Genomic DNA, 57,671 nt, shown 5'->3' on the forward strand with positions numbered 1-57,671 from the left:
CTAGTAAAGAATACCTAGGATAATGGTATATTTCCTTTATTTTCATGCATTTAAAATATTTTATTTATAAAATTACGCTTTTTTTCCCTTAAACTTTACTCATTAATTAGAATTATTATCTACTACAAGCTTAATTTAAAGTGCGATTGTTTGAATTGTGTAAAAATAAATCAACTTATATCAGTCTAATTTATTTAAAATAATAAATTAACCTCATAAAGGTAACGATTTTCTTATTTTTATTAAATAGCTTAAGCAATATCAATGAAATCTGATGAGTTTATAAAAAAGTCAATATTACACTTTAATTTCAATGAATTACATGCATTACATTGAAATATGGATATAAATCTCATTTTAAACATTTGTTAATTAATTTATATAAGCATAAACCCTTACTCTTTCAACTAAATATATTTCAAGATCCACAATTCTTTATTACTCCAGAATAAAAAATTATAGATTTAATTACGCATTTTTTTTGAATTTTTATTAATGAATAACTTATTTTAATTTTCAATTAGATTAAAAATCTTCTTTATGAAATAGAAAAAAGGTGAATGTGAATATAAATATTTTTGTTTTATCAGTAAGTTATTTGAAGATTATGCTTATTACCATAAAAACCATTCTTTTTATGAGCATAAAATACTATTCTTTCTTTTTCACTCAAATACCCGTATTTGATGCATTACAAAAATAGTGTAATCATCGCATCTTAAGCCAAATTAACGAGGGGATGAACTATTAAATATCGCCTTTAGCATGATCTAATTTTGTTAAAAAAAACAAAAATTAATCTTTTTACGTCCTAAGTAATCACACCTATTCCATATAAGAGTTATTCTTAGGGCAAAATAAACATTAATATTTTTATATAATTTATATTCCTACTAAATGCACAATTTTCTCCATTTTTCGTAAAAAATGAAATTAACCACTTCAGGACAAATCACTTAATGATGAAACAAGTGTTTTTTGCTTTATATCATTTACTATCCAGTTCATTATGATGAAAAAAATTGATAAATATCAAATTTTAAGATTAATTTATTTTAAATCATGGAGTTAAATAAGATATTCCGTTCTATCATATCTTTAAAAAAGAAGAATAAAGAAGATAAAACATCATTATATTTTATCTTTCTTCTTGTTAGCGCTATCCTATAGTTTATAAAAAGTAAGAAGTATTAACTATAAAGCCCTATTTTTATCTTTTAATCTTCTGAATTTTTTCTTAAAAAATGCGTGCCACATATTTTTCAATGCTGATTTAAAATGTTTTAACTTACTCATTTTATGAGAGATATTGCTCATAAAAAGTGCTCAAATAATTTATAACCGTGTCTCTGAGGTTATTTAATTTTATTAATAAACTGAAAATGCCTATTTCTACGCCTAAAGAGAGTAGATCTTTCTTTTTCAGTTAGAGTAATTTTTTTAATATTTTCGGCTCAATATTTGAGCTCCACTCAAAAATAAATACATACTTTCTACTGAGCCCCCTCATCCCAAATGATTAACTTAACAATAGAAGAGTGATTTTCTTTTTAAGCGCCTCCACTTTAAATGATAAAAACATAACAGAATGTAAAAAAGCGTAATAAAGAAACCGACTAATGATCACTTTTCACAGAAAACACAATGCAATAGCAAGTTAAAACAGCCTTAGAAACGAATAGCACCAAAGGAACAAAATAAGCCGCTAAGTATTGCCTTGGGTATAGGGTATATGCCAATACAAGGATTAGGAAAGCATGTGAGTAAAGATATGCGGTCATGAACGGGGCATGTATGAGCAAGATGATAAAACAACAGATATAGAAAAAACAATTAAGGCTTAAAAGAATGCAACTAAACGGCAATAACACAGGTATTAAAAACAAAATAACTATTGTTGCTTGTTTTTGAGAAGTACTAGGGAGAACAAAGAAGAAATTATAACGAAGGAATAAAGAAGTGGTGGGCGGTATTGGGCTCGAACCAACGACCTCCTCCTTGTAAGGGAGATGCTCTACCAACTGAGCTAACCGCCCGCTTTATTATTAAATGGTGGGTCGTGGGCGATTCGAACGCCCGACCAATTGATTAAAAGTCAACTGCTCTACCGACTGAGCTAACGACCCATTTAATAATTTTGCGTAAATCTGTAAGTAGCTTTGTGAATGGTGGGTCGTGGGCGATTCGAACGCCCGACCAATTGATTAAAAGTCAACTGCTCTACCGACTGAGCTAACGACCCGTCACAATGTTCACTACTTTATGTTGTATTTTTAGGAATGGTGGGTCGTGGGCGATTCGAACGCCCGACCAATTGATTAAAAGTCAACTGCTCTACCGACTGAGCTAACGACCCATACCTAAATGTGTGATATTGCGCGAAATAACCGAATGAAGTGGTGGGCGGTATTGGGCTCGAACCAACGACCTCCTCCTTGTAAGGGAGATGCTCTACCAACTGAGCTAACCGCCCACTTCATGATGACTAAATTCTCACTACCACGCTTTAATGTAATTGGTGGGCGGTATTGGGCTCGAACCAACGACCTCCTCCTTGTAAGGGAGATGCTCTACCAACTGAGCTAACCGCCCAATTACACTAAATCATACAACTTATCACAACGAAAAATAATGGTGGGCGGTATTGGGCTCGAACCAACGACCTCCTCCTTGTAAGGGAGATGCTCTACCAACTGAGCTAACCGCCCGTCGTGATGGGGTGCATTATAGGGATACTGCGCTATGAGTCAACGATTTTTATCAGTTTTTTATCGTGAAAATGATCGTTCGTTTTATTTTTAGTCAAGATGCTTTTTTTAGCACCATAAGTGACACAGCAATTAATCAAAGTAATCCTACGGATACTCTTCGTCAAACAAAAAATCATCAATTTGAAAAATTTATCTCTGTTAAAAGCTTAATGCCATTGAGGAATTAGCATCCAGTGATAAAATAAGGCAACCATTTCGTTTTTTTGATAATCACGATTACTTATCTATATAAGTAAGACGTACAAAGGCAATCCCAATGAGTAAAATAAAAACCCGTTTTGCACCAAGTCCTACTGGCTATCTACATGTTGGTGGTGCGCGTACCGCACTTTATTCCTGGTTATATAGCCGTCACAATAAGGGCGAATTTGTACTGCGTATAGAAGACACCGACTTAGAACGCTCTACACAGCCAGCCATCGATGCAATCATGGACGGTATGAATTGGTTAAATCTGAATTGGGATGAAGGTCCTTATTATCAGACTAAACGCTTCGATCGCTATAACCAAGTGATTGATCAAATGTTATCTGCGGGTACTGCATACCGTTGCTATTGTTCTAAAGAGCGTTTAGAACAACTACGCGAAGATCAAATGGCGAAAGGTGAAAAACCTCGTTACGATGGTTGTTGCCGTGGCGGTAACCATAATCACAGCGCTGATGAGCCTCATGTTGTGCGTTTCTTAAACCCACAAGAAGGTTCTGTTATTTTTGATGACAAAATTCGTGGCCCGATAGAATTTAGTAACCAAGAGCTTGACGATCTGATTATTCGCCGTACTGATGGCTCTCCAACTTATAACTTCTGTGTTGTTATTGATGACTGGGATATGGAAATCACTCACGTTATTCGTGGTGAAGATCATATCAATAACACACCTCGCCAAATCAATATTCTCAAAGCATTAGGTGCGCCTGTACCTGAATATGCTCACGTATCAATGATTTTAGGTGACGATGGTAAAAAACTATCTAAACGTTATAACGCAGTCAGCGTAATGCAATATCGTGATGACGGCTATTTACCAGAAGCACTATTAAACTACTTAGTACGTTTAGGCTGGTCCCACGGTGACCAAGAGATCTTTACTATTGATGAAATGATTGAACACTTCACTTTAGAAGCTATCAGTAAATCAGCAAGTGCATTTAATACTGATAAATTACTTTGGTTAAACCATCATTACATCAATACACTGCCAGCAGAGAAAGTTGCAGTTCATTTAGATTGGCATATCAAACAACAAAATATTGATACCAGTAATGGTCCATCATTGGTTGAACTGATCAAATTATTAGGCGAACGTTGCAAAACATTAAAAGAGATGGCTGAAAGTTGCCATTACTTCTATGTTGATTTCGAAACCTTTGAAGAAGCTGCCGCGAAAAAACATTTACGCCCAGTAGCTCGTCAACCATTAGAAGTTGTTCGTGATAAGTTATCAGCAATTACAGAGTGGACGGCTGAAAATGTTCACCAAGCCATTCAAGATACTGCTGATGAATTAGAAGTGGGTATGGGTAAAGTGGGCATGCCATTACGAGTTGCTGTAACAGGTGCAGGTCAATCTCCTGGCTTAGATGTTACCGTTCACGCTATTGGTAAAACGCGTAGCATTGCACGTATTAATAAAGCATTAGACTTTATTACTGAAAGAGAAAACCAAGCTTAATTGCCACGTTAATCTTGCTTATTAAGAAAGATACATTCCTAAAATGGGGAATGTATCTTTTTTTGTACTCTTTTTCAGCAATCAATAAATAATGTGAGATTAACTGATTGACAGTATTGTGCTTGTTGCCTATTATCAAGCCCGTTCCAGTATGTTGGGGCTATAGCTCAGTTGGGAGAGCGCTTGCATGGCATGCAAGAGGTCAGCGGTTCGATCCCGCTTAGCTCCACCAATATACTTCTAGAACAATCTAATATGTGGGGTTATAGCTCAGTTGGGAGAGCGCTTGCATGGCATGCAAGAGGTCAACGGTTCGATCCCGTTTAGCTCCACCAGAATTTTAAGATCCTGAAGAGAAATCTTCGGGATTTTTTGTTTTCTACTCCCTCTACTTTTTAATATTGCGGGTAAGCCCATATTCAAGCCATAAAAAATGAATGGCCTGATAATATTAACTTTAGTTAACATAATTCATGAGATGGCATATTTATGAAAAAGAGTGAATTAGAAAATGTATTGTCATTATTTATTGAATTAAGCCAAAAAATTATTAATGCATTACCTCCTGAAAAATCAGGTATAAACAATAATTAGCATCACCGCTTTAATGGCTTTAATAACCCTTCTAGACCTTCAATTTTAATTGCTAAGGTCATCTCCATAAGTTGACCAAGCTTACCTTCAGGAAACTCGCCTTTCTTTGCAAACCACAATAAATATTCTTCAGGTAAATCAACCAACATACGCCCTTTGTACTTACCAAATGGCATTTGAGTGTTTGCTATATCGATAAGATGCTGTTTCTCTAGCATGTTTTCTACCACGTTGTCATTGAAGGAATAGAACCGATTATAGGGCAATTTAAAGATAAAAAAAGCAGTACCCAAAGGTACTGCTTTATTTTCTGTTACTTGATTAACAAGTGACGCTGTTTACATTGTTATTTTATTCACATGCTATCTGTTTTATCTTCAGAGATTAAACAAACAGACCTGCGATAGCGGCTGATAAGAAGCTTACTAATGTAGAGCCGAACAGTAATTTCAGACCGAAACGAGAAACAACGTTACCTTGTACTTCATTCAGACCTTTAATCGCACCTGCTACAATCCCGATTGAAGAGAAGTTAGCAAATGAGACTAAGAATACAGATAAGATCCCCACAGAGCGTGGTGTTAACTCAGAAGCGATATCTTGTAAGCTACCCATTGCAACGAATTCATTAGACACTAATTTTGTTGCCATCACACTACCAACACGTAATGCATCTTGTTCTGGCACACCAATTACCCATGCTAATGGATAGAAAACGTAACCTAAACAATCTTGGAAGCTGATACCAAAAATCATGCTGAAAATCGCATTCACAGCAGCGATTAATGCAATGAAACCAATCAACATTGCAGCAACGATTAATGCAACTTTGAAACCCGCTAAGATGTATTCACCTAACATCTCAAAGAAGCTTTGGCCTTCATGCAGACTACCCATTTGAATATCTTCTTCATTTTCAACAGAATATGGGTTAATCACAGAAAGAACGATAAATGTACTGAACATATTCAGTACCAGAGCAGCAACAACGTATTTTGGATCTAACATTGTCATGTATGCACCAACAATTGACATAGATACTGTCGACATTGCTGTTGCAGCCATAGTGTACATACGACGCTGAGACATTTTGCCTAATACATCTTTATAGGCAATAAAGTTCTCTGATTGGCCAAGAACCAGTGAGCTCACCGCGTTGAATGATTCCAGTTTCCCCATACCGTTCACTTTAGAAAGCACAGTACCGATAATGCGGATCACGAAAGGTAATACTTTGATATGTTGAAGAATACCAATTAATGCAGAAATAAAGATAATTGGACATAAAACATTCAAGAAGAAGAATGCTAAACCACCTTTCATCATGCCACCGAATACAAACTCAGTACCCTGTGCGGCATAGCCTAATAAGTGATCAAATAATCCAGCGAAGCCACGAACAAAGCCTTCACCAACATCAGAGTTGAGGAAGAACCATGCTAATGCGATTTCAATAACTAATAACTGCACGATATAACGCAGACGGATCCCTTTGCGGTTGTTACTCGCAACGAATGCTAATGCGCCAATAACGGCGAGTGCTAAAACGAAGTGAATGATAGAGGACATGCATGCTCCAAAAATAAAAATAAATCTTGTAGAGCATTTTATGTAACGCGTAACATTACGATGTGACTACTGTCACAATCTCATGAAACCGCATACACACTATTTATTAAATAAGATAGGTTGATCACACTTTGAAAGTTACTTAAGAAACATTAAATGTGAATTTAGCTTAAGTGAAAATGCCACTGAGAAGATTTCCCCAGTAGCATTTATTAAATATTAGGATGATTATTTCGATTGATCAAGTAATCGTATCATTTCATCTTCATCGATAACAGTTATCCCTAATTCGTTAGCTTTCACTAACTTAGAACCAGCTGCTTCACCCGCAATGACCATGTCAGTTTTTTTAGAAACACTTCCACTTACTTTTGCGCCTAACGCCATTAATCTGTCTTTTGCTTCATCACGCGTTAACTGTGCAAGTGACCCAGTTAACACAACGGTTTTACCCGCAAAAGGATTATCACCCGCTTCATGAGTCACAATAACAGGCGCTTGCCATGTAATACCGGCATCATTGATCAATTGATCTATAACCGTTCTATTGTGTTCCTCTTGGAAGAAATTAACGACATGTTTAGCGACGACATCACCCACATCAGGGACTAATTTTAGCGCTTCTACATCTGCATTTCGTAATTCATCAAGGGTTGAGAAATGTGTTGTCAATCCACTTGCTGTTGCTTCACCGACTTCTCGAATACCAAGTGCATAAATAAAACGTGCAAATGTCGTTGATTTAGCCTTATCTAAAGCAGTGATCAATTTTTTAGCTGATTTTTCACCCATTCTCTCTAAACCAGATAGAATTTTTTCATCTAAACGGAAGAGATCTGCTGGTGTTTTGACATATTCTTTCTCAACCAGTTGGTCGATAATTTTATCGCCCATTCCATCGACATCCATAGCTCGACGTGAAACAAAATGTTTAAGTGCTTCTTTACGTTGCGCTCCACAAATTAAGCCACCAGTACAACGAGCAACCGCTTCGCCTTCAATGCGCTCAATATCAGAATCACAAATAGGACAATGTGTCGGAAAGACAATTTCTTTAGCATCATCAGGGCGCTTTTCTTCAATCACACTGACAACCTGAGGAATAACATCACCAGCTCGACGAATAACGACCGTATCGCCAATGCGTATTCCTAAGCGTTCAATTTCATCAGCATTGTGTAACGTTGCATTACTCACAACAACACCTGCAACTTGAACAGGTTCTAAACGCGCAACAGGTGTAATCGCTCCAGTGCGCCCTACTTGGAATTCGACATCTTTGATAATCGTCATTTGCTCTTGAGCTTGGAATTTATAAGCAATAGCCCAACGTGGTGCTCTTGATACGAAACCCAGTTCCTCTTGCAATGCAATATCATCAACCTTGATAACAACCCCATCAATATCAAAACCTAAATTGGGGCGAACTTCTTCTACATGGTGATAAAAATCAAGTACTGCTTTGCTACCAGTGCAAAGTTTTACAGCATCGCTAACAGGCAATCCCCACTTTTTAAATTGTTGTAGGCGCTCATAGTGACTTGTAGGTAATTCGCCACCTTCAAGTACACCGACACCATAACAGAAAAAGGTTAATGGACGTTTTGCTGTAATACGAGGATCAAGCTGTCTTAATGAGCCAGCTGCGGCATTGCGAGGATTAGCAAAAACTTTTCCGCCTGTGCGGCGCGCTTCTTCGTTTAAATATTCAAAGCCTTTTTCATTCATAAAGACTTCGCCACGAATTTCAATACGAGCAGGAATATCTTCACCATATAAACGCAGTGGAATAGCTTTGATTGTTCTCACATTCTCAGTGATATTTTCCCCTGTTGTGCCATCACCACGCGTTGCAGCTTGTACTAATACTCCATTTTCATAAAGTAAACTCACTGCCAATCCATCTAATTTTAATTCACAACAGAAAGTGATCTCTTCACTATTTTTTAAACGATCACGTAAACGCTTATCAAAAGCCAGATAGCTTGTTTCATCAAAAGCATTATCTAAGGAGAGCATCGGAATTTCATGTCTCACTTGCTCAAATGCCGTTAGGGGTAAAGCACCAACTCGCTGTGTAGGCGAATCAGAGGTAATTAATTCAGGGTGTTCAGCTTCTAATGCTTTTAGCTCATTCATTAAGCGATCGTATTCAGCATCAGGTATTTCAGGTGCGTCCATGACATGATAGAGATATTCATGGTGACGTAGAGTAACGCGAAGTTTATCAATTTTTTGTTGAGTGTTTTTATTCATGATTATCACCAAAGAAGAAAAACCCCCGCAAGCGGGGGCTTTTTTTACAGATATAAAGCTATTGATTTAAATCCAGCGTCCTGCGAATTCTAGATTTATAAAGCTCGATTTTTTGTGGCGTTAAGAGTTTGCGTTCATCATCCAGCACAACACCACCTACATCAGATGCTATTCGTTGAGCCGTAAGTAACATCAATTTAAAGTTTTGATTAGCATCACCATAAGATGGCACCATCATAAACATCGATACACCTGGTGTCGTTAATTCAGCCATCGTATCAATGTTAAATGTTCCTGGTTTCACCATATTCGCTAAACTAAACAACACAGGCCCATTGGCTGTTGGGTTGAGATGTCGATGGAAAATATTCATTTCGCCAAACTGGAATCCAGCTTGAATGATACTTTGCATCAACACTTCACCATCCAGCATTTGGCCATGATGTGCACTTACGTTTAGAACAATAACCAGCTCTTTCTCTGCTTCTGTTGCTTGCGGAGCAGATTCAACTTTTGGCTCTTCAGCCGGAGCATGATGCGAAGCCTCAGTTTCAACAGGAGTCACATGAGCCGTTGTCTCTGAAATTGAAGGCTCAAAACTCGCTGATGGGCTTACTGTATTAACGTGTGATTTTATTTCACTCGCAACATTAACCACAGGAGCTTGTTTTGGCTCATCCCTAACAATCGGTACAGGCTCATTTTCAATAACATCAAAAACACCAAGGCTTGGCTCTTGCTGTAATGAAGTGTCGTGAGAATTCCCTTTTGTTTGGTTTTCAGACATTAATGGATCTCTATCTACCACTGAAATTTCAGGTTCATGTAGAGGCTCCGATTTTATCGGTGGCTCACTCTCCCGCTTTTCAGTAGAGGATAAAGTTGATGTCTGATGACTAACCTCAGCATATTGTGGTTCGTCATCGTTCTCATCTGACTGATAATTCTGTTTCTGACGTTTTACTGGGCGATTACGGAAAAGCTTAGAACGCTCTTTTCGACCAATCCATAAGCCGTGTAATAACAAAGCTATGATTAAAATCGCACCAACAACGATTAATATCAGACGCAAATTTTGCTGCATCATTTCTATCTCTGTTGTCTTGAGGTTTAATAGCCACGTTGGCAAATATTACTTTTTACTAAGAGTATTTGCCAATGCTCATAAGTGCAAGCCAATACTTAATTTTCTTGTCACAAAGATACACACTTCAATCTCTTATGCGCGTTTTTTAGACAATTCATGACTAGTAAGGCTGATTATCTCCCTATATGATACTAGCTTGCCCTCATTGGAGAGAATAGGAAGTATGACAAATTTGACAGAAACGAATAAAAATTTAAATGGATTTCATTATTTTGCTCTTGGTTGGCGTTTAATTACACGCAAAGGGCTGAAGCGTTTTGTTATCTTACCCTTACTTGCCAACATTATTATTCTCGGAAGCGCTTTTTGGTGGTTATATGGTCAAATTGATGGCATGGTCAATTGGATGATGGAAAAAATTCCTGATTGGTTACAGTGGTTGAGTTATTTGATCTGGCCATTATCCGTTATTTTTATCTTATTAGTGTTCACTTATTTCTTTAGCACCTTAGCCAACATTATTGCTTCTCCGTTTAATGGATTATTGGCTGAAAAATTAGAAGGCCAAATAACTGGCATTGCCCCACCAGATACGGGTGTTGCAGGTATATTGAAAGATGTTCCACGTATTTTAAAGCGTGAGTTAACTAAAATAGCTTATTATTTACCTCGCGCTATTGTTTTGTTATTGCTCTATTTTATTCCTGCTATCGGACAAACCGTTGCGCCTGTTTTATGGTTTGCTTTTGGTGCTTGGATGATGGCAATTCAATATAATGACTTTCCATTTGATAACCATAAAATTTCATTTGCAGAGATGAAATCTTCGCTTAAACAGGATAAATGGAATAATCTTCAATTTGGTATGATTATTAATATTTTTACCATGATCCCTATTCTAAATTTAGTCATCATGCCAGTTGCGATCTGTGGTGCAACAGCAATGTGGTGCGATCGTTATCGTAAACAACATGTGCAAGATGGGCAGTGGTAAACCTAATTTAGCGACATATCGATAAATATAAAAAAACCCCGTTTTATTCTTCTTAGACGGGGTTTTATTTTATGGTTTTTCTAAAATGTGATTTAGCTTATTTTGTTATTAACCAGACTACTCAATTAATGAACGAATATAATCTTTCGTTTCTTCTCTATCCATCGGCTCACGCTCATTAATACCCATTTCAAAGATATTTAATGCGCCATCTAGTTTTTCAATAATCTCTTCATCATCTCGAATGCAGAGAATATAAGCATTTTCAAACGGTGTAAGATCGACCAATCGTAACCCTTTTTCTGTCAAAAAGTGGTTAATATATTCCAAATAAGGTAGTTCATAAGGCAACATATAAGGATCTACACTCACCTCATCCCAGTCAATATTTTCAACTTGAGATAAAATCAACGCACTCGGTGATTCAGGCAAAGAGATGTGCTCTAACGATTTTAGATCAGGAATATCACCGAAATATTCTGTCCACTCCACATAGTCCATTAATCCTTGAGCTGAGAGTGATTCATATAGCCAATTAAGGACATCTTCTTGAGCATCTGACTCGGGTAAATTTTCACGCAAAGCTTGCGCATCTAATTCAGGTACGGCGAGTTCAAGCGCACTAATCAACTCTTCAATGGTTTCCATTATGACCCCTGTATTTGCAGTAAATGTGGTTAAAAATAGATTATCAGCCATCAATATACTGTACATCTCTTGATTTATTAATTTGTGAATCGTCTCACTGACTCTTGATTAGAACCTTTTGGAATAAAAAGAGAAAAAAGTTATAAGTATATTCATAAAGCTTATTTCCATCTTTAGCTTGATGGCGTATGGTAATTTCATCTGACCTTATAAAAATTATGTACCGAGGATAAAAATGAGCAAGATTTTCGAAGACAACTCGCAAACTATTGGGCACACTCCCTTAATTCGCTTAAAACATTTCGGAAATGGCAACATTCTGGCTAAAGTGGAATCTCGTAACCCAAGCTTCAGTGTAAAATGCCGTATCGGTGCCAACATGATTTGGGATGCAGAAAAAAAAGGCATTCTTAAAGAAGGCGTTGAGCTTGTAGAACCTACCAGTGGTAATACTGGGATTGCTCTGGCTTATGTTGCAGCAGCTCGTGGCTACAAATTAACACTGACGATGCCAGATACCATGAGTGTAGAACGCCGTAAATTACTCAAAGCATTAGGTGCTAATTTAGTGCTGACTGAAGGCGCAAAAGGCATGAAAGGTGCCATTGATAAAGCCAATGAAATTCGTGATAGCGATCCTAAGCGTTACCTTTTACTACAACAATTTAGTAATCCAGCTAACCCTGAAATTCATGAAAAAACCACAGGTCCTGAAATCTGGAATGATACTGATGGTGAAGTAGGTGCTGTTATTGCTGGCGTCGGCACTGGTGGTACTATTACGGGTATTGGTCGCTATTTGAAAAAGACACAAGGTAAAGCGGTAACAATGGTTGCTGTTGAACCAGTAGGCTCCCCTGTTATAACTCAAGCTCTCGCAGGTGAAGAAATAAAACCGGGTCCACATAAAATCCAAGGTATCGGAGCTGGCTTTATTCCTGAAAACCTAGATTTATCGTTACTGGATCGTGTTATTCAAATCACTAACGAAGAAGCCTTTGATACTGCTCGTGAACTGATGACTAAAGAAGGTATTCTTGCGGGTATTTCTTCAGGTGCAGCTATTGCAGCTGCAGTAAAACTCGCAAAAGAACCAGAATTTGCAAATAAAGAAATTGTGGTTATTTTACCTTCTTCAGGTGAACGTTATTTAAGCACTCCACTTTTTGCTGACATTTCTGACAGCTAAATCGCGTCATCTCAATTGTAAAATATTTATTAAAAAAGCACCTCAATGGTGCTTTTTTTGTGGTAGAGATCAAAGTTTGTTATCCAGACAGGTGATTTATTTCTTCGAGTTTAGTATTTAATCAATTAATTATTTCGAAGGTCGAAATTAATCAGAAAATAACCGAGATGACAAAACGAACTCTTTTATCTTTCTGAACACTATTTTTATCAGATGACGCTTTACGGCTTAATATTATCTGATATTGCTACGCAAAGCAGGACAAATTCATCTACACTTACTAAGTCCTGACTTAATGTGAACAATTGAGTTATAAAAGGAAAAAATCCTATGTACCAGCAAGAAGTTACTATTACAGCACCAAACGGCTTACATACTCGTCCTGCGGCACAATTTGTAAAAGAAGCCAAAACATTTTCTTCTGATATCACGCTTATCTCTAGCGGTAAATCTGCCAGCGCTAAGAGCCTTTTCAAATTACAAACTTTAGGCTTAACCCAAGGTACTGTTGTAACTATCTCTGCTGAAGGCGAAGATGAAAAACAAGCTGTTGAAGCATTGGTAAAATTAATGGCGGAATTAGAGTAATTCGCAATTAAGCATTAACGCACTATTTATTCCCCTGAAACCATTCAGGGGAGTTAATTTCAATGATGATTTTAAAACAACAGTATTTTGCAATCCTATTCTTTTAAGATTATCACCAGCAAGTCGTAGGATAAATTATGATTTCAGGAATTTTAGCGTCACCCGGTATCGCATTTGGTCAAACCCTTCTCCTCAAAGAAGAACCTATCATCATTAGCCAACGTAAGATCCAAAGTGATGAAATTGAAAATCAAATCGAACGCTTTAAAGACGGTCGTAACAAATCTGCACAACAACTAGAAATTATTAAAGAGCGTGCTGAAAAGAACCTTGGTGCGGATAAAGCCGAAATCTTTGAAGGCCATATCATGTTGCTAGAAGATGAAGAGTTAGAACAAGAAATTGTTACTCTTATCAAAAGTGACAAAAAAACCGCTGAAGCTGCGGTTCAATCTGTTATTGAAGATCAAGCAACCGCATTAGAAGCGTTAGATGACGAATATCTAAAAGAACGTGCAGCTGACGTTCGTGATATTGGAAAACGCTTAATGCGCAATATCTTAGAGATGCCAATTATCGATTTAAGTGCTATCTCAGAAAAAGTTATTTTAGTTGCAACTGACCTTACCCCTTCTGAAACTGCGCAATTAAGCTTAGACAACGTATTAGGTTTTATCACTGACTTAGGTGGCAGAACGTCTCACACATCTATCATGGCTCGTTCATTAGAAATTCCAGCTATCGTGGGAACATCTAATGCGACACAAACCATTAAAAAAGACGATTATCTTGTTCTTGATGCGATTAATAACAAAATCATTATTAATCCATCAGATGAGGAACTCGAAGCATTAAAAGCTATCAAAGAAGAGTATCTACACGAAAAAGAAGAATTAGCAAAACTCAAAGACTTACCTGCTATTACACTTGATGGGCATCAAGTCGAAGTTTGCGCTAATATTGGTACAGTTCGAGATGTTGCTGGTGCTGAACGTAACGGTGCTGAAGGTGTTGGTCTGTATCGTACAGAGTTCTTATTTATGGATAGAGACTCTTTACCAACAGAAGATGAGCAATTCCAAGCCTATAAAGCGGTAGCTGAAGCTGTAGGAAGCCCAGCGGTCATTATTCGTACTATGGATATTGGTGGCGATAAAGACTTACCTTACATGAACCTACCAAAAGAAGAGAACCCATTCTTAGGCTGGCGTGCAATTCGTATTTGTCTTGACCGTAAAGAGATCCTTCATCCACAATTACGTGCTATCTTAAGAGCATCTGCTTTTGGTAAACTACGCATTATGTTTCCAATGATTATCTCTGTTGAAGAGATCCGTGCATTGAAAGCAGAACTTGAAATACTGAAAAGCCAGCTTCGTGAAGAAAAGAAAGCTTTTGATGAATCTATTGAAGTCGGTGTGATGGTAGAAACCCCAGCCGCAGCAGTGATGGCTCGTCATATGGCAAAAGAAGTTGACTTTTTTAGTATTGGGACTAACGATCTAACACAATATACTCTGGCTGTAGACCGTGGAAATGAGCTGATATCTCATCTATATAATCCAATGTCACCTGCAGTACTCAACCTGATAAAACAGGTGATTGATGCATCACATGCTGAAGGTAAATGGACTGGAATGTGTGGTGAACTTGCTGGAGATGAACGAGCAACATTGCTCCTTCTCGGCATGGGATTAGATGAGTTTAGTATGAGTGCGATTTCAATTCCTCGCATCAAAAAAGTGATCCGTAATGCGAATTACGATGATGCAAGAGCACTAGCAGAGCAAGCACTTGCTCAGCCAACTGCAAAAGAATTGATGGACTTAGTAGAAACTTTTACTAAAGAAAAGACACTATGCTAATCGCATTAGCCAGAGCCCGGTCCCAACTACAATAATTAGGAGAAGATTCATGGGTCTGTTTGATAAATTAAAATCACTGGTTTCAGAGGAAAAGAAAGGCAGTGGCACGATTGATATTGTTGCACCACTTTCTGGTGAAATCGTCAATATCGAAGATGTTCCTGATGTTGTTTTCGCTGAAAAAATCGTAGGTGACGGTATTGCTATCAAACCTGCTGGTAATAAAATTGTTGCGCCAGTCGATGGTACTATCGGTAAAATTTTCGAGACTAACCATGCTTTCTCTATTGAGTCTGACAACGGTATCGAGTTGTTTGTCCACTTCGGTATCGACACTGTTGAACTGAAAGGTGAAGGGTTTAAACGTATCGCTGAAGAAGGTCAGCAAGTAAAAGTAGGTGATACGATTTTAGAATTTGACTTAGCTGTATTAGAAGAAAAAGCAAAATCAGTTCTAACTCCGGTTGTTATCTCTAATATGGATGAAATTCAAGGTTTAACCAAAATGACAGGCCCAGTTACTGTTGGTGAAACCGTTATTATTCAGATTAAAAAATAATCTTCTGTGATGTTCTCTATTTAAACCGCCACCAATAATGTGGCGGTTTTTATATTTAAAAAACACAAACTAAAAACTAAAAACTAAAAACTACTCTAACTCATTCGACAATGTTCTTACTCTAAATAATTCAAGGTGTAGCTAGGCGACAAGTGAATAAGTCCCTAGGAGCATACATTAGTATGTGACTAGGGTGAGTGAACGTAGTCAACAACGCTATAACTTGAAGTATGACGCGTAAAATGCTCTAAATAATTCAAGGTGTAGCTAGGCGGCAAGTGAATAAGTCCCTAGGAGCATACATTAGTATGTGACTAGGGTGAGTGAACGCAGTCAACAACGCTATAACTTGAATTATGACGAGAAAACGCCCGTAGATAAATAACGATCGCCTCTATCACACACAATCGCAACAATCACCGCACCAGGATTCTCTTTTGCAACGCGCAGAGCGCCAGCAACAGCCCCTCCAGAACTTACGCCACAGAAGATACCCTCTTGGCTAGCTAACTGGCGCATCGTCTCTTCTGCTTCGATTTGAGACATATCTATCACACTATCCACCAGCTCTTTTTTAAAGATACCCGGCAAGTAAGCTGGTGACCAACGACGAATACCTGGAATTTGGCTTTTTTCTTCAGGCTGAAGGCCTATCACTTGCACACTATTAGATTGTGTTTTTAAGTAACTTCCCACACCTGTGATTGTACCCGTTGTTCCCATACTCGAAACAAAATGCGTAATACGACCTTGTGTTTGTTGCCAAATTTCAGGGCCTGTTGACATAAAATGTGCTCTTGGATTATCGGGGTTATTAAATTGGTCTAATACCTTACCTTCGCCCTGTTGTTCCATTTGTTGTGCGAGATCTCGCGCACCTTCCATACCGATTTCACGACTCACTAAAATCAATTCTGCGCCATAAGCTTGCATTGATGCTTGACGCTCTTTACTCATATTCTCAGGCATTAGCAGCTTTAAACGGTAACCTTTTACCGCCGCAATCATCGCTAAGGCAATCCCCGTATTACCACTGGTTGCTTCAATCAACGTATCACCTGGCTTTATTTCACCGCGTAATTCCGCTTGTTCAATCATCGATAATGCAGCTCTGTCTTTTACTGAACCTGCGGGATTATTACCTTCAAGCTTAACCCATATTTCAGCGTCTACCTCTTGTGTAAGTCGTTGTAGTTTTACTAATGGTGTATTACCAATAAATTGTTCTAACCCTGCCACAATAAGTCCCTGCTCATTTGTTTGTCTGTATTAATGAAGAAATCACATTTAACTTATTAACGCAATAACATTAACGTAATTCGATAAGTCTCTACACTTTCGTAAAAACCAAAACACCCACGCTAAAAATAAGCATGGGTGAGAAATAATAAAAGGCTATGCTATTAATAAAATTAAGCGGTATAAGCTAACGATACTGTATTTAAGGGAGTATCTCCCGTATATAAACGGGCTTGAGCACCTCCCATATAATAGGTATTTCCTTTTGCTGGCGCCGAAGAAATATCATTCCAAATTGCAGTAATAGGTGTTTCACTCCATCCTAATGGCTGTAAAATTAACTGCCAATAATGCCCTTTGGGTGATACCTCAATAACCTTAACGGGTAATCTGCAAACACTATTGGCATGTGCACTTAATGCAATTTCCCACGGACGTAAGAACACATCTACCGAACCTTGATAAAGCGGTGTCACAGATAATGGCAAGTGATATCCCCCGATCTGTAATTGAGCGCCATTAATTTCACCTTTTAGGTGGTTCACATCACCTAAAAATTCTAAAACAAAGCGACTTTTTGGTGATTGCCACACTTCTTGTGGTGTTCCTACTTGCTCTATTTTGCCATTTCCCATAATCACAATGCGATCAGCTACTTCCATCGCTTCTTGTTGATCATGAGTGACGAAGACACTGGTAAATTTAAGCTCTTCATGCAATTCACGTAACCAACGGCGTAATTCGGTTCTCACCTTGGCATCTAAAGCACCAAAAGGCTCATCTAATAACAAAATTTGAGGTTCAACGGCCAATGCTCTTGCTAAGGCTACACGCTGTTTCTGTCCGCCTGACAATTGTGCAGGATAACGTTGAGCTAAATGAGGCAATTGGATCATCTCTAATAACTGCTCAACTTTTTTATGAATTGCGTCTTTGCTAGGGCGCTCACGACGGGGCAATACGGTTAAACCAAAAGCGATATTCTCAAATACGGTCATATGACGAAACAATGCATAATGCTGAAAAACAAAACCGACTTTGCGATCTCTCGCATGTAATCGGCTAACATCCTGCCCTTCGAAACGAATACTTCCTTGGGTTTGATGTTCAAGACCTGCAATAATACGTAAAAGTGTCGTTTTCCCCGATCCTGAAGGCCCTAACAGCGCCACCATTTCACCTGAAGCCACATCAAGACTGACATCATGCAACACTTCAGTGCGATCAAAATATTTTGTGACACTATTAATTTCAATACTCATATTTTGCCTCTACTTTTGTGTAAATAATGATGTCATTGCTGACGAGCTAAGTGCCATTGCAATGCACTTTTAAACATTAAAGTGAATATTGCCATCATGGCGAGTAATGCAGCCGCCGTAAATGCACCAACGGTATTGTAATCTTGATGAAGTAATTCCACTTGTAACGGTAGTGAATAGGTTTCGCCACGAATAGCACCAGACACCACAGAAACCGCACCAAATTCACCAATTGCTCTAGCATTCGTTAATACAACACCATAGAGCAATGCCCAGCGAATATTAGGCAACGTCACTCGCCAAAACATCTTCCAACCACTCGCTCCTAATAACACGGCGGCTTCATCTTCTTGGCTACCTTGGCTCATCATCACTGGCACCAGTTCTCTGACTACAAAAGGGCAAGTGACAAACACCGTAACTAATACCATTCCCGGCCATGAGAACATAAGCTGGATATCAAATTGCGATAACCACTGCCCAGCCCAGCCATTACTACCGTAAAAAAGCAGATAAAGTAATCCAGCAACCACTGGAGATACTGCAAATGGAATATCTATCAACGTCATTAACAGTTGACGCCCCGGAAAACGAAAGCGCGTGACAAGCCATGCCATACTGACACCGAACAACATATTGACAGGTACAGTGATTAGCGCGATGAGAACCGTTAACCAGACAGCATGTAACATATCGCTGTCTAATAAATTCTCAGTAAATATTTCAACGCCTTTTGAAAACGCGGTCATAAAGATCCACGCAATAGGCACAACTAAAAATAAAATGGATAACACAACGCCAGTAAAGATTAACCCCCACTTTACCCAATCAATTTGGCGACGATATACCGAGCGTTGTTGCATAATATCTGACATCAATGCCCCCTTAACCGTTGACCAAATCGGCTTTGTAATCCATTAATTGAAAACAGTAAGACTAATGAAACAAGTAAAATTACAGAAGCAACGGCACTTGCCGCAGGATAATCAAATTCTTGCAATCGAATAAAAATCATCAAAGAAACGACTTCTGTTTGCCATGCAATATTGCCAGCAATAAAAATAACGGCGCCAAACTCACCTAAACTGCGCGTAAAAGAGAGCGCGGTTCCCGCTATTAGTGCCGGTGATAACTCAGGTAATACAACCTTACGAAAAGTCTGCCAACGACTCGCTCCTAGCGTCTCAGCCGCTTCTTCATACTCAGGGCCTAACTCTTCAAGAACTGGCTGAACCGTTCTTACAACAAAAGGTAAACTGGTAAAAGCCATAGCAACGGCAATGCCAATCCATGTATTAATGACTTTTATATCAAATTTATCCAATACAAAACCGTACCAGCCTTGTGTTGAAAAAAGCGTTGCGAGTGTCAAACCAGCAACAGCCGTAGGTAAAGCGAAAGGCAAATCCATTAAACCATCAAGCAGTTGTCTACCTGGAAAACGGTAACGAGTAATGATCCACGCAAGCAACATACCGAAAATAGCATTAAAAATGCTGGCAACTGCCGCCGCTAATAGCGTGACTTTATAAGCGGCCACAATTTGTGGATGCGTGATTACTGCCCAATATTGAGCCCAACTCATATCAGAAAGTTGCACAACCAGCGCACTCATTGGTAACAGTAAGATCAAGCAGGTATAAAACAGTGTTCCACCTAAACTTAATCCAAATCCCGGTAAAACCCGTTTGCTGGTTGTGGTAAACATTATTGACGTCCTTGCGCTAATAACTTGTCAAGCATGCCATCTGTCGTGAAATGTGTTTTCATCACGTTATTCCAGTCACCAAATACTTCTTCAACCGTAAATAGTGACGTTTCTGGGAACTGTGCTATTTTTTCAGCCATGACCGCTTTATCATTTACGCGATAATTAAATTGCGTGATGATCTCTTGTGCTCTCGGGCTGTATAAATAGTTTAGATAAGCTTTTGCCAGTGCTTCGGTGTCGTTACGTTGAACATTTTTATCAATCCAAGCGACTGGAAATTCAGCTAAAATATCAACAGGTGGCACAATGACTTGATATTCATCTTCACCATATTGTTGACGAATATTATTAACTTCAGATTCAAAGCTTATTAATACATCTCCGAGTCCACGTTCAATAAAAGAAGTCGTTGCACCACGGCCTCCTGTATCAAACACCTCAACATTCTTGAGGAATTTCTTCATCGCTTCTTGTGTTTTCTCATCGTTACCATAAGCTTTTTCAAAAGCGCCCCACGCGGCTAAATAGGTATAGCGACCATTACCCGATGTTTTAGGATTAGGGAAAACCACTTTGACATCTTCACGGGTTAAATCTTCCCATGAAGTAATGTTCTTGGGATTTCCTTTGCGTACTAAATACGCCATGGTGGAATAATAAGGTGAACTATTATTAGGAAGACGTTGTTGCCAATCAGCAGGAATTAATTTGCCTTTATCATGCAAAATTTGCACATCAGTAACTTGGTTATAGGTCACTACATCCGCAGGTAAACCTTGCAATATTGCAAGTGCTTGCTTAGAAGAGCCTGCATGTGATTGTTTGATGGTGACTTTATCGTCAGGATGTTGTGCATCCCATTGCGTTTTAAAGTCGCTGTTTAGCTGTGTGAATAACTCTCTGGCGATATCATAAGAGCTATTAAGTAATTGAGCCGCCCCTGCATAACTACTAACCACCAAAGACAATGCTGCGGTTGCTTGTAATGCAAAGGTTCTGATCATGTTTTTCTTCATTAAAAGTACCCATCATTGTAAGTTTTATTCTAATGGTTACTCTATCGACTTTATTTATAACAGTGTAGTTAGCTTTTGTTATTTGATATAACTATAAGATATTAAAAATGAATAAAACTCAGGCTAATTAATTAAATTTGCATCAATTACTCTTTATATGAAAAAAATTCAGACAAAAATGCCCGCTTTTAAAGCAGGCATTTCATTAATAAAGCGTATTTAACACTAGATAATAATCACAGTGATTTTAATACTTCATAAGAAGGTGCGAAGTAATAACTTCCCGTTACAGGTTTACTCATACGTAATAGGTCATCATGTTTGCCGTCTAATTCACCAAACATGCTCAATAGTTGCTGCTCGATGTTATATAAACGACCACAGTAAGCTAAGAAATATAAACCATGTTTACCGCTTGCAGTACCGTAAGGCAGGCTGTGGCGTAAAATCGCTAGCTCTTCACCATCTTCTTCAATCACAACACGAGAAACATGAGATGTCACATTACGCTCAGATTCATCAAGTTCAACACTGTCTTTTTTAGTGCGACCGATCATTTTTTCTTGGTCTGATTCACTAAAACGAGCCCATTTTTTCAGGTTATGCTCATAACGTTGCACTAAAACATAACTACCACCAGCATCAATGCCGTCATTAATTAGTGCAACACCATAACGTTCATCATCCTGTGGATTTTCTGTGCCATCAATGAAACCACTTAAATCGCGCTCTTCTATCCAACGGAAACCATGAATTTCTTCTTCAACTTTGATTGCATCACCAAAAGCAGCAATTGCGGCTTGTGCTAGTGAGAAATTCACATCATGACGCATAGATTGGATATGAATAAGAAGATCGCGCTGTGTTGCAGGCGCTAAACCTTTACCTAGAGGGCGAAAAGGTTTGAGCTCTGGTGCGCTATTTTCATCGGAAAGTTTTTTCCAGAGATCAGAACCAAATGCAACAACTGCGCCTAGTGATGCATCAGGAAATTGCTTTTGTAAATCAGATAATGATTGCATGAATTTCTGACATCCTTCACGCAGAGCCTCTAATTCACCGACAACCATTGCTTCGATAAAAAGACCAAATTTACTATGTGCGACTAAAATGCCACTTTGTGCATGAGACATATTGCTTTCCTAATCAATAATCAAAACACCTAGAATGATGTTAATTATATCGAATATTTTTTTCTGAAGATTTGCCTTTTAACAAAAATCGGACAGTCTGATTATAAAATCTTCCTTGTTTTATAAGGAATAGCATAAGGAATAGCGTGAAGGCTATTTGTTCTGCCAAATAATTTGCGTTAACGTCCAGTTAGATAGAACTTCATCAGGTGGCATTAATCCATCAGGACCATCCCATTGACCACTAAAGACATAACTCACCGATTTAGCTTCTGTGGATTGACATAAAATAGTTCTCTGTTTTTCATCTTTAGAACCTTTGCTGCACACACCAAATGCTTTTTTATAGATATCTTTAAATGGTGTACCCATCGTTGTACCCCAATCTGTCGTAGCCTTGGCATCAAAGACTTCTATTTTCTCAACAGTGCCTTTTTCTTTGCCATAGAAAGCTACTTGAACTTTATTATCTTCAAGCGCTTGGACTACAACAATAATATCGCTACCTTGCATCTCCATGCCTTCACGATAATTGAAGCTACTCCCTAGCTCATTTTTTATTTCACTTTCTGCTATTTTGGTTGAGCTGGTAATATTTCCTAATCCATTGGCAGAAATTGTTAACGTATCATTTGAAAACCAATTCATCGGATTTAGTGCAGAAAAAGACATTCCTCCCATGGATGAACAGCCACTTAATAGCAAAACACTTGTGCTTAAACACAAGGGTAACCAAAACTTAGGCATCATTTATTTCTCCATTAAACTTTTTCGTCACACATTAAAATAGATATTGAGGTTATTAAGTACACCTTATCTTACTCTTTGTATCGTCTCAATCATCAGACTAAAACTGTCGCAATAAGTCAGCATAACAAAATATTTACTGATTTGATCTTAGATAACCACATGAAAAGAAAGCCTAGTTACGACCATCAACATAACATTTTGTTCCACAGAAAAGGCAATATCAGATTTTACGCATAAAATAAGAAGTACAAATGTAAGAATAGAAACAAAGAAAAAAGAGATAAGCATAAAGGGAAGAATAGAAAGGGAAGAGAAATAACCCCTAAAGATATCAGGGGTTTTAAACACAATTAAAGATCAAAATCCTGATCAACAATTAATCGTTTAGTATAAGTTGTGCTTTCTTGGTTTTGATCTTCATACAATAACTTCTCAAACATACAAATTGTTGCATCATTTTCTTCTGGTACAACTAATGTAATTTGAGGACACCCTTTCGCGATCAGCTTTTTCTCTAACCGAGAGATCAATGCATTCGCAATGCCTCTTCCTCGAAAATCTGGATGAACACCTAAATAGTATAAAGAACCACGATGACCATCATAGCCCCCCATCACACTACCCACGAGTTCACCCGCGACTTCGGCGATCAGAAACAAATCTGGTGAGTGGTTTATTTTTCTTTCAATATCAATTTCAGGATCGTTATCAGGCGATATCAAATCGCAACGCTCCCAAAGTGTAATAATTGCCTCAAAATCATCTTGGCGAAATACACGTATTTCCATGGTTTTGCCCATTATCGGTCACATAAATCTGAATTTATTATCGCTTGTTTAGTTTATGAATCAACTTGAAAATGAGAACATAGACAATATGGAGTTCTATTTTTAATAAATATGATAAAAATTGTAGGTTATTATGAATTTGCCTGATATTCATCGCGTTAAAGAATTTTTCTTATCACTACAAGATACGATTTGTCGCTCTCTTGAAAACATAGACCAAAAAGCCACTTTTCAGCAAGATAACTGGGAAAGAAAAGAAGGAGGCGGTGGTCGTACTCGCGTTTTAACCAATGGCGCTCTTTTTGAACAAGCTGGCGTCAATTTCTCGCATGTTTATGGCGACACATTACCGAAATCTGCCACTGCACATCGCCCTGAATTAGCAGGACGTCGTTTTCAAGCAATGGGTGTTTCATTAGTAATTCATCCTCTTAATCCTTATATTCCAACTTCTCATGCTAACGTGCGTTTTTTTATTGCTGAAAAAGAGGGAGAAGATCCTGTTTGGTGGTTTGGTGGTGGCTTTGACTTAACACCTTATTATGGGTTTGAAGAAGATGTTATTCATTGGCATAAAGTAGCTAAATCGGTTTGTACTCCTTTTAGTGAAGATTATTACCCTCGTTATAAAAAATGGTGTGATGATTATTTTTATATTAAACACCGCAATGAACCTCGTGGTGTAGGTGGCCTTTTCTTTGATGATTTAAATACTCCAGATTTTGACCATTGTTTCGAATTTGTCCAACAGGTTGGGCTTGGTTATCTTGATGCCTATTTGCCTATTGTTGAAAAGCGCAAATCAATGCCTTGGGGAGAGCGTGAACGCCAGTTCCAACTCTATCGCCGTGGCCGCTATGTTGAATTCAATTTAGTGTGGGATAGAGGTACATTATTTGGCTTACAAAGCGGCGGAAGAACAGAGTCCATTTTAATGTCGATGCCTCCCTTAGTCCGTTTTCAGTACAATTACTCGCCCGAACCGAATACCCCAGAAGCAAAGTTATACAGTGACTTTTTGATCCAAAAAGAGTGGGTATAAAATACTTCATTCATTGAGAGTAAAGCCACATTAAAAATGTGGCTTTACTAGAATCAAACGAGAAGTTTAATAACAAATATTTCCTAAAATCAATTAAACAAAAAAGCCAGTAAACCTGTCACTTTATTTTTGTTTTCCCACCCTTCTGCTCTCATACAGGTATTGAAATAGTCTTTACGTTCCCATTCATTAGCATCGGAAGGAAGAGATGCTCCTGCGCCTGAATTAGGAATATCTTTACCATTTATACTCATAGGAGCAAAAGAAGGCTGGCTTGAAGCCACATATCTCGCGGGATATCGCGCTTTAGCTTCTTGCATACACATATTCTTAGCAATATCTAACGGTGATGGATTTGTAGTTTTTGCTTCCCATTTTTCAGGTGTTGCACATGCAGAAAGCGTAAAAATTGATGCAATGATGATCGTTTTTTTCAAAGTAATAGCTCATTAAGACGAATGGGAATCAATTGCATTTTAGCTATTTTTTTAAAGAAATAATTAATTTTTTATGAAGCTTAATCTCATTGAATAATTATTGAGCATAAAAAACGACAAATTAAATGTTAAATAAGCTGTGACACCTCATTTAAGACAGTGATATCTATTTTTCATAATTTATCTCACTAAAATATATCAAAGCTCCCATCATGCAAGTATGTTGAAAAAATATAAAATTGAAAAATTTATCATTTTTCTTGTCTTAAACTAATCATGCGATCTAAGAAATAAGGAAGGTAAATAATGAGAAAATTACGTATTGGTATGGTCGGTTTAGGATCAATTGCACAAAAAGTTTATCTACCTATTTTAAGTAAAGCTTCTAAGTGGGAATTTATAGGCGCATTTTCACCTAATCAGGAAAAAGGGAATATAATTTGTGCCACTTATCGTATCCCTTTATTCACTAGCTTAAGTGCTTTAGCTCAACAGTGTGATGCGATATTTGTACATAGTACAACTTCAAGTCATTTCGAAGTTATAGACTATTTATTAAACGCAGGTGTACATGTTTATGTTGATAAACCCTTAACAGAACATATTCACCAATCTGAGGCACTTATTGAGCTTGCTGCCAAGAAAAATAAAAAAATCATGGTGGGTTTTAATCGCCGCTTTGCCCCCTTTTATCATCAGTTGAAACAAAATATTACCCACCTTTCTTCTTTAAGAATTGATAAACATCGATGTGATAGTGTCGGCCCTAAAGAGACTCGTTTTACCTTGTTTGATGACTATTTACATGTTGTTGATACGGCACTTTGGTTAGCAGGTTCAAACGCTAAATTATTAAGTGGTAGTATTATCCAAACAAAAGAAAATGCACTTTTTTATGCTGAACATCATTTAAAAATCAACGATTGCTGGATAACAACATCAATGCACAGAAAAGCAGGAAGCCAGCAAGAGCAGATTATTGCCGTTGATGAAGATGCAATCCATCAAATTACAAATATGAATTTATGGCGCAGTGAAAGCAGAAGTAGGCTCACTGAAAAACATCCAGAAAATTGGGACCCCATTTTATTACAACGAGGTTTTATTGGGGCGGTGGAACACTTTATTGAATGTGTTACGAATAATACAGAGCCATCGACAAGTGGAGAGCAAGCCATTGTTGCTCAACTCATGATAGAAAAAATGTTAGCTAATCAATAAATTCCAGGTATAAAAAAACTGAGTTCATTATAAATTGAACTCAGTTTTTATTTTTTGACGTTAAATTAACTTATTTCGATTTCTTCAAATGTGACATTAAACGCTTACGTTTACGCAACTGAGATTGTGTTAATTTATTTTTCTTATCCGCATAAGGGTTTTCACCCTCTTTAAATTGAATACGGATTGGCGTACCCATCACTTGCAGAGTACGGCGGAAATAGTTCATCAAATAGCGCTTATAGCTATCTGGTAAATCAGTGACCTGATTACCATGAATAACTACAACAGGTGGATTATAACCACCAGCATGTGCATATTTCATTTTTACACGACGTCCACGAACAATTGGTGGCTGATGATCATCTTCTGCCATCTTCATGATGCGAGTTAGCATAGAAGTTCCTACGCGACGCGTTGCACAGACATAGGCTTCTTGAATTGATTCAAAAAGATTACCCACGCCACTACCATGTAATGCAGAAATAAAGTGAACACGCGCAAAGTCAACAAAGCCTAGTTTAAGATCAAGCATGGCTTTTACTTGTTCGCGATCGTCTTGTGTCATGCCATCCCATTTATTAACAGCAATGACTAATGAACGACCTGCATTCAAGATATAACCTAATAATGAAAGATCCTGATCTGAAATACCTTCACGGGCATCAATAACCAGCAATGCAACGTTAGAGTCTTCAATGGCTTGTAATGTTTTGATAACAGAGAATTTTTCTACTGTTTCTTTTACTTTACCACGTTTACGAACACCCGCTGTATCGATGATGATATATTCTTTTTCATCACGTTCCATTGGAATATAGATACTGTCACGGGTTGTACCTGGCATATCGTAAACAACCACACGATCTTCACCAAGCATACGGTTTGTCAATGTTGATTTACCGACATTAGGACGACCAACAATCGCTAATTTTACCGGTAATGTAGAAGGATCAAAGTCGTCTTCTTCCTCTTCTAACGCTTGTGCTTCTTGTTCTGCTTCTAATGCAGCCCAATAAGCCGCATTTTCTTCTTCTTCAGTCAGCTCTAGCTCTTCTTCCACTACTTTACCCGTAATTGGTAAGAGTGCTTGTTCAATCAATTGAGCAACACCACGACCATGAGATGCAGCAATTGGGAAGATTTCGCCTAATCCTAAAGAGTAAAAATCAGCTAATGCAGTATCAATATCGATACCGTCAGTTTTATTCGCAACTAAATACGTTTTTTTCTCAACACCACGAAGGTGTTTTGCAATACCTTGGTCTGCTGGCATCAAGCCCGCACGAGCATCAACTAAAAACAGTACGATATCGGCTTCTTGAATAGCCTGTAGCGATTGTGATGCCATATGGGTTTCAACACCCTCTTCAGCACCATCAATACCACCGGTATCAATAATAATAAATTCTTCGCCTTCTAACTCTGCTCGACCATATTTACGGTCACGGGTGAGGCCTGGAAAATCGGCAACTAAAGCGTCTCTTGTGCGTGTTAGTCGATTAAATAACGTGGATTTACCCACGTTAGGGCGCCCTACTAAGGCAATAACGGGTATCATTTTTTGATGCCTCATAAAAATACAATCACAAACCTGATTGTATTTTACATGTAATTACTAGAAAGACGAAACGGCTCCTTTAAAGGAGCCGTAAAATAAATAGATTTGTCAGCAATTAATTACCGACTATAAAGATAAAGCTTACCGTCGCGAGCTTGGATCATCAGTTTATCTTGTACCGCTTGAGGGCGACTTAATAAGCCTGAACTGTTCACTTGGTTTTGTGCAATAAATTTACCTGTATTGGTATCAATCCAATGGAGATAACCTTCTGCATCACCAACCACTAAATAACCATCAAAAATAGCCGGAGCAGTTAAATTGCGATGCAATAAATCTTCTTGTGTCCATAATGTCACACCATCAGATTTACGAACAGATAAAACTCTGTCATTTTGGTCAACAAGGTAAAGATTATCACCCAACAGCACCATATCATTGACTGAGCCTAACTCACGTTTCCAAAGAATTTGTCCAGAACGCATATCAAGGCTAACTAAATTACCGTTATACGCCATTGCGTAAACAGTATTTTCATCAATAATCGGTGTGATATCCACATCATTTAATCGGCTAATTTCAGTAGAGCCTTTAATTTGTGAAATATTTTGTTGCCAAATCAACTGCCCTTGAGAAAGAACAACTGCACTGACACGGCCATTATCTGCACCAATAATAGCTGCGCCATAAGCAACAGCAGGTGCAGACTCGCCACGAAGAGATAATGATGGAGTATCTAAGTTAATAGTCCAAGAAATCTCACCACTTAACAAGTCGAGTCCTTGCAACATACCATTACTGGTATGAATAAGTACTAAACCATCACTAACAACAGGTTTTGAAATGGCTTCACCAGCAACATCTGCTTCCCAATCAATGGAGCCATCTTCAGTGTTCAGTGCGTATACTTTCGCTTTTTCAGTTCCCACAAAAACGCGAGTGCCTGAAACTGTTAACCCACCAGAAAGTAATGCGGACTCATTGGATGAAAGAAAACCTGTTTTAATAGAGAGATCTTGCGACCAAAGCTCTTTACCTGTTTCTACATCTAATGCTTTCACTAAACCATGGCGATCAGCGACATAAACAACTGCGCCATCCCATGTTGGTGACAAGTGAGAATAGTATTTACCAATACCATTTCCAACTGATTTGTCCCAAACAGCTCTAGGTGTAAATTGGCTTTGCACCTCAGGCAATGGAGACATTGTCACATTATCCTGTTCACTAGAACATCCTGCCAACAAAGCAGATGCTAGTAGACCAACCAGGAGAGTTTTACGCAGTTGCATGTCTGAAGATCCCTTTAATTGGATAAATTATTGAGTTTAAGTTCAACCAGTGAGCGAATAGCACCCGCATTTTCATCAGTTAATGCGCTACGATAAGCGGTTGTAGCACCCGTGTTATCGCCTTTTTTCGCTAAGACATCGCCACGGATATAATTTTTCATTCCATTCCATGCTTTGCCTTTCACTTGCTCTAACGAAACTAAAGCAGCATCTGTTTTATCTAATGCTAATTGTACACGAGCTAAACGAAGATTAAGCATATCTGCAAATGCGTCATTTTTTACTTTTGCCACAGCATTCGTTAGATGGCGTTCACCACTGACTAAATCATTAGCATCAATAGCGATTTGGGCTAGCTCTAATGAAGCTAAAGCGCCATAAATATCATTCGTTTCAGTAACAAATTTTTCAGCTAATGCAATATTTTCAGGCGTAGGCTTAGCAAGTGCCTCGCTGACTGTTGCAAAAGCACCTGCACTTTCTTGCAGACGATTTGTTTGATGTGATTGCCAATATTTCCAACCAAACACACCACCAAAACCAATAACAGCGGCTAAAACGATAGTTAAACCGTAGTTTTTAAAGAACTGTTTAATTGCATCAACTTGTTCGTTTTCGGTGCTATAAACTTCCACAAGTCTCTCCTTAACCTAATAACAGAGTCAATTGCTGAGCGAGCTCATTGCGAGCAACGATTGTTTGTTCCCCTGAACGCAAATCTTTCACTGCAACAGTGCCGGCATTAATTTCATCTTCGCCTAAAATCAGAGCAATTTTAGCGCCTTGTTTATCAGCACGCCCTAACTGCTTTTTAAAGTTACCATTACCATGATTCGTCATTAAACGTAATGTTGGTAATTGATCACGAATTTCTTCAGCCAGCATTAATGCTTCGCTTTGACTCTTTTCGCCAAATGAAGCAAGGTAAACATCAGCGACATTAGTATCTGCAACAAATTCAGGGTTAACCGCTTGAACTAATAAGATCATGCGTTCCATCCCCATAGCAAAACCAACTGCTGGTGTTGGGTGTCCACCAAGTTGCTTCACAAGGCCATCGTAACGGCCGCCCGCACACACGGTTCCCTGTGAACCTAATGCGCTAGTTACCCACTCAAAAACAGTACGGTTATAATAGTCTAAACCACGAACTAAACGCTGATTAACACGATATGTAATACCGACAGCATCCAATAAAGCACAAAGACCATCAAAGTGCGCTCTTGATTCGTCATCAAGATAATCGAAAAGTTCAGGCGCATCATTCAATAAAGTCTGAATTTCTGGATTTTTTGAGTCTAAAACACGTAATGGGTTAGAATACATACGACGTTTGCAGTCTTCATCTAACTTATCTACGTGCTGCTCTAAGAAAGCAACTAACGCTTCACGATATTTAGCACGCGCTTCTAATGAACCAATAGAGTTAAGTTCTAATGTTACGTGTTCTGCAATACCTAACGCTTTCCACCAACGCGCAGTTAGCATAATTAATTCCGCATCAATATCTGGGCCTTGTAGACCAAAGACCTCTGCACCTAACTGGTGGAATTGACGATAACGACCTTTTTGAGGGCGCTCATAACGGAACATTGGTCCTAAATACCATAAACGTTGTTCTTGGTTATAAAGCAAACCATGCTCGATACCCGCACGAACACAACCTGCTGTGTTTTCTGGGCGTAATGTCAGACTTTGAGCATCTTCGCCACGATCGGTAAAAGTATACATTTCTTTTTCAACAACATCGGTCACTTCACCAATTGCTCGCTGAAATAGAGGGGTATGCTCTACGATAGGTGTTCTGATTTCACTAAAGCCGTAACCCGCTAAAATTTGTTTTAGCGTATTTTCAATTTTCTGCCATACACGAGTGTCAGCAGGTAGATAGTCGTTCATACCACGAATGGCTTGGATTTTTTGTGCCACTTTTCTTCTCTAATAGTTATTAATTGATTGTTAGGCTGATTATAGAAGCGAAATCAATCAGTATTCAATGTGAAATCAATAGTAAAACTGGCTCATTGATTAATGAGCCAGTTTTTTGAGTATTATTTGTCCAGCTGATTTATATTTATACGCATACTATCATCAAGCATTGATGCTTTAGCTCGAATTTTCGCTTCTAATAAATCAATCATATTAACGTTATCAAGACGCTCTTTTTGTCTCACACCATCTTCATAAAAACCACTTCGTGTTTTAGCGCCAGTTACACCTAGCGTTGAAACTTCAGCTTCGCCTGGTCCATTAACAACACAACCAATAATAGAAACATCCATAGGTGTGATGATATCTTCCAAACGTTGCTCTAATTCGTTGACTGTTCCAATAACATCAAATTCTTGACGAGAACACGTTGGGCAAGCAATAAAGTTAATTCCGCGAGAACGAATACGTAAGGATTTGAGAATATCAAAACCGACTTTAACTTCTTCAACCGGATCTGCAGCTAATGAGATCCTTAATGTATCGCCGATACCTTCTGATAATAAGATCCCAAGACCAATCGCAGATTTAACAGATCCCGCTCTTGCACCACCCGCTTCGGTGATCCCAAGATGCAATGGTTGATCTATTTTTTTTGCTAGCAAACGGTAAGAATCAACAGCAAGGAAAACATCAGAAGCTTTTACACTGACTTTAAATTGTTCAAAATTCAGCTTATCAAGGATATCCACATGGCGCATCGCCGATTCAACTAACGCCTCAGGTGTTGGCTCTCCGTATTTCTCTTGAATATCTTTCTCAAGTGAACCGCCGTTTACGCCAATACGAATAGGAATATTGTTGTGACGGGCGCAATCAACAACTTGGCGAATGCGTTCTTCACTACCAATATTACCTGGATTGATACGTAAACAATCAACACCATATTCAGCGACTTTTAATGCGATACGGTAGTCAAAATGAATATCAGCGACTAAAGGCACATTAACTTGTTGCTTAATTAATTTGAATGCTTCCGCAGCATCCATTGTGGGTACAGAAACTCGAACAATATCCACCCCTACACGTTCCAGAGATTTTATCTGGCGAACAGTCGCTTCTACGTCTGTTGTTCGTGTATTCGTCATCGACTGTACCGCGATAGGAGCGCCATCGCCAACAGGTACATTGCCCACATAAATTCGTGTCGATTTGCGACGAATAATAGGTGATTCTTTATGCATTGATTAATTCTCCCATGCTTCCATGCTTGCTCAAAGGTGTAGTCAGATTAAGCGCTCGGTACTGTTATTTTCGCTATTTTCCCAGTAAAACGGCTTAAATCAACAGATTCACCATTAAACTGTAAGCGAGTAACAGAAGGTGCGCCTATTTTTAGTTTATAAGGTTGCTCACCATCAAATTCCAAACGATCACCCGCTTTCTTAATACCATTAAATAAGACTTTATTTTGAGCATTACGAACTTCTAACCAACATTCACCATCAAACATAAGAACCAATTGATTCGCAATAGCAGGAGCTTCCGATGAAGTAGATTCTTGCGTTGAATTTGCTCGAGAAGTTGTTGATGTTGTTAGTGGTGAGACTGGTAATGGAACCGTTCTCACTTCTGTTGGTACTGGTACTGTTGGTGCTGGTGACGTCGTTTCAGCCGTTGGTGATGTAGCGACATTATTCGCCTGATTATCAACTAATGGCGACGCAGGTACTTGTAAATTATCACCTTCAGATGTTGACGTATTATCTAAGGTTGCTAAAGGAGAATCTATCGTGTTGGTGTTTTCTTGTGTACTATTTTGCCCTACGTCTTGAGATGCCATAGAGACTAATTCTTGTTGATCCGCCTGATGACCTTGCCACCACCAAACACCTACTAATGCAATCATAACAATCAAAATCACCCAAGTGATTTTCATCAGCCAACCTTCACGTTTTTTATGACGTTTGCCTAATGAGTAATTTTGTGTGGTTGTCATTCTAATTTGTTTAACAGGCGCTTGTTGGTCGATAAAACCAAGGATGTCTTTTTCAGGAACACCAACGAGCTTGGCATAAGAACGCATATATCCGCGTAAAAATGTGGGTGCAATATCAGAAGAAACAGAATCTGTTTCAATGTCGCGCACTGTTGATAACTTCAAACAAAGTCGATCAGCAACAGTTTGTTGTGTTAGCCCTACTTTTTCTCGTGCCTGACGTAAAAGTTGACCTGCTGTTAATTTCACTTCTTCGGTTTTGTTTTCAGTATTCATTAGCAATCTAGGCACTGTGGCTATTGGATGTTTAACATTGATGAACTCGCAAAAGCACAAAGTACCTTAACGTATATCACCGCGAATTTTTTGATATTTTATTATCACTTTGCTGACAGACCAAATAATCTGGCGGTATATCCTCAATTAACACACTATTATTGTTTAATAGTTTTTGTTCACAAAGGAAATTACCATAAAGCCTTAATACATTAACATTTACTGGCTTCGAGTTCATCGCTAATTTGTAATAATCTAACGCTTGAATAGAATTTCCTAATAACTGCGATGTTAATGCCATTCCTAAATTTGCATCAGGATGATTTGGCATCACTGATAACACTTTTTGGAAATGATATTGCGCTATTTGATATTGTCTTTCAGCTAAATAAGCATCACCTAATTGTAAACGTGTAGACACTGCAACACGTTCTTGATTGGCTGATGATTGACAACCAAGTGTCAATAGCATCAAGCCAATAGTTATAACTACTGATGATATCCTTATCATCGTTTTATTCCTCAAATATATTCATCCTTGTTCTCTCTACATTGTAATTATGTAATACACTTCACAAAGAAAGAGATATCCAACTGTATCAGACTGCTTTTACTGAAATTAGTTCACCTTGTTGGCGTTTTTTCAGTGTACGTTTTGTACGGTCAATAACATCACCTGCTAATTGTCCACAAGCCGCATCAATATCATCGCCACGGGTTTTACGTACAATCGTCGTAAAGCCATATTCCATTAATACTTTAGAGAAACGGTCAATACGGCTATTAGAACTACGTCCATATGGCGCACCTGGGAACGGGTTCCATGGAATTAAGTTAATTTTACACGGCGTGTCTTTTAAAAGCTCAGCTAATTGGTGTGCTTGGTCTGTGCTGTCATTAATATGATCAAGCATGACATATTCAATAGTCACTCGCCCTTGGTTCGCGTTTGATTTAGCAATATAACGGCGAACACCTTCAAGAAACATTTCAATATTGTATTTCTTGTTAATTGGAACGATTTCATCACGAATTTCATCAGTTGGTGCATGCAATGAAATAGCTAAAGCCACGTCCACAGCATCACCTAATTTATCTAATGCAGGTACAACACCTGATGTAGAGACAGTGACACGACGTTTAGATAGACCAAAACCAAAATCATCCATCATGATTTCAAGTGCTGGAATAACATTATTTAAATTTAGTAATGGCTCACCCATTCCCATCATCACGACATTAGTAATAGGACGACGGCCTGTCTCTTTTAATGAGCCGATAATTTTAGCTGCACGCCAAACTTGCCCAATAATTTCAGACACTTTCAAGTTACGGTTAAAACCTTGCTGTGCAGTTGAACAGAACTTGCACTCTAAAGCACAACCCACTTGTGAAGAAACACATAATGTTGCGCGATCATCTTCTGGAATGTACACAGTTTCTACTTGTTGATCGCCAACTTTAATTGCCCACTTAATCGTGCCATCTGTTGAACGTTGTTCTTCAGAAACTTCAGGTGCTTTAATTTCAGCAATTTCTTTTAATTTATTGCGTAACACCTTGTTGATATCTGTCATTTGATCAAAATCGTCATAACAGTAGTGGTACATCCACTTCATAATTTGGTCAGCACGGAAAGGTTTTTCGCCCATAGAGACAAAAAGCTCACGCATCTGTTTACGATTTAAATCTAACAGATTAATTTTAGTTTTTTGATTCACAGTATTTTCTTTAGAAACAGCGACAGAAGCGCTTGGCGCTGGAGTGGTAGATTGGGTCATGACATTGCCTCGTTGTTACACTATGCGGCCTGCATTAGCATTGATGCTAATGGGATACTTATATATTTGTATAATAAACAATAATAAAAAACGCCCTGTTAATTATCAAACAGGGCGTCGCATTGTACTGTTTTTCGCGTAGAGATGCTAATAAATTAGCGCGCGCAAACTTCGTTTTCAGTGAAGAAGTATGCGATTTCACGAGCAGCAGAAGCTTCTGAATCTGAACCGTGTACCGCGTTTTCAGTAAAGCTATCAGCGTAGTCAGCACGTAATGTACCTGCTAATGCGTTGTCTGGGTTAGTTGCGCCCATCAGATCACGGTGACGTTGAATCGCATTTTCACCTTCTAACACTTGAACCATGATTGGACCAGAAGTCATAAATTCAACTAGACCGTCAAAGAAAGGGCGGCCTTTGTGTTCTTCATAAAAGCCTTCAGCTTGTTCGCGCGTTAAATGCAACATTTTAGCGCCAATGATGCTAAAACCTGCACTTTCAAAACGGTGATAGATAGCGCCGATAACATTTTTTTTCACTGCGTTTGGTTTGATAATAGAAAATGTGCGCTGAATAGCCATGTCTTACCTCTAAATTATTTTATTAATGATAACTTTTGTTATTTCTTTTATCGCAGATCATGGAAAAACGAATCAAAAACCGCATTCCCTGCAAAAAATAGGGCTCGATTATAGGAGGATAAAAATAAATTGCACAGATTGAATATCCTTTTTTTTAAGAAACTGTGGCAAAAAAGTTATAAATTATCGATCTAATCACATTTTTGACGTATTCCATGTTCAAACTTGAAAATAAAAATAAAAAAGAACCGAAATGACACTCGATAAATAGTCTAATTATCTTTATTAAAAAACCTATTTTAGTGAAAAATCTCTCAGTTCTCATTTATTCCATTGATTTAGTTTAACGAAATATAAAATTAACCATATCCGTTTGACCACTTAGATCAAGCACAGAAAGTTGATATTTACCTCGTTTCTCTAATAAATAAGAGAATGTTTCTCCGTTTTCTGTTTTACCTATTTGCTCACCATTTAAAAACCACCATTGCATACCACTTCCTCCTTGCGTAGAAACTGTTATTTCGAGATTAGTTTCACCAGGTAATGGCCTTAATAAATCACCCGCACGAATACCCGAGATAAACAAGGGAATAATATCTTCTTTAATTGGTGGGCAAGTTTCAGAAATCGGTGGCAGTCGTTTTGCTCTGCGCTCTTTTTCAGGCAACCATGCTTCTAATGCTATCGGCCATAAAGCAATATCTTTTAACTCTGCATTAGGACAATTAGGCCCAGTGCGTTTACCTTCATCATCTAACCAAATTTTTTCGTTGATCCCCAAAATACCTTCTTGGCTATCATTCAATAAAGTTGGCGGAATAGTGTTATCTAAGATCCAGCTTCGACGACTAACTCGACAGTTACTATCTTCTTTAGGTAATGCCTTACCTGTCGGCCAACAGATTGTTGCTGCTGTTACACTATTAGGACGTAAATCAGTAGGTGGTCTTTGTTTATTTTGATAGAAATAGCCAGTTAATAAGTTATTGACCTGATTCATAATAGGGACAGCCGTTGCAAAGCCAAATTGCCCTGCAACAGGTGTTCCATCAGGTCTGCCCACCCAAACACCAATGGTGTAGCGAGCATTCACACCGATAGACCACGCATCCCGATAGCCATAACTTGTCCCTGTTTTCCAAGCTAAAGGAACAACGGGTGAAATTGCACTATCTGGGCGAGGTCTGGCTTCTCCGGCTAATATGCGTCTGACAATCCATGCCGCACCTTGTGACATCAACACTCGGTTTTCTATTATTTGTTCCGGCTTAAAACGCAACGGTGCTGTTTTTCCTTGCCTTGCTAATGCACTGAAGGCGGAAACGAGCTCATCCATTCGTGTTGCAGTTCCTCCTAAGATCAGCGCTAAATTTGGCTCTGAACCATAAGGAAAGCGCATTTCAAGATGGTTATGACGCAATTTCGCTGCAAATTTCTTTGCACCATACACTTCGATAAGTTGTACTGCTGGCAAATTCAAAGAACGACTTAGTGCTTCACTGGCACTGACCGCACCATTAAAATCAGAGTCAAAATTACCAGGACGATAATTATCAAATCGACGAGGAACATCTTGTAAGAGTGATTCTGCATGAATAAGCCCTTCATCTAATGCGAGTGCATAAATAAATGGCTTTAATGTTGAACCTGGCGAACGCCATGCGCTAATCATATCGACATGACCAAAGCGCGAATTGTCATTAAAATCAGCAGAACCAACATACCCTTTCACACTCATATCCGTATGATCAACAACTAGGATGGCTAAGGATGTTTTATCCGCTAATTGATACTTCCATTGATTCGCAATATCTTCGAGTTGTCGTTGAATATTGATATCAATCGTGGTGGTAATAACAGGCTCTCGCTTTTCGTTATACATACGGCGAGCCAGCAGTGGTGCTAATTGCGGTGTTTGCCTTGGCGCTAATAAAACCTGCTCTTCTTTGATTTCATCAACTTTTTCTTGTGGCCATATTTGATACTCAGCCAATCTATCTAATACTTTATCTCTGGCAGCTTGAGCACGTTCAGGATATCTATCTGGTCGTAAACGACTTGGTGCTTGTGGCAATACAGTCATTAATGTCGCCTCTCCCGCAGATAAATCAGCGGGTGATTTGCCTAAATAAGCCCAACTTGCAGCACCAATGCCCTCTAACGTACCGCCAAAGGGTGCTCTATTGAGGTAAATTTCCAGAATTTCATCTTTTGAGTAATACCACTCTAATTGCAAGGTGCGCCAAAGCTGTTTGATTTTTCCCCCTAAAGTACGGGAGTGAGGATCAATAAGGCGAGCCACTTGCATTGATAATGTGCTTCCGCCTGACACAATTCTTCCTGAACTTAGATCTTGCCACGCCGCACGTAATATCGCCATCGGGTTAACACCAGGATGCTGATAAAACCAGCGATCTTCATAAGTGATTAAAGCTTCTAAATATTCAGGAGAGACATCAGCGAGTTTGACATGATAACGCCATACCCCTTCTTTATCGGCAAAGCGCCAAAGAGGAGTACCATCTTGCGCTGTAACAATCGTCGCAATTTGAGGTTCAGGATCAGGGAGAGGCCAAATTTTATCTGCGATCCAGACTAAAATTGGCGTTGTTAGCAAAAAAATAATGATAACAGCAATAAGCCGTTTATATCCTAGTTTCATTCAATCACTCAAAGGAAAAAGCCCTTTCCGAAGAAAGGGCTACAAGATTTAAGGAACAACGTCAATCTTGGTTTCTGTTGATCCTATTGCACGCCAATAAGGCACATACATGGATTCAACTTGTGGTGGTGGTACTTGATAGTTACCTGGTGTTACAGCTCTTGCTAAATAGAGCAATGTCGTAGGGCGATATTTATCAACAGAGATAGCAGCAACAAAGCGATCATCTCGATACTCAAGATGTTTGATATTCGCTTGTCCCATATCGTCGATAAATTCCTGCAAGTCTGCAGCACTATCACTTAAGCTTGCACTACTTGATGCTAAGTTTTGGTTTTCGATTTCAAGACCAGCTGGTAATAAATCAACAACTAATGCATCAGGTACGTCTCTATCAGCAGAAACTTCCAGTTTAACCACCAGCATTTCACCACTTTGTAAGCGATTAGGATGAACGCGGTTTCCTTTCAAATCATAATAACTGCGATGGATATTTAATATATTACTATAAGGAGCAGGAGCCACTTTAGGATAGCCCACGATATTCATACGAGAATAAATCGCGGCACCACCACGATTATTTAGCTCTAAGCCTTCTTGTAATTGTGCTGATGTTAATGTCTCATTGACTGCACGATCGCTACTGATTGCGGGAACTTGACGATTAACAGCAACTTCCCAAGGCTGTTCTGCCATATTAATAAAGAAGCGCCCAGCAAGGTATAACGAGTTACTTTCTTGGGTTGAGAACCATTCACGGCTTGTTAAGTTATCAGATAGTGTCATCACACTTGCATCACGAGATTGTGTTTCAAGGTTATTTTCACTTAACAATGCAATAATTAATGCTTGGTCACGAATGGTGCTACCGTAGTCGCCCAATCCATAATTATATTTACGCGTTGTTGTCACACCTTCAGCAATCAAGCTTTCAGCGCGGCTGCCATCCCCCATCAGTTTTAATGCGATACCTAACTGAACTAAGGCTAAACCACTTCCTGCTTGATTACGCTCAAGATAGAGACGACGTAATTCACCTAAAGGTGCTTTTTGCTGATTAGCTAATACTAACGCGGCATAAGCCCTTGCTGAGAAACGTGCTGCATCTTGATTAACCGCATATTCATAGTTAACTAAGCTTTTATCTTGTAAATAACGTAATAAACGATCATTCGCACGTTTTAATGAATCAGTTGGAACTGAATAACCTTGTTGTGACGCACGGAATAAGAAGTCAGTCGCATAAGCGGTTAACCAATATTCTTCACGTCCACCTTGATCCCATAAAGAGAATCCGCCTTCTGACTTTTGCATCGTCAGCAGATGAGCAATACCTTTATCAATAGCCGCTTTTCTATCAGCATCAGTTTGCGTTTTAATTCCCAACTGTTTCAACTCTTTTTCTGTTGAATACAGTGAAGGATAAAGCCCGCTGACTGTTTGTTCTAAGCAACCATAAGGATAAGCAAATAGCTCTCTAACATAACGCGCCACTTGTAACGGAGGACGGCTTGTTAGTAATAACTCACCTTCAAGCGTTGAGCTATTAAAGCGACTTAAAATTTCTGATGGTAAGCGCCAAGTATCACCATCTTGCAATGTGCTTGCATAATGAATAGTTTCTGCTGGGAATGCAGGGCGAACACCAATATTCCATGTATTGTGATAAGGTTTAATCTCTTCACCCGGTACTTTAATACCATAAATAGACAGTGAGAATTCCCCCTGACCAAAGCCATGTTTCGCTTTTACTGGGATTTGAATTTGAGTACGTTCACCTTTCGTTAGCGAGACAGTTTTGCTTTCAGCGCCACCTAACCCCACCAACCCTGAAGCGGTATAATTTAAGGTAATAGATTGTGCATCATCTGTCAGATTGGTTAAATCTAACGATAAAAGTGCATTATCACCACCAGCCATAAAGCGAGGTAATGAAAGCTGAGTCACTAAAGGTGCAGCAATAACAACTTTACCTTCCTGACTACCAAATTTATCCGCAGTCCAAGCTTGCGCCATTAAACGAACTTCACCATTAAACTCTGGAATAGGCAAAGAAACTTCGCCCTCACCTTGAGCATTTAATTTTACAGGAGCTGTTTGTTGAGCAATAATTTGCACATCAGTTAATGGCTTTTTGCCACCACGAGATAATGCGGCAGCTTCACCACCATCACCACCAAAACGCAAGTTAGCTAAACGACCTTGCCCTTCAATTAATTGACCGTAAACATCATATTGGTCAATGCTATAACGTTTACGACCAAAGAAGGCATCGTAAGGATCAGGGGTTTTATACTCTGTGATATTCAATACACCAGTATCAACCGCAGAAACTAATACATTAATATTTTCAGGTAATGGCTGACCAGCAACTGGATTCGCTTTAATACGAATTTTTAAATCTTGGTTAGGGCGAATTTTTTCAGGTGCATCAAGTGAAATATCAATCCGACGGTTTTTATCCTGTAATGGTAAATGCAAAATACCCACAGCACGTTTTACTGTCGCTTGTTTTGAAGTATCTCCTGGTCTTACAACAACAGAAGTCAGATAGAGATCGTGTCTTGCCCACTCTTTATTAATAGGCACTTCAACATCAAGCCCTTTTTCTGGTACATCAATTTCCTGCCACCATAAAGGTCCATTACTTGATTCAAGTAACACATAACCTTTACCCGGATGAGGTGCAACAATGTTTAACTTAACTTTTTCGCCCGGTAAATAACCATCTTTATCCAGTTTCAATTTAACTTGGTCTGGTCTTACCGCGCCTGTTCCACCAGTGTTATCCATCCAAGAATAACCTGCCCAGAAACGTAGGCTACTAACTAATTCTGTTTTAGGATCAACAACTTCAATACGATAAGAGCCCCACTCAACAGGGAATGCCACTTTTGCGGTGCCATCTTTCGCAATCTTAATTGTTTGCTCATCCATTTGCAGATCTTTTTCGTTATAGCCAGATTCCCAGCCATTCGAACTAGACCAACGCCAGTAATAATCATGGCGTTCATAGATAAACTTCACTTTCAGATCATTAGCAGGTAGTTTTTTGCCGTCTTGGTCTGTATAGACAATTTCAAATTCAGCCATTGAGTTTTCATCAACGCTATAACCTGATTTATATTTGTCTGTACGATAATCGTAGACTTCTTTTTTAGGAAAGACAGGACGAATACCCGCAAGATGAGTGGCAGGCCAAACTGCTTGTTGATAACGACGAGTAACAGGACGTCCACCCGCTTCAAGTAAGCTTGCTTGTAGAATAATATTGATAGGTGATTTCAACTCAGCGTAGCGTTCACTATCAACACTTAACTCACCTTCACCATCAGAGTCTAAATTAAGTTCAAACTCATCCAGTAGACGGCTGAAGTTTTCATCTTTTACAGTACCAAATTCATATCCAGGTAATTTACTGACAGCTTCACGAGAGGCTTTTAAGAAGACTTGCCCTTGTAAGCGATTATCGGCAGCTGGTGCGCCATAAAGATAGCGACCCTTAATGTCAAAATAAGCGTCATTACCACTCAATAAAATGCCTTTCTTACCAGTGATTTCTAATGCCATACGTTCTGGCATAAAATCTTCGACCTGAAACTCATAGAAACGAGGTGTACCATCGCCTACATCAAAACGTAAGGTACGTGTACCAGTATTTTCATCCGCAGGAATAACTAATTTTAATTGGTAAAGCCCCTTTTCAGGTTGCCAAACAAAACTACGAGACACTTGCCCGTCTGTTTTAAGCAGATCGACTTTAACAGGTTGCTCTTTAATAGGATTACCATCACCGTCACGTAGCAATGCGTTAACGATCAATGTTTCACCGGGACGATAGAGATCACGTGGGCCGAAAGCAAAAAACTGTTTGCTATAACCTTGTGGGCCACCAATATCAAATTCAGACAGATCAAGCGCAGGTTTACGCAAGTCAATCATACTGGTTTGCCCATCACGAATAGCCATTAATAAACGTGCTTTATCACTTTTCTCAAGTGTGGCATGCCCTTGGCTATCTGTCTGTGCTTTAGAAATCAATCCACCTTTTTCATCTAATAGGCGAATTTCTACTTTATCTAATGCAGAACCATTTTTAAGTGATTGGGTAAAGATATCTAACGTATCAAGATAACTGTGCATCGATAGTCCGATATCACTAAATGTAAATACCGTTGCTGGCACCGTATAAGAATACTTACCCGCTTGTTGCATAACCGCAATGTAGGCACCCTCTTTTTTCAGGGCATCTATTGATTTTAGCGGTAACAACACGTTTTCACGGGTATTTGTTTCTGTGTTTAATTCAAAGCGACCGGTATAAACCAGATCAGCTTGAGATAAAAACTCATCTGATTCCCAATAGTTAATATTAGAACGGCTTTCCCATTGCGTTAAGAATTGGGCTAATTGCTCATCTTTAACACGGAAAAAGTTTACGTCAACTTGCCCCACATTTAACGCAATGATGGGTAGACCTTCAGCCGCTTCAAGTGGCAGTAACGATCCTTTACTGGTAAAGCCAACAGATGGGAAAATTTCTTCTGTTGTTAGTTTCTGGCTAAAAGGTGTCGTTAATGTACGTTCATTAATACCTTTTATTTTTTCATCAATAGTTAAATTTAATTCTGTTGATGGTGGTAAATGACGGAAACGTAGTTCCATTAGGTTATCAGATAGCTCCCACGCACCTTCTAATTTCCCTTTTTTGGTATCAACAAGATGAATAACATCATCAAACTTTTGGTCAGGATCAAGCGGTACAGAGAAAGTCACAACCATTGTGCTCGCACCATCACGCTGTAATTCTGATGCATCTAATACGGTGACTTCTTTTCCAGCAAAACGCATTGCCAACTCATCACGGACTTCTTTACTTTTTAATGCAGTTTCGTTATTCGTTTTTGTTGTAACTGCTGGTTTTTCGCTTATTTGAGTTGCAGTACTTGATGTGCTCTGAGCGGTATCTTTTTGCTCTGTCACTTGTGTATTTTGCGTCTTATCAGCAGATGATGTGTTTTCATCCGTTTTATCATCACAACCTGTAAGAGCCAATGCTGATGCCAATACAACAGCAAGAGAGCTCCAACGATAGCCTCTCTTTTCTGTATATTGTCTAAATTGGTTTTGGTTCATATCCATTTCCTTTAATTCAACCCCTGAATAATGCGATGTTCTATGCAGGCAGAGATAATATATGTATTTTTTTATGCTAATAAGATAAAGAATAACTTAATAAGCTATCTTTTACCGCGTAAGACGAAATAAATTACAAAACAAAGTCGTCTTATTTTTACTTTAAAAATAAAGCCTAGCTAAAACAAAGCGTTATATAAAAATGCAAACAATTTGCTAATTTAATCAATTTTCTATTATAAGATAAAAAAAAGCGATATCTGATGAGATATCGCCTAAATTTAGAGGGCTGTATTAACTATCCAAATTAACTATTGGGATGCCTTTTCTTAAGAATCCCCCTAGTTTGCGTTGATAAAAAGGTGATACATGGTGGATCATAAAATGACTCACGCCTTTTTCATCTTTATTCACAAAGCAAAAATCTAGAGATTGTCCTTCTTCTAAATATTCAAAAGCCGATTCAGCCGCTTGTGGGAGTATCTGCATGATCACATCTTCTTCACCCGTTATTTCTAAACCAATAAGATAAAATGACTCTTCATCATCTTGCTCCTGAGCATTAACAATAAAGGCGCGGCGGATCGGTTTATGTTCACCAAAAAACTCGCTAAGCGCGGTTGTTAATTTTTCAGGTTGTGGCTCTAGAACACTCAACTTTAAAGAAGAACCTTCAACAGAAACAATTTCTTGTGTCTCAAATTGTTCAGATACACCCATTACAAACTCCAAATCAAATAACGTTTATTATTTTGCTTTTGCTAATAACAGATTCGCGATAGAACGTACACCGTAACCCGTAGCACCTGCCGCCCATTGCTCTACAGAAGATTTTCTGTACGTTGCTGAACAGTCGATATGTACCCAACCTTTTTTGTAGTTAGTGACAAAGTGCGATAAGAATGCAGCCGCAGTACTTGCACCTGCAGTATGAGAAGGTGCTGCGATATTATTTAAATCAGCGAAGCTAGAAGGTAATTGACTACGATGGAAATCCGCTAATGGTAGACGCCAGAACAATTCATTTTCTTGTTCAGCGCTAGTCAGTAGCTCTGCTGCTAATTTATCATCAAAACTTAATACAGAGTGGTAGTCATTACCTACTGCAACTTTAGCTGCACCCGTTAATGTTGCTGCATCGATAATCAGCTCTGGTGCAATATTGCTTGCATCAATTAAACCATCAGCTAAAACTAAACGGCCTTCAGCATCTGTATTCATGATTTCAACTGATTTGCCATTACGGTAACGAATAATATCACCTAATTTAAAGGCATTACCGCTGACCATATTATCTGCGATGCAGAGCAGTAGTTTTACGCGTTTATTTAAACCACGAGTAACCGCTAATGCTAAAGCACCTGCTAAGGTTGCTGCACCACCCATATCGGCTTTCATTGAATTCATGGATGATGAAGGTTTGATGCTATAACCACCTGAGTCAAAAGTAATACCTTTGCCGACTAAACAAGCAAATACAGGGGCATTGCTATCTTTTGTTGGATTGAAATCTAATGCTAAATAGACAGGATCACGAGAAGAGCCTCGTCCTACTGTATAAATACCGGCATAGTTTTGATCGCGCAGATCAACACCTTTGGTGATCTTATAGCTAATATCTTCTTTATCAAGACCACAGAACAGATCAACTGTGCGTTGTGCTAGTTGTTCAGGCCCTAATTCTTCAGCTGGTGTATTGATGGTATCTCTAACCCAATCAACGATGCGAATACGTGATTCTAGTTCGTGTTTATCTGCATCCTTTAATTGTGGCCATTCGATTGAACGAGCGCCTTTAGGTGCTCTAAATCCTAACCAGAAAGCCCAACTACGTTCTAAATCCCAGCCTTCGCCAACAAGTGCAACATTACTAATACCTTGGCCATCAACTTTACGTCCACCACGCTGAATAGCGCCTAAACGGTTTTCTTCCGTTAAGTGGATTGTCATGCCGGTTTCGCTAGTGCTAATTAGTGCTTTTTCACCCCAACATGCAGCAGCAGGTTCATTTGACAGCATGATAGGCATAATTTGTTTATTCATTTATTGTCTCACTTATTATTACTGGTGGCAGTTAACCTATTCAGACTACCAGATATTTACCGTTTAGCGTGATCAATTTACTGCAAAAACAAAGAGGTCACCATTATCATCCAGTGATCTTACGTATTTACATGATATTCCTCGAAGAAGATCGCACAATAAAATCCCCATACTTCCCTCTTTATGGTTATTTTTAAATCACTGATAAAGCAAAGTGAGAAAGGCCATAATGCAAAAAGACCAGCAATTAGCTAGTCTTTTAAATTTACGATGTCAGCAATTATTCAAATTCATCAAGCCAAACAAGTAAAATAGCCTCAAGAATTTTTTCATTGGATTTCTGTGGATCATCATCAAAATCTTCTAAATCACAAATCCACTGATGCATATCAGTAAAGCGTACCGTTTTAGGATCAGTGTCAGGGTAAAGATCAAATAATGCTTCCCCTATTTCACGCGTGTCACTCCATTTCATGCTCGGCTCCTAAAATTAATGCTCTCTTGCGTGATTAATCGAATATTTAGGGATCTCAACAACTAAATCTTCGTCAGTCACTTTTGCTTGGCAACTTAAGCGGCTTTCTGGCTCTAAACCCCATGCTTTATCTAACATGTCGTCTTCAAGCTCAGAGCTCTCTTCTAGTGAATCAAAACCTTCACGCACTACACAGTGACAAGTTGTACATGCACAAGACATTTCACAAGCATGTTCAATCTCAATGCCGTTGCGTAATGCAACATCTAGAATAGACTCACCTTCTGTTGCCTCAACAACAGCACCTTCAGGGCACAGTGTGCTATGGGGTAAAAATACAATTTTAGGCATAGTTATATCTCATCCACAGAATGACCTGCCAACGCTTGTCGAATAGATGAATCCATACGACGCGCTGCAAAATCCTGAGTTTGCTTATCCAGTAGTTTAATCGCGTTTTCAATAGCAACAGGATCTGTTCCTTCAACGCTCTCTATTAAGGTATCTACAACTTTGTCGATAGCCATTTTCTCATCTTCATTTAACAGATGAGCATCTTCTTCTAATGCTGCAGTTAAACTTTCTAACACGCGAGCTGCTTCGACTTTTTGCTCAGCTAGACGGCGAGCTTGTAAATCTTCTTGGGCATTTTCCATCGAAGATTGGATCATCTTAGCGATTTCAGTATCACTAAGACCATAAGACGGTTTGACTTGTACTGAGGCTTCAACACCCGTTGATTTTTCCATTGCACTGACACTGAGTAAACCATCAGCATCAACTTGGAAAGTGACACGAATATGTGCGCCACCCGCAGCCATTGGAGGAATTCCACGTAATGTGAAACGTGCTAAAGAACGACAATCACTCACCATTTCACGTTCACCTTGAACAACGTGAACACTCATTGCCGTTTGACCATCTTTGAATGTCGTAAATTCTTGCGCTCGGGCAACAGGAATAGTGGTATTGCGAGGGATCACTTTTTCAACTAATCCGCCCATTGTTTCAAGACCAAGAGAAAGTGGAATAACATCTAGCAATAGCATTTCGCTATCCGGTTTATTGCCCACCAAAATATCAGCTTGGATTGAAGCACCAATGGCAACCACTTTATCTGGATCGATAGAGGTTAACGGTTCTCGTTTAAAATAATCACCCACCATTTGACGAACTAATGGCACTCGTGTTGAACCACCAACCATAACCACTTCTAGAACTTCATCTATTTCAACATCCGCGTCTTTTAATGCGCGACGAACAGATAATAATGTACGTTTCACTAATGATTGAATTAATGATTCAAACTCAGCACGAGTGATCTCACCTTTCCATCCATTAATGTTGATATCTGCAACATCGTTATCACTCAATGCAATTTTGGTTTCTGATGCAACATCTAGTAATTGACGTTGTAATACAGCATCTTTTTGATGTCCAAAACCAGCACGTTCTCTTATCCAGTCTGCCAGCATCATATCAAAATCATCGCCACCTAAGGCAGTATCACCGCCAGTCGCTAAGACTTCAAAAACGCCTTTAGTTAAACGCAGAACAGAGATATCAAAAGTACCACCACCTAAATCATAAACAACGATGGTGCCTTCTTTTCCTGAATCTAGACCATAAGCAATAGCTGCCGCAGTTGGTTCATTTAATAAACGTAGAACATGTAAACCCGCACGACGAGCCGCTTCTTTTGTGCCTTGACGTTGAGCATCATCAAAATAAGCAGGCACAGTAACAACAACACCATCAAGTTCGCCACCTAATGATTGTATCGCGCGCTCTGCTAATGTTTTTAATATGTCAGAGGAGACTTGGATAGGATCGACAATACCTGCTGCGGTTTTAATTAATGGCAGATCGTTGTCATTTTCATGAAAATGATAAGGAAGGTTTGGATAACGGCTTGTCACATCACTCAGTGAGCGACCCACCATTCTTTTTATTGAGCTTATCGTGTTAGCAGGATCTTTTTCTGCTTCTTTTTTAGCATTCCAACCAACATTGATATTATCAACTTGATACTGCACAACAGATGGCAATAAATAGCGACCTTCGCTGTCTGAAAGCGCTTCGGCTTGCCCACTACGTACAGTGGCAACTAATGAGTGTGTCGTACCTAAATCAATACCCGCTGCAAGTCGGCGCTGGTGCGGTGCAGGCGTTTGACCCGGTTCACTAATTTGTAATAATGACATAACTATTTCCCTTAAAAACCATCAAACAAGCGTTCTTCAAGTTGCTCTACTTGCTCTTTTAATTTTGCGAGAAAACGCAATTTTCTCACATTATCTGCAGCAATATCCCAAGTTTGATTATCTAACGTTTTGACCATTTCATCATGGCGTACTGTGTACATTTTTTCTAAACGCGCAGAAAAATCGGCTAACAAACTTTCGGCTTCAGCACTGTGTTCGATGTTATCCAGCTCTTCACGTAATGTGAGTTGCTCCATTAAAAATGCAGTATCGTGCATCGTTTGTTGCTCATTAGCAATATCGATACCGTGTAATGAGAGCATGTATTCAGCTCTTGAGAGTGGATTTTTTAAGGTCTGATAAGCCTGATTGATGGTTGAAGCAAGCGAGATTGCTTGAGCCTGTTCTTTTTCAGACTGACCTGCAAAACGATCTGGGTGATATTGACGCTGCATATCTTGATAACGTGTAGCAAGTTGCTGTTTATCAATATCAAAACGATTAGGCATGCCTAATAGTGTGAAATAGTCCATACATCTACTCTTGGATTAATTAACGTTAATACTGTGTTTTAACACAAATTACACAGTGAAGCTCTCACCACAACCACACTCATTAGATACATTTGGGTTGTTAAATTTAAAGCCTTCGTTTAATCCTTCTTTGACGAAATCAAGCTCTGTTCCATCTAAATAGACCATGCTTTTACCATCAACGATAACTTTCACACCTTTGTCTTCAAAAACAGTATCTTCGTCATTGATGACATCAGCAAACTCAAGAACATAAGCCATTCCAGAACAACCAGATGTTCTTACGCCTAAACGCAAACCTTCACCTTTTCCACGATTAGATAAGAAAGAGCGAACTCGATTAGCGGCGGATTCTGTAAGGGAAATTGACATGGCACACCTCACTCATAAAGAACGAAAGCGGATACTGAAAAAAAGTTTCAGCATCCGCCAATATTTTATTTTTTTATTATAAAAGACAATTACTTGCCTTGGCGTTTGCTTTTATAGTCTGCAATCGCTGCTTTTATTGCATCTTCTGCAAGAATTGAACAGTGAATTTTCACTGGTGGTAATTCTAATTCTTCTGCAATTGCTGTGTTCTTAATAGATTCGGCTTCATCTAATGTTTTGCCTTTCATCCATTCTGTTACCAGTGAACTTGATGCAATTGCTGAACCACAACCATAAGTTTTAAAACGCGCATCTTCAATTACGCCATTATCGTCAACTTTGATTTGCAGTTTCATAACGTCACCACAAGCAGGTGCGCCAACCATACCACTCCCTACAGTAGGGTCATTATTATCAAATGATCCCACATTACGAGGGTTTTCATAATGATCAATTACTTTTTCGCTGTAAGCCATGATTTAACTCCTGAAAACGTCTGATTAATGGTGAGACCATTCGATGCTGTTGATATCAACACCTTGTTTATGCATATCCCAAAGTGGCGAAAGATCACGTAAACGACCAATGGCACTGTGGATTTGTTCAATTGCATAATCTATTTCTTCTTCAGTGGTGAAACGACCCAGAGAGAAGCGAATAGAACTGTGTGCAAGTTCATCAGTTAAACCTAAAGCACGCAGTACATAAGAAGGTTCTAAACTAGCTGAAGTACAGGCAGAGCCTGAAGATACAGCAAGATCTTTCAGTGCCATCATTAATGATTCGCCTTCAACATAGTTGAAGCTCACATTAAGAATATTTGGCGCAGTATGTTCTAAAGAACCGTTGATATAAACTTCTTCGATATCTTTAATGCCATTCCATAAACGTAAACGTAATTCGTTTAAGCGTTTAGTTTCATCAGCCATTTCTTCTTTCAAAATACGGTAAGCTTCGCCCATACCTACAATTTGGTGAACGGCTAATGTACCTGAACGCATACCACGCTCATGTCCGCCACCATGCATTTGAGCTTCTAAACGAATGCGTGGTTTACGACGAACATAAAGCGCACCAATACCCATAGGGCCGTAAACTTTATGCGCAGAAAGAGAAAGTAAATCAACTTTTAACTTAGAGAGATCAATCGGTAGTTTACCCACGCTTTGTGTTGCATCTACGTGGTAAACAATACCTTTGCTACGGCATAATTCACCGATAGCAGCAATATCTTGAACAACACCAATTTCGTTATTTACATGCATGATAGAAACTAAAATAGTGTCTTCACGCATCGCTTCTTCAAGCTCTTTCAGGTCAATCAGACCATCACTTTTTGGTGCTAAATAAGTCACTTCAAAACCTTCACGCTCAAGTTGACGACAAGTGTCTAAAATGGCTTTATGTTCAGTTTTTGAAGTGATGATGTGCTTACCTTTTTTCTGGTAAAAGTTAGCAACACCTTTTAGTGCGAGGTTATCAGCTTCAGTTGCGCCTGATGTGAATACGATTTCACGAGGATCTGCACCGATTAAATCAGCAATCTGATTACGTGCAATATCGATAGCTTCTTCTGCTTGCCAACCAAAACGGTGTGAACGAGAGGCTGGGTTACCAAAAATGCCATCAATAGTCAGGCATTGCATCATTTTTTCAGCAACTCGTGGATCAACGGGAGTGGTTGCTGAATAATCTAGATAAATGGGTAATTTCATTGCTCACTAACTCCAAAGACGACGGATCTTCTTTAATAATTTTGTTTTTGCCTACCTAGAGATCGCCGTTAAACTCGCATATTAACAATGGTTTCTTGTAAACGACCATTGATAGCATGGCGTTTTTCATTGTCTTGACGATCGGCGACATCCATAACCTCTTCGTTATTGACTAACTCTTCAAGGCTGATACTGCTTAGGAAACTGGTTATACGATCACTTAAATCACGCCACAAAGTATGAGTCAGGCAACGATCGCCACCTTGACAACCTTCTTTGTTACCCTGACAACGGGTAGCATCGACAGATTCATCAACCGCAGAAATAACTTGAGCAACAAAAATTTGCCCTGCATCACGACCTAATAAATAGCCGCCACCAGGACCACGAACACTTGCGACTAATTCATTTTTGCGCAAACGTGAGAAAAGCTGCTCAAGATAAGAAAGGGAAATCCCTTGACGCTCTGAAATATCAGCGAGGGGGACAGGGCCTTGCTGTGAATGCAATGCAACATCAAGCATTGCAGTAACTGCGTAACGCCCTTTTGATGTCAGTCTCATAACAAATACTCCGTGGTGAACAATAATCAAATTGTGTCATTCCCGAGTAATTTAGTCAACTATTTATCCGAGTGTTTTAGTCAAGTATTATACTCAGCCAAAAGTTGACTTAAGTTAATCAACTTTGCCCTCTATTTCTTAGCCCATTTCTCAACTGACGTCAGAATACCACGTAAGATATGAAGCTCTTGTGTTTCTGGGCGCGCACGCGTAAATAGACGGCGTAAACGGCTCATCACTTGTCCCGGATGTTTAGGGCGAATAAAGCCAGATTCATTAAGCACCTGTTCTAAGTGAACGTAAAAACGTTCTATATCATCAGCTGGTGGATAATCAATCTCTGATGGGTTATTTTCCTCTTGTTTTTCTTCTTGGGCAAGTGCTGCCATACGAATTTCATAACTAACAAGCTGAACAGCCATTGCTAAATTTAAAGAACCATATTCTGGATTAGTCGGAACATACAGATGAAAATCACATTTTTGTAATTCTTCATTGGTTAAACCTGTGCGTTCACGACCAAAAATAATAGCAACAGGCTTATTTTTAGCTTCCATGACACAGCGCTCACCACATTCACGCGGTGCAAGCATTGGCCAAGAAAGTGTACGGCTACGGGCACTTGTTCCTATGACTAAACCACAGCCTTCAATCGCTTCATCGATACTATTAACAATATGTGCATTGCCAATAACATCACTTGCACCCGCGGATAGGGCAATAGAATGCGAATCTGGTTTTTCTTTTGGATTAACAAAATAAAGATTGGTTAATCCCATAGTTTTCATAGCTCGAGCTGTAGAGCCCATATTGCCTGTATGCGAGGTTTCTACAAGGATGATGCGAATATTTTCTAACATTGATTTCTTGTTAATTGCTTTGTGATCTATCTATTTTATCACAATTGTAGCCAGAAACACGAATGCCTGTTATACTCTGGCACGTTTTTTATCCCCGTTCTTTAACATCTTGTGGAAGATAACCATGCATCCGATGCTGAATATTGCCATACGTGCCGCACGTAAGGCTGGTAATTTAATCGCCAAAAATTACGAAAATCCTGAATCTGTAGAAACTAATCAGAAAGGTACCAATGATTTTGTCACTAACGTTGACCGTGACGCAGAACAAGCAATCATTGAAATCATCCGTAAATCTTATCCAAAACACACCATTATTACGGAAGAAAGTGGCGAGTTACTCGGTGAAGATCACGACATACAATGGGTTATTGATCCACTTGATGGCACGACTAACTTCATTAAACGTCTTCCACACTTCTCTGTTTCTATTGCTGTACGCATTAAAGGCCGTACTGAAGTGGCTGTTGTTTACGATCCTATGCGTAACGAATTATTCTCAGCCGTTCGTGGTCAAGGCGCACAATTAAATGGTTATCGTCTGCGTGGCTCTAATGCTCGCGATTTAGACGGTGCTGTTCTTGCGACTGGTTTTCCATTCAAAAGCAAGCAACATTCAGCTGCTTACATGAACATGTTAGGCAAACTGTTTGTACCTTGTGCTGATTTCCGTCGCACAGGCTCAGCGGCATTAGATTTAGCTTATGTTGCCGCAGGTCGTGTTGATGGTTTCTTTGAGATTGGCTTAAAACCTTGGGATTTCTTAGGTGGCGAATTAATCGCTCGTGAAGCAGGTGCTATCGTTTCTGACTTTACAGGTAACCATGGCTACCTACAAACAGGTAATATTGTTGCAGGTAACCCTCGTGTTGTCAGAGCATTATTAGCTGAAATTCGTAGCGAATTAACAGATGCATTAAAACGTTAATTTCGTTGATACGAATAAAAAATATAAACGAAAAAGACCATAATATTATGGTCTTTTTTATTGCACTTTTTCTTATGTAGAACAAGTTAACTATTTTGAGGTTTAACTTGAGGTCTTATAAACATCGCAGGAATAGTTAATGCCGCCATTAACCAGAAAATTAATGATTCTTGATTTGGCAGTTTCTCATATAGCCAACCTGATACTATCGTCATAATCGCAATACTTCCTCCCATTGCTAAAGCAGAATAAACGGCTTGCAGGCGAATAATTTCATGCTCTTGACGCGCACTAATAAAGCGCATAGCGGCTAAATGGCACACTGTAAACGTACCACTATGTAAGATTTGAACAACAATAAGCGCGGGTAATGCGGTAAAACTCCCCATTAATCCCCAACGTAAAAATCCAGCAAAAGCAGAAAGCAAAAGTAAATTTCTTGCGCTCCAACGACGGAATAAACGATGGCTCAGCATAAAAACAACTACCTCTGAAACCACACCTAATGACCAAAGATAGCCGATTGTTGCAGTGTCATACCCTGCTTTTTCCCAATAAAGTGCGCTAAAACCGTAATAAGCTGCGTGTGCGCCTTGCAGTAAAGAGACACATAACAGAAAACGCCAAACTGGCCCATCTGAAATGAGTTTCATAAAGGACACATTGCTGTGTTCTGCTTTTTTTACTTTACCCTGTGGCATAATTTTAGGGCGGAGCATAGATGTCAGGAATAGAGCAAAAGTACTGGCAATCAATCCATAAAGAATAATGGGATGCCCAAAAGCATCAATTAAAACACCTAGCAATGATGAGCTAATAATAAAAGCGATTGAACCCCAAACGCGAATTTTTCCATAATCAAAAGGAAACTGTTTTTGCCACGTTCCCGCTAGGGAATCCCCTAAAGGCACCATTGGTGAAAAGAAAACGTTAAATCCTGTCATCACAAAGAATAACCATGCCCAATGGCTACCCATCATAAATGCAACAGTAAAAAGTAATGAGAGAAAAGCAAATAATCTCAATGCAGTGATAAGTTTTGACGGATCCTTTACCGCAGGCGTTAAAATTAGGCTACCAACAAAACGTGCAGTTAAACCTACACCTAATAACAGACCTATCATTGCCGGATCGACACCCTCTCCTTTTAGCCATATGGACCAAAAAGGTAAAAAAATGCCGTATGAAAAGAAATAAGTAAAATAATCTAAGGCAAGCCACAATGTTGATGGAATAACCATCCAATCCCCCATTTTTAAGATGCAAAAAAACCCGCCAAGAACAAGTTCTCGAAGCGGGCTTGTACAACGGGTTTTATTATATCGTTACAAACTTATGCGTAAACTGGAAATTTAGCGCAGATATCCAAGACTTTTTGTTTCACTTTCTCAATGTTCGCTTCATCATTGATATTATCAAGGACATCACACATCCAACCGGCTAATTCACGAGCTTCCGCTTCTTTAAAACCACGACGTGTAATCGCTGGAGAACCGATACGAACACCAGAAGTGACAAATGGGCTACGTGGATCATTTGGTACGCTGTTTTTGTTAACAGTGATATTTGCACGACCCAGTGCAGCATCTGCATCTTTACCTGTAATATCTTTATCGACTAAATCTAATAAAAACAGGTGGTTTTCAGTTCCGCCAGACACTACTTTATAACCGCGATCTAAGAAAACTTCTACCATTGCTTTCGAGTTTTTCGCAACTTGTTGCTGATAAACTTTAAATTCTGGCTCCATAGCTTCTTTTAATGCAACCGCTTTACCTGCAATAACATGCATTAAAGGGCCACCTTGAGAACCAGGGAATACAGCAGAGTTCAGTTTTTTATAAAACTCTTCGTCGCCACCTTTAGCAAGGATAAGACCACCACGTGGACCCGCTAAAGTTTTGTGGGTTGTTGTTGTAACAACATGTGCATGAGGAACTGGGTTAGGATAAACACCCGCTGCAACCATACCTGCTACGTGTGCCATATCAACAAATAAGAATGCACCAATGCTATCTGCAATTTCGCGCATTTTAGCCCAATCAACCAGACCAGAATAAGCAGAGAAACCACCGATGATCATTTTTGGTTGATGTTTTTTAGCCTGAATAGCGATATCTTCGTAATCAATTTTACCTGATTCATCAATACCATAAGGTACGATATTATACAGTTTACCAGAAAAGTTAACTGGTGAACCATGAGTTAAGTGACCGCCTTGCGCTAGGTTCATACCTAAAACGGTATCACCTGGTTTTAATAATGCCATATAGACAGCGGCATTCGCTTGAGAGCCTGAGTGAGGCTGTACGTTAGCGTAATCTGCACCAAATAATGCTTTTGCACGATCGATAGCCAGTTGCTCTACAACATCCACATACTCACAACCACCGTAGTAACGTTTACCCGGATAGCCTTCAGCATATTTATTTGTCAGCTGAGATCCCTGCGCCTGCATAACACGAGGGCTGGTATAGTTTTCAGAAGCAATAAGTTCGATGTGCTCTTCTTGACGAGTCACTTCACCTTCCATTGCATTCCATAATTCTGGATCGTAATCAGCAATATTCATTTCACGTTTTAACATTCACATCTCCTGACTCAGCTAACTTCACTAAAGACAAACTCCCATGCGGGAGAAAGAATGGCATACAGTGTAAACTCTTTTTCTTCATTGAGATAGCCCCTAATGAAAAAATACGCAATCGTTTGCCATCCAACTATAACAGCATATTATTACTTTTTAACAACCTCATTTTATCCTGTACTTATTCCTCTTTTTGAGGTGCATCTCGCCTTATTTTGCAAACACCCCGCATCATTCTCTAAGAATTGAGATTTTTTGTTAAAAAATAAAAACAGAGATTTACAAAATACTCAAAAAGAGATAAGTTGCATATAAAATGCAATTTATAAAAATTCACAATAAACTGAAAATTTTTCAGGAGCAATTATGTTAGATGCACAAACTATCGCGACAATTAAATCAACAATTCCCCTCATTGCTAAAACAGGTCCTGCGTTAACTGCCCATTTTTATGATCGAATGTTTTCTCGCCACCCAGAATTAAAAGATATTTTCACCATGAGCCATCAAAGCAGTGGTGCGCAACGTGAAGCCTTATTTAATGCAATATGCGCTTATGCGACGAATATTGAAAACTTAGCTACTATTTTGCCTGCCGTTGAAAAAATTGCACAAAAACACACCAGTTTAAATATTCTTCCTGAACACTATCCCATCGTCGGTGAAAATTTATTAGCAACAATTGATGAGATGTTTAGTCCTGGGCAAGAAGTGCTAGATGCTTGGGGGGAGGCTTATCAAATATTGGCTGATGTCTTTATCAATCGCGAAGAACAAATTTATCAACAAAAAGAACAAACAAATGGAGGTTGGAGAGGATTACGAAACTTTAAAGTTAAACATAAAGTAAAACAAAGTGATGTAATTACCAGTTTTGAATTAGAGCCTGAAGATGGACTTGCGGTTACTCCTTATCAAGCAGGGCAATATTTAAGCCTTTATATCCGTGATGAACATCTTGAAAACCAAGAAATACGTCAATATTCATTAACTCACTCTTCAAATAATAAAACCTATCGCATCGCAGTAAAACGCGAAGATAAAGGTATTTTATCGAATTTTCTGCATGACCATATTCAAGAAGGTGATACTTTACAAGTCGCCGCACCAGGGGGCGATTTCTATTTAGATGTGTCACCAACAACACCTGTAACCTTAATTTCAGCAGGTGTGGGTTTAACGCCAATGCTATCTATGTTACACACACTTTCAGCTCATAAAGCTAATATCAATTGGTTACATGCAGCTGAACATGGTGGTGTTCATGCTTTTAAAGATGAAGTTAATCAAGTCGGCAATCAACTTTCACATTATCAACAAGCGATATGGTATCGCACGCCACGAGCGGAAGACGTGCAAAATAAAGATTATCAATTCGAAGGCTTAATGACATTAAAACAAGTTGAAGATTGGTTAACTATTCCTGATATGCATTTCTATTTTTGTGGTCCATTACCTTTTATGCAATCTGTTGCTAAGCAACTTATTGAATTAGGTATTAATAGTGACAAACTTCATTATGAATGTTTTGGTCCTCATGCTGTTATTACACAAGATTTACAGTAAAAATACTTTCATTAAAGTTCGATTTTAAATTGAATAAAAAAAACGCTGATAGAGTTATATTTATCGGCGTTTTTATTAGCTATTTCACTGCCTTTTTATGATCGATATTTATTTTCAATCGCCGCAGGAATAACATGCTCTTTAGCAGAAAGACCGTACCAAATAACACTAATTAAACAGAGCGTATAACCAAATAATTCACTGCCCTCTT

49 protein-coding genes and 9 tRNA genes (1 of these 58 cut by a window edge) are annotated in these 57,671 nt (G+C 38.8%); 12 read left to right on the plus strand and 46 right to left on the minus strand.

All coding sequences use genetic code 11. From position 1 onward, the window contains the following. Window positions 1-1,960: 1,960 nt before the first annotated feature. The 7 genes from ACNART_RS10115 to ACNART_RS10145 form a co-directional block, all read right to left on the minus strand. Window positions 1,961-2,036 (minus strand) — tRNA-Val (locus ACNART_RS10115). A gap of 14 nt (window positions 2,037-2,050) precedes the next feature. Continuing rightward, window positions 2,051-2,126: transfer RNA gene (locus tag ACNART_RS10120), tRNA-Lys, on the minus strand. A 40-nt stretch (window positions 2,127-2,166) separates the two neighbouring features. After that, a tRNA-Lys gene (locus tag ACNART_RS10125) sits at window positions 2,167-2,242 on the minus strand. Window positions 2,243-2,280: 38 nt separating this feature from the next. After that, window positions 2,281-2,356: transfer RNA gene (locus tag ACNART_RS10130), tRNA-Lys, on the minus strand. A 41-nt stretch (window positions 2,357-2,397) separates the two neighbouring features. Further along, a tRNA-Val gene (locus ACNART_RS10135) sits at window positions 2,398-2,473 on the minus strand. A 43-nt stretch (window positions 2,474-2,516) separates the two neighbouring features. Next, window positions 2,517-2,592 (minus strand) — tRNA-Val (locus ACNART_RS10140). A 40-nt stretch (window positions 2,593-2,632) separates the two neighbouring features. After that, window positions 2,633-2,708 (minus strand) — tRNA-Val (locus ACNART_RS10145). A 319-nt stretch (window positions 2,709-3,027) separates the two neighbouring features. Here ACNART_RS10145 and gltX point away from each other — a divergent pair. The 3 genes from gltX to ACNART_RS10160 all read left to right on the plus strand — a co-directional run bounded on the left by gltX (window position 3,028) and on the right by ACNART_RS10160 (window position 4,781). Beyond that, window positions 3,028-4,446, plus strand: a complete 1,419-nt coding sequence (gene gltX, locus ACNART_RS10150; RefSeq protein WP_109370941.1) for a glutamate--tRNA ligase — start codon at window positions 3,028-3,030, stop codon at window positions 4,444-4,446. 156 nt (window positions 4,447-4,602) lie between these two features. Then, window positions 4,603-4,678, plus strand: a tRNA-Ala gene (locus ACNART_RS10155). 27 nt (window positions 4,679-4,705) lie between these two features. Then, window positions 4,706-4,781 (plus strand) — tRNA-Ala (locus tag ACNART_RS10160). 261 nt (window positions 4,782-5,042) lie between these two features. Here the strand turns inward: ACNART_RS10160 and ACNART_RS10165 are convergent. The 4 genes from ACNART_RS10165 to zipA form a co-directional block, all read right to left on the minus strand. Next, window positions 5,043-5,258 carry a DUF3820 family protein gene (locus tag ACNART_RS10165; protein ID WP_023581656.1) on the minus strand — a complete coding sequence of 72 codons (216 nt, stop codon included), beginning with the start codon at window positions 5,256-5,258 and terminating at the stop codon, window positions 5,043-5,045. 166 nt (window positions 5,259-5,424) lie between these two features. Further along, entirely contained in the window at window positions 5,425-6,609 is a 1,185-nt protein-coding gene (locus ACNART_RS10170) for a NupC/NupG family nucleoside CNT transporter (RefSeq protein ID WP_099073755.1), read from the minus strand. 228 nt (window positions 6,610-6,837) lie between these two features. Next, complete coding sequence (ligA, locus tag ACNART_RS10175) at window positions 6,838-8,865, minus strand: NAD-dependent DNA ligase LigA (protein ID WP_198632662.1); 2,028 nt, start codon at window positions 8,863-8,865, stop codon at window positions 6,838-6,840. Between the two features lie 58 nt (window positions 8,866-8,923). Next, on the minus strand, window positions 8,924-9,949 hold the full coding sequence (zipA, locus tag ACNART_RS10180) for a cell division protein ZipA (protein ID WP_409281909.1): 1,026 nt from the start codon (window positions 9,947-9,949) through the stop codon (window positions 8,924-8,926). 226 nt (window positions 9,950-10,175) lie between these two features. Between zipA and cysZ the strand changes: the two genes are divergently transcribed. Continuing rightward, window positions 10,176-10,946 carry a sulfate transporter CysZ gene (gene cysZ / locus ACNART_RS10185; RefSeq protein ID WP_198619742.1) on the plus strand — a complete coding sequence of 257 codons (771 nt, stop codon included), beginning with the start codon at window positions 10,176-10,178 and terminating at the stop codon, window positions 10,944-10,946. 117 nt (window positions 10,947-11,063) lie between these two features. On the opposite strand, the gene ACNART_RS10190 is transcribed toward cysZ, so the two are convergent. Continuing rightward, on the minus strand, window positions 11,064-11,594 hold the full coding sequence (locus tag ACNART_RS10190) for a hypothetical protein (protein WP_232797507.1): 531 nt from the start codon (window positions 11,592-11,594) through the stop codon (window positions 11,064-11,066). Window positions 11,595-11,829: 235 nt separating this feature from the next. Here ACNART_RS10190 and cysK point away from each other — a divergent pair, with 235 nt between their 5' ends. The 4 genes from cysK to crr all read left to right on the plus strand — a co-directional run bounded on the left by cysK (window position 11,830) and on the right by crr (window position 15,795). Beyond that, entirely contained in the window at window positions 11,830-12,783 is a 954-nt protein-coding gene (gene cysK / locus ACNART_RS10195) for a cysteine synthase A (RefSeq protein ID WP_109370945.1), read from the plus strand. A 330-nt stretch (window positions 12,784-13,113) separates the two neighbouring features. After that, window positions 13,114-13,371 (plus strand): phosphocarrier protein Hpr, encoded by a 258-nt coding sequence (gene ptsH / locus ACNART_RS10200; RefSeq protein ID WP_006533407.1) that lies wholly within the window; start codon window positions 13,114-13,116, stop codon window positions 13,369-13,371. 137 nt (window positions 13,372-13,508) lie between these two features. Further along, on the plus strand, window positions 13,509-15,236 hold the full coding sequence (ptsI, locus tag ACNART_RS10205; RefSeq protein ID WP_198619741.1) for a phosphoenolpyruvate-protein phosphotransferase PtsI: 1,728 nt from the start codon (window positions 13,509-13,511) through the stop codon (window positions 15,234-15,236). 49 nt (window positions 15,237-15,285) lie between these two features. Beyond that, window positions 15,286-15,795: a PTS glucose transporter subunit IIA gene (crr, locus tag ACNART_RS10210; protein WP_036935451.1), complete on the plus strand. Its 510-nt coding sequence runs from the start codon at window positions 15,286-15,288 to the stop codon at window positions 15,793-15,795. Between the two features lie 354 nt (window positions 15,796-16,149). On the opposite strand, the gene cysM is transcribed toward crr, so the two are convergent. The 8 genes from cysM to ACNART_RS10250 form a co-directional block, all read right to left on the minus strand. Then, window positions 16,150-17,034, minus strand: a complete 885-nt coding sequence (gene cysM, locus ACNART_RS10215; RefSeq protein WP_198625812.1) for a cysteine synthase CysM — start codon at window positions 17,032-17,034, stop codon at window positions 16,150-16,152. A gap of 173 nt (window positions 17,035-17,207) precedes the next feature. After that, window positions 17,208-18,296 carry a sulfate/thiosulfate ABC transporter ATP-binding protein CysA gene (cysA, locus tag ACNART_RS10220; protein WP_198619739.1) on the minus strand — a complete coding sequence of 363 codons (1,089 nt, stop codon included), beginning with the start codon at window positions 18,294-18,296 and terminating at the stop codon, window positions 17,208-17,210. Window positions 18,297-18,328: 32 nt separating this feature from the next. Beyond that, window positions 18,329-19,171 (minus strand): sulfate/thiosulfate ABC transporter permease CysW, encoded by an 843-nt coding sequence (gene cysW / locus ACNART_RS10225; RefSeq protein ID WP_196534097.1) that lies wholly within the window; start codon window positions 19,169-19,171, stop codon window positions 18,329-18,331. Beyond that, on the minus strand, window positions 19,171-20,004 hold the full coding sequence (cysT, locus tag ACNART_RS10230) for a sulfate/thiosulfate ABC transporter permease CysT (protein ID WP_072068681.1): 834 nt from the start codon (window positions 20,002-20,004) through the stop codon (window positions 19,171-19,173). The genes cysW and cysT overlap by 1 nt, the downstream gene beginning before the upstream one ends. After that, complete coding sequence (cysP, locus tag ACNART_RS10235; RefSeq protein ID WP_198619737.1) at window positions 20,004-21,023, minus strand: thiosulfate ABC transporter substrate-binding protein CysP; 1,020 nt, start codon at window positions 21,021-21,023, stop codon at window positions 20,004-20,006. Before cysP ends, cysT begins: the two co-directional genes overlap by 1 nt. A gap of 236 nt (window positions 21,024-21,259) precedes the next feature. Then, window positions 21,260-22,156: a Dyp-type peroxidase gene (locus ACNART_RS10240; protein ID WP_109370951.1), complete on the minus strand. Its 897-nt coding sequence runs from the start codon at window positions 22,154-22,156 to the stop codon at window positions 21,260-21,262. A 153-nt stretch (window positions 22,157-22,309) separates the two neighbouring features. After that, a complete protein-coding gene (locus ACNART_RS10245) occupies window positions 22,310-22,906 on the minus strand; it encodes an RpoE-regulated lipoprotein (protein WP_232797508.1) in 597 nt (198 codons plus the stop codon). A gap of 350 nt (window positions 22,907-23,256) precedes the next feature. Continuing rightward, on the minus strand, window positions 23,257-23,694 hold the full coding sequence (locus ACNART_RS10250; RefSeq protein ID WP_109371471.1) for a GNAT family acetyltransferase: 438 nt from the start codon (window positions 23,692-23,694) through the stop codon (window positions 23,257-23,259). A 133-nt stretch (window positions 23,695-23,827) separates the two neighbouring features. Here ACNART_RS10250 and hemF point away from each other — a divergent pair, with 133 nt between their 5' ends. Continuing rightward, complete coding sequence (gene hemF / locus ACNART_RS10255) at window positions 23,828-24,736, plus strand: oxygen-dependent coproporphyrinogen oxidase (protein ID WP_198619736.1); 909 nt, start codon at window positions 23,828-23,830, stop codon at window positions 24,734-24,736. 89 nt (window positions 24,737-24,825) lie between these two features. On the opposite strand, the gene ACNART_RS10260 is transcribed toward hemF, so the two are convergent. Continuing rightward, window positions 24,826-25,173, minus strand: coding sequence for a hypothetical protein (locus ACNART_RS10260; protein ID WP_232797509.1), 348 nt, complete (start codon window positions 25,171-25,173; stop codon window positions 24,826-24,828). Window positions 25,174-25,479: 306 nt separating this feature from the next. Between ACNART_RS10260 and ACNART_RS10265 the strand changes: the two genes are divergently transcribed. Beyond that, a complete protein-coding gene (locus ACNART_RS10265) occupies window positions 25,480-26,394 on the plus strand; it encodes a Gfo/Idh/MocA family protein (RefSeq protein WP_349442987.1) in 915 nt (304 codons plus the stop codon). A gap of 70 nt (window positions 26,395-26,464) precedes the next feature. On the opposite strand, the gene der is transcribed toward ACNART_RS10265, so the two are convergent. The 22 genes from der to trmJ all read right to left on the minus strand — a co-directional run bounded on the left by der (window position 26,465) and on the right by trmJ (window position 52,379). After that, window positions 26,465-27,955, minus strand: coding sequence for a ribosome biogenesis GTPase Der (gene der / locus ACNART_RS10270; RefSeq protein WP_098942308.1), 1,491 nt, complete (start codon window positions 27,953-27,955; stop codon window positions 26,465-26,467). Between the two features lie 119 nt (window positions 27,956-28,074). Next, on the minus strand, window positions 28,075-29,247 hold the full coding sequence (bamB, locus tag ACNART_RS10275) for an outer membrane protein assembly factor BamB (RefSeq protein ID WP_109370955.1): 1,173 nt from the start codon (window positions 29,245-29,247) through the stop codon (window positions 28,075-28,077). Between the two features lie 14 nt (window positions 29,248-29,261). Next, window positions 29,262-29,882, minus strand: a complete 621-nt coding sequence (locus ACNART_RS10280) for a YfgM family protein (protein ID WP_109370956.1) — start codon at window positions 29,880-29,882, stop codon at window positions 29,262-29,264. Window positions 29,883-29,892: 10 nt separating this feature from the next. Then, entirely contained in the window at window positions 29,893-31,176 is a 1,284-nt protein-coding gene (gene hisS / locus ACNART_RS10285) for a histidine--tRNA ligase (RefSeq protein ID WP_368927704.1), read from the minus strand. Window positions 31,177-31,298: 122 nt separating this feature from the next. Beyond that, window positions 31,299-32,420: a flavodoxin-dependent (E)-4-hydroxy-3-methylbut-2-enyl-diphosphate synthase gene (gene ispG, locus ACNART_RS10290; protein ID WP_196534106.1), complete on the minus strand. Its 1,122-nt coding sequence runs from the start codon at window positions 32,418-32,420 to the stop codon at window positions 31,299-31,301. A gap of 47 nt (window positions 32,421-32,467) precedes the next feature. Further along, window positions 32,468-33,451 carry a cytoskeleton protein RodZ gene (gene rodZ, locus ACNART_RS10295; protein ID WP_198619734.1) on the minus strand — a complete coding sequence of 328 codons (984 nt, stop codon included), beginning with the start codon at window positions 33,449-33,451 and terminating at the stop codon, window positions 32,468-32,470. Between the two features lie 76 nt (window positions 33,452-33,527). Then, window positions 33,528-33,962, minus strand: a complete 435-nt coding sequence (locus ACNART_RS10300; protein ID WP_198619733.1) for a hypothetical protein — start codon at window positions 33,960-33,962, stop codon at window positions 33,528-33,530. 88 nt (window positions 33,963-34,050) lie between these two features. Continuing rightward, the gene (locus ACNART_RS10305) at window positions 34,051-35,232 is read right to left on the minus strand and encodes a bifunctional tRNA (adenosine(37)-C2)-methyltransferase TrmG/ribosomal RNA large subunit methyltransferase RlmN (RefSeq protein ID WP_023581631.1); all 1,182 of its coding nucleotides are present in this window, start codon (window positions 35,230-35,232) and stop codon (window positions 34,051-34,053) included. Window positions 35,233-35,387: 155 nt separating this feature from the next. Beyond that, window positions 35,388-35,813 (minus strand): nucleoside-diphosphate kinase, encoded by a 426-nt coding sequence (gene ndk, locus ACNART_RS10310; protein ID WP_023581630.1) that lies wholly within the window; start codon window positions 35,811-35,813, stop codon window positions 35,388-35,390. A 343-nt stretch (window positions 35,814-36,156) separates the two neighbouring features. Beyond that, window positions 36,157-38,478, minus strand: coding sequence for a peptidoglycan glycosyltransferase PbpC (pbpC, locus tag ACNART_RS10315; RefSeq protein WP_198629839.1), 2,322 nt, complete (start codon window positions 38,476-38,478; stop codon window positions 36,157-36,159). A gap of 48 nt (window positions 38,479-38,526) precedes the next feature. Next, window positions 38,527-43,620, minus strand: a complete 5,094-nt coding sequence (locus tag ACNART_RS10320) for an alpha-2-macroglobulin (protein ID WP_368927701.1) — start codon at window positions 43,618-43,620, stop codon at window positions 38,527-38,529. Window positions 43,621-43,908: 288 nt separating this feature from the next. Continuing rightward, window positions 43,909-44,334 (minus strand): enhanced serine sensitivity protein SseB C-terminal domain-containing protein, encoded by a 426-nt coding sequence (locus tag ACNART_RS10325; RefSeq protein WP_196534111.1) that lies wholly within the window; start codon window positions 44,332-44,334, stop codon window positions 43,909-43,911. A gap of 27 nt (window positions 44,335-44,361) precedes the next feature. Continuing rightward, a complete protein-coding gene (gene pepB / locus ACNART_RS10330; RefSeq protein WP_368927700.1) occupies window positions 44,362-45,657 on the minus strand; it encodes an aminopeptidase PepB in 1,296 nt (431 codons plus the stop codon). Between the two features lie 280 nt (window positions 45,658-45,937). Beyond that, window positions 45,938-46,132 (minus strand): Fe-S cluster assembly protein IscX, encoded by a 195-nt coding sequence (gene iscX, locus ACNART_RS10335; protein WP_006533441.1) that lies wholly within the window; start codon window positions 46,130-46,132, stop codon window positions 45,938-45,940. Window positions 46,133-46,147: 15 nt separating this feature from the next. Then, window positions 46,148-46,483: an ISC system 2Fe-2S type ferredoxin gene (gene fdx, locus ACNART_RS10340; RefSeq protein ID WP_198619730.1), complete on the minus strand. Its 336-nt coding sequence runs from the start codon at window positions 46,481-46,483 to the stop codon at window positions 46,148-46,150. Between the two features lie 2 nt (window positions 46,484-46,485). Continuing rightward, a complete protein-coding gene (gene hscA / locus ACNART_RS10345; protein WP_198625819.1) occupies window positions 46,486-48,336 on the minus strand; it encodes a Fe-S protein assembly chaperone HscA in 1,851 nt (616 codons plus the stop codon). An 11-nt stretch (window positions 48,337-48,347) separates the two neighbouring features. After that, the gene (gene hscB, locus ACNART_RS10350; protein ID WP_100158400.1) at window positions 48,348-48,869 is read right to left on the minus strand and encodes a co-chaperone HscB; all 522 of its coding nucleotides are present in this window, start codon (window positions 48,867-48,869) and stop codon (window positions 48,348-48,350) included. A gap of 48 nt (window positions 48,870-48,917) precedes the next feature. Next, a complete protein-coding gene (iscA, locus tag ACNART_RS10355; RefSeq protein WP_006533446.1) occupies window positions 48,918-49,241 on the minus strand; it encodes an iron-sulfur cluster assembly protein IscA in 324 nt (107 codons plus the stop codon). Between the two features lie 89 nt (window positions 49,242-49,330). Then, window positions 49,331-49,717, minus strand: a complete 387-nt coding sequence (iscU, locus tag ACNART_RS10360; protein WP_006533447.1) for a Fe-S cluster assembly scaffold IscU — start codon at window positions 49,715-49,717, stop codon at window positions 49,331-49,333. A gap of 24 nt (window positions 49,718-49,741) precedes the next feature. Further along, window positions 49,742-50,956 (minus strand): IscS subfamily cysteine desulfurase, encoded by a 1,215-nt coding sequence (locus ACNART_RS10365; RefSeq protein ID WP_100158398.1) that lies wholly within the window; start codon window positions 50,954-50,956, stop codon window positions 49,742-49,744. Window positions 50,957-51,024: 68 nt separating this feature from the next. Further along, entirely contained in the window at window positions 51,025-51,519 is a 495-nt protein-coding gene (iscR, locus tag ACNART_RS10370; RefSeq protein ID WP_006533450.1) for a Fe-S cluster assembly transcriptional regulator IscR, read from the minus strand. A 131-nt stretch (window positions 51,520-51,650) separates the two neighbouring features. Continuing rightward, window positions 51,651-52,379: a tRNA (cytosine(32)/uridine(32)-2'-O)-methyltransferase TrmJ gene (gene trmJ, locus ACNART_RS10375; protein WP_109370966.1), complete on the minus strand. Its 729-nt coding sequence runs from the start codon at window positions 52,377-52,379 to the stop codon at window positions 51,651-51,653. A 124-nt stretch (window positions 52,380-52,503) separates the two neighbouring features. On the opposite strand from trmJ, the gene suhB reads away from it, so the two are divergent. Continuing rightward, window positions 52,504-53,307, plus strand: coding sequence for an inositol-1-monophosphatase (suhB, locus tag ACNART_RS10380; protein ID WP_023581619.1), 804 nt, complete (start codon window positions 52,504-52,506; stop codon window positions 53,305-53,307). Between the two features lie 86 nt (window positions 53,308-53,393). On the opposite strand, the gene ACNART_RS10385 is transcribed toward suhB, so the two are convergent. Then, complete coding sequence (locus ACNART_RS10385; protein WP_368887573.1) at window positions 53,394-54,548, minus strand: 3-phenylpropionate MFS transporter; 1,155 nt, start codon at window positions 54,546-54,548, stop codon at window positions 53,394-53,396. Window positions 54,549-54,640: 92 nt separating this feature from the next. Next, on the minus strand, window positions 54,641-55,894 hold the full coding sequence (gene glyA, locus ACNART_RS10390) for a serine hydroxymethyltransferase (RefSeq protein WP_088495048.1): 1,254 nt from the start codon (window positions 55,892-55,894) through the stop codon (window positions 54,641-54,643). A 366-nt stretch (window positions 55,895-56,260) separates the two neighbouring features. Here glyA and hmpA point away from each other — a divergent pair, with 366 nt between their 5' ends. After that, window positions 56,261-57,460, plus strand: a complete 1,200-nt coding sequence (hmpA, locus tag ACNART_RS10395) for an NO-inducible flavohemoprotein (RefSeq protein ID WP_368927698.1) — start codon at window positions 56,261-56,263, stop codon at window positions 57,458-57,460. Window positions 57,461-57,555: 95 nt separating this feature from the next. Here the strand turns inward: hmpA and ACNART_RS10400 are convergent, their stop codons facing one another. Then, window positions 57,556-57,671 carry the end of a hypothetical protein gene (locus ACNART_RS10400; protein WP_198629846.1) on the minus strand. Its footprint extends 532 nt past the window's final position, so 116 of the gene's 648 nt are visible here — the last part of the coding sequence; its start codon lies beyond the right edge, outside the window — the gene reads right to left on this strand; it ends in the stop codon at window positions 57,556-57,558.

It is taken from the genome of Proteus sp. LHD240705 (assembly GCF_047921555.1).
Taxonomy (GTDB): Bacteria; Pseudomonadota; Gammaproteobacteria; order Enterobacterales; family Enterobacteriaceae; genus Proteus.

Bases quoted from the DNA above. Each gene is read 5' to 3' on its own strand.
- ACNART_RS10300 (WP_198619733.1), bottom strand. From the start codon at position 33,962: ATGATAAGGATATCATCAGTAGTTATAACTATTGGCTTGATGCTATTG.
- ndk (WP_023581630.1), bottom strand. From the start codon at position 35,813: ATGGCTATTCAGCGCACATTTTCTATTATCAAACCAAACGCAGTGAAA.
- hscA (WP_198625819.1), bottom strand. From the start codon at position 48,336: ATGTCATTATTACAAATTAGTGAACCGGGTCAAACGCCTGCACCGCAC.
- iscX (WP_006533441.1), bottom strand. From the start codon at position 46,132: ATGAAATGGAGTGACACGCGTGAAATAGGGGAAGCATTATTTGATCTT.
- hscB (WP_100158400.1), bottom strand. From the start codon at position 48,869: ATGGACTATTTCACACTATTAGGCATGCCTAATCGTTTTGATATTGAT.
- zipA (WP_409281909.1), bottom strand. From the start codon at position 9,949: ATGCAGCAAAATTTGCGTCTGATATTAATCGTTGTTGGTGCGATTTTA.
- iscA (WP_006533446.1), bottom strand. From the start codon at position 49,241: ATGTCAATTTCCCTTACAGAATCCGCCGCTAATCGAGTTCGCTCTTTC.
- hemF (WP_198619736.1), top strand. From the start codon at position 23,828: ATGAATTTGCCTGATATTCATCGCGTTAAAGAATTTTTCTTATCACTA.
- ACNART_RS10165 (WP_023581656.1), bottom strand. From the start codon at position 5,258: ATGCTAGAGAAACAGCATCTTATCGATATAGCAAACACTCAAATGCCA.
- cysA (WP_198619739.1), bottom strand. From the start codon at position 18,296: ATGAGTATTGAAATTAATAGTGTCACAAAATATTTTGATCGCACTGAA.
- rodZ (WP_198619734.1), bottom strand. From the start codon at position 33,451: ATGAATACTGAAAACAAAACCGAAGAAGTGAAATTAACAGCAGGTCAA.
- cysT (WP_072068681.1), bottom strand. From the start codon at position 20,004: ATGTTTACCACAACCAGCAAACGGGTTTTACCGGGATTTGGATTAAGT.
- ACNART_RS10245 (WP_232797508.1), bottom strand. From the start codon at position 22,906: ATGATGCCTAAGTTTTGGTTACCCTTGTGTTTAAGCACAAGTGTTTTG.
- ACNART_RS10365 (WP_100158398.1), bottom strand. From the start codon at position 50,956: ATGAAATTACCCATTTATCTAGATTATTCAGCAACCACTCCCGTTGAT.
- hmpA (WP_368927698.1), top strand. From the start codon at position 56,261: ATGTTAGATGCACAAACTATCGCGACAATTAAATCAACAATTCCCCTC.
- iscU (WP_006533447.1), bottom strand. From the start codon at position 49,717: ATGGCTTACAGCGAAAAAGTAATTGATCATTATGAAAACCCTCGTAAT.
- ACNART_RS10385 (WP_368887573.1), bottom strand. From the start codon at position 54,548: ATGGTTATTCCATCAACATTGTGGCTTGCCTTAGATTATTTTACTTAT.
- ACNART_RS10265 (WP_349442987.1), top strand. From the start codon at position 25,480: ATGAGAAAATTACGTATTGGTATGGTCGGTTTAGGATCAATTGCACAA.
- cysP (WP_198619737.1), bottom strand. From the start codon at position 21,023: ATGAAGAAAAACATGATCAGAACCTTTGCATTACAAGCAACCGCAGCA.
- fdx (WP_198619730.1), bottom strand. From the start codon at position 46,483: ATGCCTAAAATTGTATTTTTACCCCATAGCACACTGTGCCCTGAAGGT.
- ACNART_RS10190 (WP_232797507.1), bottom strand. From the start codon at position 11,594: ATGGAAACCATTGAAGAGTTGATTAGTGCGCTTGAACTCGCCGTACCT.
- bamB (WP_109370955.1), bottom strand. From the start codon at position 29,247: ATGCAACTGCGTAAAACTCTCCTGGTTGGTCTACTAGCATCTGCTTTG.
- der (WP_098942308.1), bottom strand. From the start codon at position 27,955: ATGATACCCGTTATTGCCTTAGTAGGGCGCCCTAACGTGGGTAAATCC.
- crr (WP_036935451.1), top strand. From the start codon at position 15,286: ATGGGTCTGTTTGATAAATTAAAATCACTGGTTTCAGAGGAAAAGAAA.
- ptsH (WP_006533407.1), top strand. From the start codon at position 13,114: ATGTACCAGCAAGAAGTTACTATTACAGCACCAAACGGCTTACATACT.
- pepB (WP_368927700.1), bottom strand. From the start codon at position 45,657: ATGAATAAACAAATTATGCCTATCATGCTGTCAAATGAACCTGCTGCT.
- ACNART_RS10325 (WP_196534111.1), bottom strand. From the start codon at position 44,334: ATGGGTGTATCTGAACAATTTGAGACACAAGAAATTGTTTCTGTTGAA.
- cysW (WP_196534097.1), bottom strand. From the start codon at position 19,171: ATGTCAGATATTATGCAACAACGCTCGGTATATCGTCGCCAAATTGAT.
- gltX (WP_109370941.1), top strand. From the start codon at position 3,028: ATGAGTAAAATAAAAACCCGTTTTGCACCAAGTCCTACTGGCTATCTA.
- ACNART_RS10250 (WP_109371471.1), bottom strand. From the start codon at position 23,694: ATGGAAATACGTGTATTTCGCCAAGATGATTTTGAGGCAATTATTACA.
- cysK (WP_109370945.1), top strand. From the start codon at position 11,830: ATGAGCAAGATTTTCGAAGACAACTCGCAAACTATTGGGCACACTCCC.
- trmJ (WP_109370966.1), bottom strand. From the start codon at position 52,379: ATGTTAGAAAATATTCGCATCATCCTTGTAGAAACCTCGCATACAGGC.
- pbpC (WP_198629839.1), bottom strand. From the start codon at position 38,478: ATGAAACTAGGATATAAACGGCTTATTGCTGTTATCATTATTTTTTTG.
- suhB (WP_023581619.1), top strand. From the start codon at position 52,504: ATGCATCCGATGCTGAATATTGCCATACGTGCCGCACGTAAGGCTGGT.
- ispG (WP_196534106.1), bottom strand. From the start codon at position 32,420: ATGCATAAAGAATCACCTATTATTCGTCGCAAATCGACACGAATTTAT.
- ACNART_RS10320 (WP_368927701.1), bottom strand. From the start codon at position 43,620: ATGGATATGAACCAAAACCAATTTAGACAATATACAGAAAAGAGAGGC.
- ACNART_RS10305 (WP_023581631.1), bottom strand. From the start codon at position 35,232: ATGACCCAATCTACCACTCCAGCGCCAAGCGCTTCTGTCGCTGTTTCT.
- ptsI (WP_198619741.1), top strand. From the start codon at position 13,509: ATGATTTCAGGAATTTTAGCGTCACCCGGTATCGCATTTGGTCAAACC.
- ACNART_RS10170 (WP_099073755.1), bottom strand. From the start codon at position 6,609: ATGTCCTCTATCATTCACTTCGTTTTAGCACTCGCCGTTATTGGCGCA.
- ligA (WP_198632662.1), bottom strand. From the start codon at position 8,865: ATGAATAAAAACACTCAACAAAAAATTGATAAACTTCGCGTTACTCTA.
- iscR (WP_006533450.1), bottom strand. From the start codon at position 51,519: ATGAGACTGACATCAAAAGGGCGTTACGCAGTTACTGCAATGCTTGAT.
- glyA (WP_088495048.1), bottom strand. From the start codon at position 55,894: ATGTTAAAACGTGAAATGAATATTGCTGATTACGATCCAGAATTATGG.
- cysZ (WP_198619742.1), top strand. From the start codon at position 10,176: ATGACAAATTTGACAGAAACGAATAAAAATTTAAATGGATTTCATTAT.
- ACNART_RS10240 (WP_109370951.1), bottom strand. From the start codon at position 22,156: ATGTCTCATGCACAAAGTGGCATTTTAGTCGCACATAGTAAATTTGGT.